We start from the raw sequence: 57,671 nt of genomic DNA on the forward strand, positions 1-57,671 counted from the left end.
CTCAAAGTAAGCAGAAAGAGAATGAGAAATCTTAGATAACCCTCCAATTTTAGCTTGTAGAAGTGTAATAAATACAGTTCGAAAGAAGGCTACAGAAGCCGAATTAAATCGTCGATTAAGTCCCTCTGGACTTAATAAAACTCCTGTTGAAGTTTCTAATTGACTACAAAGTTGAGTAAGAGAGGTAGTAGCGACCTGTTGATTTAACCATACACACAAAGATAAAAAATGATGCCCGTGGCATTTACGTTTTCGTTTCATGCCGCCTGCTTCTATAGCCAATTGATTAAGTGTAGCGGGAGACATATATCGATATAACTCTTCGGCAAATAAAGACAACTCTTGTTTTTGATGCATATTCATAAAAAGCACGTCACCCTTTCTCATTAATATAAGAGAATGGTAACGTGCTTTTAACTTCAAGAATAGTCCAAATCCTTAAGTTGATGGATGTGGGGTCCCACCCCATGCCCATCAACTTAAGAGTTGAGAATTACCCCAAAACGATAAAAATGAACTTCGGTACCAAAGATTTCCGTTTAGGGGGTACTTTAAAATCTTAGCTTAATGGTATGTATGGTGACCCCTATGAGAACTGTTGGTTCTCCAAAAACTTTCACTAATCTTTTCATAAACATATAGGCGGCTTGATGATCCTTTGTTTTACGAAGTTGTATCCTTCTTGATCAATCGCACGATCGAGATAACACCACTCTCCTTTCACCTTGATGTACGTCTCATCTAAATGCCAAGCATGGTGTGCAGTTTTGTTTTTTTTCTCCAAATTTGATAAATCAAATTGCCATATTCGTGCACCCAACGCATGATTGTTGTTGGATACACGGAAACTCAACGTTCTTTCAGAATTTCAGATACATCGCGATAGCTTAAAGAAAAACGATAATAGTAGCCCACGGCTACTATTATCGTTTTTCTTTAAAGTATCGCATTTGTGATTCTCCTTGTTCTTTTTTTCTAGAATGTAGCCTCATTTAGAAAAACTTTGCAACAGAACCTTAGGTGTCGTTTACAATTGTCCCATGTCTGATAATCAAGCGGCTTAATTCAAAAAAGTAAACCCATTAGGGTTTATTTCGTATGCAAATCTTTAAAGCATCTACATATAGACTTTCGAAAAAAAGAAACAATCTTGCTTATCATTGACGTTACATGAGCTTAGCTTGATAGCGATGTGGCGGTATCCCTTTTAGATAATAATCAAGAGCGTAATATAGAATGTATCAAAGTGGCTTTGTATGCTTAAAATATGAAGGATTTTTATATGCTAAATAATTATTCTTTTTCAAACAACAAATAAGGAGGACAAGAACTATGAAAGATACAAAAAGAGAACCATCTAACTCAAATATAAAATCAAAGGAAATTAATAATGGAGATGTATCAAGCAGAGTTACAGTGTTATCTTCTACTATAGATACATCTAGATCAGGTACACAAACTGTAACATATGCCGTTGAAAATGGATTTGATGAAAAAAATCCGATAAAAATTACAATTAATAATGAGTTTGATGAAAATAATTGATTAACATTTTGCTACATGTACAAATACAGAATCAATTAATAAGTGAGCTGGAAAGAAGAATCCCAGCTCTTTTTTCATTTTCAGGAATATATTTCAAAAAATATTGTTCATAATTAGAAAATGACTTCTCAGATTTGTTTGTATTGCTATTTTTATTAGGTTAGTAACGCGATAGGTATTGGATGATGTGAAATTGAATTCGGAGAGTCATAAAAGATTTTAAATTGGATTTGTCGGTTTTTAATTGAAATAAAAAGGCAAGCCGTTATTTGCGACTTAACCCTTTCTCTACGAGCTGTCGAATTGCTTCATTTCAATTTTTCAGATCAGTATCATATATCGTCTATTTGTTCTTCACTGAGATTGTGTGGGTATCTTCTTGATGCTTCAAATTCGATTCCAGGACTACTAGTTTCTGATATAACCCTTCCTAATTGATCATATCTGTATGCAACTTCTACATCGTTCTCATCTCTCTTCAGAAGTTCCTCACCATTTAAAAGAGAGTGTTCTTCGGTAATAGCGGATCTCATATAATCAAAATCAACCTCAATGGATTTAGAATTTGTAGCATTTTTGTTTTTATTACTCATTACATATCCTCCTTTAAAATATTTAGCATTATTACTTATTCACTTTGTAGCTTTAAATAGTCTTTATAACAATAATATCTTGCCCATATTATCTTATTAGATGTGGAAGTTCAATGAGTGAATTTATACTAAAAGTGGTATTTATATTAAAAGGGTCATGCAAATGGAAGAAAAATATATTCCCATCAAAAAGTTATACAAAAGTATTATTCTCATTTTCTCAGTAAACAATATAAATAAATATAGTGAAGTGGTAAGTGGATGGGAGTCCAACGCTCATATTATTAAAAGTAAGTATCTCTTAGCTTGATAGCGATGTGGCGGGACCACATAAAACATAAAATTTTCTTGCAAATCTGATTAAAGAGTTTTTCATTTGCTCATACTAACTAGTAAGAAAGAGAAGGAGAAAGGATGAGCAGCATGAGAAGAAGTCGTCGGAAATCATTTGAAGAACTTGTGAGGGAAAATAAAAGGCAACTATTAAGCGATCGTGATGCAATTGAACGGATTGAAGAGCGAATTGAAAAGCGTTATGAAATGCAACTTTTTAAGCAGGCTGAATAATTCTTACTACTAGTATGATACTAGTAGTAAGGAGGCGGTTATAATGGGTAATCCAAAAAAGAATTCAAAAGATTTTGCACCAGATCACATTGGAACACAGTCAAAAAAAGCTGGTGGAAATAAAGGGAAGCAAATGCAAGACCAGACAGGAAAACAACCGATTGTGGATAACGGTTAAAGAAAAGGAGAATGTTCTCATTCTCCTTTTCTTTATGTGCATACATAATCTAATTCGTTTTTGGAAAGCTAATATGGTATGTATATCTCAATTAGGAGGGAAATAGCATGACAGAGCAATATAAAGCGAATCCAGATGATCGAAGTGATAATGTAGAAAAATTGCAAGAAATGGTACAAAACACGATTGATAACTTTAATGAGGCAAAAGAAACTGCAGAGGTTTCGAATGAAAAAGATCGCGCTGCAATTGAAGCGAAAAATCAGCGCCGTTTAGAAAGTATTGATTCATTGAAAAGTGAAATAAAAGATGAATCTGAGTATAATGGGTAAAAAGGCTGACAGTTGTCAGCCTTTTTTTGTAATCAAGAAATTTTCCACGAGTAAGCGCCAGTTTTGCGGGAAAGGAAGCCCGATTTTCCAATAACTAATCCCGCGAATACCTTGTTCTTTTATTAAATTAAATTTACTTTGAACAGATCTAGCATCTTCAAACCATACTTCGTGCTGCACACCATTTTCATCAAAATAATTAAAGTGTGGTGCTTGTGCTGTGAAATCATAACGAATTGGCACATTATATTTACGAGCAAGTGCAACAGCTGCGACAGAACTCACTGCTTTTGCAGGAGGATTTCCTTCTTTAAAGGGAAGTTTCCAGTCGAAACCATATAAATTTTGTCCCATCATAATTTTTTGCGGAGGCATTTGAGATTTTGCATATTGAATTACCTGCTTCACGGGACCGATAGGAGATATAGCCATCGGTGGTCCACCTTGCCATCCCCAGTCATATGTCATAATAACGACAAAGTCGACAATTTCTCCCTGTGCTTTGTAATCGTGTGCTTCAAAAAATTTTCCTTTTTGCTGAGAACTCGTTTTGGGAACAAGTGTTGTACTTAATGTATATCCTTCTGGTAGTCTTGTTTTTACATTTCGTAAAAAACGATTGTATGCTTCGCGATCCTCTGGCGCAACATTTTCAAAATCAAAATGAATATCACGCATATTATACTTCTCAGCTGTTTGTAGAATATTAGTAATAAATTTGTTTTGAATGGTAGCACTCCGTAAAAAAATAGAGGCTAATTCAGCACTGAAATTGCCGTTTTCAATATTTGTAATCACGAGCATAGGAATCGTTTGACCTTGCACAGCAATTTGAGCAATTCTTGCAGTTTCAGTTGGTTCTTTTAAGGTTCCGTCGCGCAATGCTTCAAAGCTAAAATAGGCTAAATATGTGAGATAAGGAATAATAGCCCGTGTGGCATTCACTAAACTTTCTTTAATTGGAATAGTAGAAGGCTGCAAATAGGCAATAGATTCTATTGCTCGTTTTGAGCCTTTTGGAATGTATAACTGCTGGCCGACGTGAAGAATGGATTTTAATGACAAGTTATTTACTTTTGCTAAGCTCGCAAGAGGAACGTTATATGTTTGAGAAATTCGGTAAAGGCTGTCTCCAGGTTGTACGTAATAGTTATTCCCTTTCGTATTTACAATTAGTGCCTGACCGACAACAAGTGTTTCAGCTGGATTAAGTCCATTGTCTTTTACAATTTCTTCAGGTGTAGTGCCGTATTTTGACGCTAAGCTATATACGCTATCACCGCTACGAACGGTTACAATTTGAATCATATACTCGCTCCTTTCAGTAAAAAGATCCATCGTTTCTATTTTATTTTTGATTTCACTGTATTATGATTAAATGTATGCGAGGAAACAGAAGTGAGAAGGAGATTGTGATATGTTTGTAGCAGAACACGAAATTGAGATCCGCTATGCGGAAACAGATCAAATGGGTGTGGTGTATCACTCAAATTATTTAGTATGGCTGGAATTAGGGCGTACAAAATTAATACAAGAATTAGGGTTTTCATATATTGAAATGGAGAAAGAAGGCGTTATTTCTCCCGTATTAGATTTGCAAATTTCATATCGGAAAGCAATGCGTTATGGAGAAAAAGCAATTGTGAAAACATGGATTGACTCAGTTAGTCCACTTCGTGTTATTTACGGATATGAAATTTATAATGGTGATGGAGACCTTTGTATTACCGCTACAACAACAAATATTTGTGCGAAAAAAGAGGGTTTTCGTCCTGTATCTTTTAAGAAATTATATCCTGAGTGGTATGCGAAATATGAAGAAATTAAGAAAAAATAAAAAAGTGTGGCCCTGGGCCACACTTTTTTATTTTTCATAATTAAATTGAGGGAAGTCGTCACCGTCGTTAAGTGTAACGGATAAGTCATGTCCATCAAAGAACCATTCATCATCCGATTCAACGAAGAAAGTAATGCCTTCTTCTTGGATTTGAACAGCAGGGTGTGCAAGATCGTCTTTACGAATTCCTAAAGAAAGTCCTTTTTGAACAGTGCTACAACCACCATATTGTACGAAAAAGCGAAGTGTATCGCCAGATTGTAAGTTTAATTCATCTTTATACCAATTTACTGCTTCTTTTGTTACGGAAAGATTCATGTATAGTTCCTCCAAGTTATGTTGCTTTTTCTTTAGTATAAAAAATAACGCAAAAAGACGCTATTAATATGCTTTGCGTTTTCTTTTTGCGTTATGTGGGTCACAACCTTACTTTTGTTTCTTTGTTAAATTTGCTTTTGGTTCAGTTTTATTTATAATTCGTCCAATATTTGCACGGTGTCTATAAATAACCATACCAGCTAATAAACACATCGCAACAATGAAGATTTTATCCCCGTCAATAATTGATGCAATAACAGCTACGATTGCTGTTACCATAGAAGAAAGCGATACGTATCTCGTTGTAAATAGCAGGGTGAAAAAGACAACGGCTAATATTACAAAAATAATTGGCGCGTAGCATAAGAGTACTCCAGCAGAAGTTGCAACTGCTTTTCCGCCGCGGAATTTTGCAAAAATCGGATATACATGTCCAAGAACTGCAGCTAATCCAAACCAAAGGGGATGGATATCTAAGGCGAAAATTAACGGCAGTGCTGTCGCTAACGTTCCCTTTAAAATGTCAGCAATTGTAACGATAAAACCTGCTTTTTTCCCTAGCGTCCGAAATGTATTCGTTCCTCCTAAATTACCGCTACCATGCTCGCGAATGTCGATTCCGTAACCAATTTTTCCTACAACAAGTGCAAATGGAATCGAGCCAAGCAAATAGGCAACGATAAATAAAAGATATGTAATAAGCATAAGTTCAGTCTCCTTTATTCAAATGTGTTGATAAAGGGTAAAAAGAGTTTTTCCCGTATATTGTACCATACATTTGTAAAGAGCACATTTCTTTTTTGTAAATGAAAAATTCAAAGTTTCTTAAAAAAACTTTCACAGGAATGTTACATTTCTCACAGATTGATTAGAACTATATGTTGTATCATTTTGTTAGTGAATTAACAAGATATTGTTGGGGGTTTGAAAAATGATGAAACAAAGTGCGCGTGGAGAAGAATTAATAAAGATTTTTGAAACAATTGTCCACGGGAATGAGCAAGATTTAATGCAAGAAAATGCAAATGTTGACGGACGATCTCCAATGGGAATGATGGGAACATTTGCATCTGAGAGCGCCAAATATTATGCAATGGAACAGTTACTTTCTGAAGAAGTAAAAAAAGCAATCAATCAAAATATATTATACCCACATGATTTAGACTTTTATGCGACAGGTACGACAACATGTTCGCAAATTCCTTTAGCACAAATGCTTGAAAAAGGATTTCATACCGGGCATGGACATATGAGACAACCACAAGATATTAAAAGCGCGTTGGCGCTTTCTTCGATTATTTTTCAGGCAAACCAGAACATGCAGCACGGCGGTCAATCATTTGCCTTATTTGATATTGATTTAGCACCGTATGTGAGAAAAACATTTGAGAGAAATAAGAACAGATTAGGGGCGTATCCGTTAACAAAAGAGCAAGTAGAAGAATTTGCATGGAAGGAAACAGAAAACGATACGTATCAAGCTTGTGAAGCGTTTATTCATAATTCTAATAGTATGCATAGCCGGGGAGGTGGGCAAGTTCCGTTTATCTCTATTAACTACGGAACGGATACATCGAAAGAAGGAAGATTATTAATTAAGCAATTATTACGAGCGACGCAGGCTGGATTAGGAAAAGGTGAAACACCTATCTTCCCTATCCAAATCTTTAAGCTGAAAAAAGGTGTCAATTTTGAAGAGAGTGATCCGAACTATGATTTGTTTGAATTGGCATTAGAAACGACTGCTGAGCGGTTGTTCCCGAATTTTTCATTTTTAGATGCGCCATTTAATGCAGCGCATTATGATGGTCGTCCAGAAAGCGAAGTATGTTATATGGGCTGTCGTACGCGTGTTATGTCTAATATTCATGGGGAAGAGACCGCAATTGGAAGAGGGAACTTATCGTTTACTTCTATTAACTTAGTGAAATTGGCATTGATTAGCGGTTCAAAAGAAGCATTTTTTGAAGCTTTACATTATTATGTGGATCTTGGCATTTGTCAACTATTAGAAAGATTTGCTTACCAGTGTACCAAAAAGGCAAGAGATTTTCACTTTTTATATTCACAAGGAGTATGGCGGGGCGGAGAAAAACTGCATCCTGAAGATTCTGTTGCTGAAATTTTGAAACAAGGAACGTTAAGTATTGGTTTTATCGGTCTTGCAGAATGTTTAGTTGTTTTAACAGGAAAACATCATGGGGAAGATAAAGAATCATGGGATCTTGGAAATGAAATTGTGACCTTTATGAGAGAGAAGATGGATCAGGCCGCGGAAGAACACAGGCTGAATTTCTCTTTAATTGCAACTCCTGCGGAAGGATTATCAGGCAAGTTTGTGAAAAGAGATCGAGATGAATTTGGAATCATTAGTGGTGTGACAAACCATAATTATTATACAAATTCGTTCCACATACCCGTTTATTACCGGGTTCAAGCAATTGATAAAATACGTTTAGAAGGGCCATTTCACGCACTTTGTAATGGCGGACACATTACGTATATTGAATTAGATGGAGCGGCAGTTCATAATCAAAAAGCATTAAAACAAATTGTGCAGGCAATGGCAAAGTATGGAGTAGGATATGGATCAATTAATCATCCAGTTGATCGTTGTAAGTGCTGTGGTTACCATGGGGTCATCGAAAATGAATGTCCAAGTTGTGGAAACGAGAATGAGAATGAAATAGAACGGATTCGCCGGATAACGGGATATCTGGTAGGAGATATGTCGAAATGGAATAGTGCAAAACGCAGTGAAGAAGCGGATCGGGTGAAGCATAAATGAAAGTAATGAATATTATTCATGATAGTGTTGTAGACGGGGAAGGGTTGCGGACAGTCGTATTTTTTGCGGGCTGTCCGCATCGCTGTTTAGGGTGTCATAATCCTAAGTCGTGGAACCTTTGTAATGGTACTGAAATGACTACAGAAGAAATTATAAAAGAGATTGCTAAAAATCCGCTTACTGATGTAACATTTTCAGGTGGAGATCCATTTTTTCAAGCTACTGAAGTGAAGATGGTAGCAAAAGCGGTAAAGGCTTTGAAAAAAAACTTATGGATTTACACAGGTTATACGTTAGAAGAGATACAGAGTTCTCAAAATAATGATATGATAGAATTGTTACATTATGGAGATGTTCTGGTCGATGGAAGGTTTGAACTTGAAAAAAGAGATTTAACACTTCCATTTCGCGGAAGCTCCAATCAACGTATGATTCGATTGAAAGAGTAAAAAGGCGGGATAGGTCAGATGAATAAAACGGTATTACTTGTTGAAGACGAAAGAAGATTACGTGAAATTGTTAGTGATTATTTTCGCAATGAAGGTTTTGAAGTGATAGAAGCTGAAGATGGAAAACAAGCGTTAGAATTATTTGCTGAACATACAATTGATTTAATTATGTTAGATATTATGTTACCAGAAATAGATGGTTGGTCTGTTTGTCGCCGCATTCGAAAAGAGTCAGCAGTACCAATTATTATGCTTACAGCACGTTCTGATGAAGATGACACATTGCTAGGCTTTGAGCTTGGGGCTGATGAGTATGTAACAAAGCCTTTTAGTCCAAAAGTATTAGTTGCGAGAGCGAAAACTTTGTTAAAGCGCGCTGATGGGGCAGTAGGGGTGGCAGAAGAGAATGCACTTTCTATGGCAGGAATCGATGTGAATCGTCTTTCGCGTACAGTATCGGTAAACGGAGAAGAAATTATATTAACACATAAAGAGTTTGAACTTCTTGTTTATTTAATGGAGAATAAAGGAATCGTATTATCACGCCAACATTTATTAGATCAACTTTGGGGATATGATTATTATGGTGATGATCGTACTGTCGATACACATATAAAAAAGTTGCGTAATAAGTTAGGTGACAAAGCAAAACATATCGGAACTGTCATTCGAGTTGGATATAAGTTCGAGGAATAGTTCTTAAATACTATGTAATACAAATTGAAAAAACGATAGAAAATCTTTCTTTTTGGTTGGAAGAGAGGATTCGCCCCCCATGGCTAAAAGCGGTCAAATCCTTTTTTAGCCCCATGCCCAAGTAGAAAACAGAGGGAGGAAACGAGTGAAGGTCTCCTTCTGTTCTTCGCAGCAGCAACTTATATGTTGAAAAAATATATAAGTTGGGAATATAGTACATTTACACTCTCTTTTGTAGATGAAAATGTACAAATTATAGATTTTTTGTCTACAATAATGAATAAGAGTATTTTTTTAATTGGATTTCACGATGAGTTCACAAGAAGGACACAAAATGTGACTATACTGAAAATACGAATTCAGCAGAGAGGGGATAGCAATTATGGGATATTATGACGGACCGAATATGAATGAAGAGCATAGTGAAACGAGAGAAGTTAGAAAATCAGGCAGCAAAAAAGGATATTTTTTCACTGGTTTAGTTGGAGCAGTTGTCGGAGCGGTTTCGATTAGTTTTGCAGCTCCGTATATGCCATGGGCAAATGGAAACGGGACAGCTGTTTCATCGCCATTATCTTCTAATTCAAAAGTAGAGGGAACTGTGGTTCCTGTTGTAAATAAAACAAAAGGTGAAACAGATCTACCTGGTATGATCGAAGGAGCGAAAGAGGTTGTTGTCGGTGTAATGAATATGCAAAAAAATATTGATCCATTTGCATTGCAGCCGACAGGACAAGAAGAAGCCCAGGCTGGATCAGGATCAGGTGTAATTTATAAAAAAGCTGGGAATAAGGCTTTGATTGTAACGAATAATCACGTAGTAGATGGAGCAAACAAGCTTGTAGTAAAACTAAGTGATGGTAAAACAGTGGATGCAAAATTAGTTGGGAAAGATCCTTGGTTAGATTTAGCTGTTGTAGAGATTGATGGATCTAATATAAATAAAGTAGCAACGCTTGGTGATTCTAGTAAAATTCGCGCGGGTGAATCTGCAATTGCAATTGGGAATCCATTAGGTTTTGATGGCAGTGTGACAGAAGGAATCATTAGTAGTAAAGAACGTGAAATCCCGGTTGATATTAATGGTGACAAACAGCCAGATTGGCAAGCGCAAGTTATTCAAACAGATGCAGCAATTAACCCAGGGAATAGTGGCGGCGCATTATTTAATCAAAATGGTGAAGTCATTGGAATCAACTCTAGTAAGATTGCGCAGCAAGAAGTAGAAGGAATTGGTTTTGCGATTCCAATTAATGTGGCAAAGCCAGTTATTGAATCTCTTGAAAAAGATGGAACGGTCAAACGTCCAGCAATGGGAGTTGGGGTGGCATCGCTTGAAGATTTACCACCGTATGCATTAGGGCAATTAAAGTTACCAAAAGATGTTACAAATGGCGTTCTCTTAAGTAAAATTTATTCCGTTTCACCAGCTGAAAAGGCAGGACTTGAGCAATATGATGTTGTTGTAGCGTTAGATGGACAAAAAATTGAAAATGCGCTTCAATTCCGTAAATATTTATATGAAAAGAAAAAAGTAGGCGACAAAATTGAAGTTACATTCTATCGAAATGGTGAAAAAATGACGAAAACAGCTACATTAGCTGATAACTCTGCTGCGACGAATTAATAAAGAAAGTCTCTTTCGTGTTGAAAGAGACTTTCTTTATCGGCTATACTAAAGGAATAGGAGGGATTTACTATGACAATTGAAAACCCAACTCGTACGGAAATTGGTGAAGTATTGAAAAATAGCAAAATTATCGCGGTTGTTGGATTATCCGACAAACCAGAACGTACATCATATATGGTTTCAAAAGCGATGCAGGATGCAGGATATCGTATTATCCCAGTAAACCCGGTCATAGATGAAGTGCTAGGGGAAAAAGCTGTTCCGTCATTAAAAGATATTAAGGAGCATGTTGATATCGTTAATATATTCCGTCGTTCTGAATTTTTAATGGACATTGCGAAGGAATTTGTAGAGATTGATGCGGATATTTTTTGGGCACAATTAGGAGTACAGGATGAAGATACATATAAATTTTTAAAGGAAAAGGGCTATACTGTTATTATGGATCGTTGTATTAAAGTAGAACACGCCATGACACGGTAGTATAGACAGTGTAAACGAAAGGTTGATTCAGCTCAGAGGGAATTACTTGAAAACTGGGCAGATGAACGAGGTGTTCATCATGAGATTTTTTAAAGGCTGTTTTTGGGGATTGCTACTTGTTATCCCATTTTGGATAATTGTCATTTGGCTAATTGCCAAATGGTGGAGTATGTAATTTGGAATACATATCCATTTCTCGTTGACAAACGATTATTTTTCTGAAATAGTAGCCTAGAGGAATCCTTGTGAAAAAACAAGGATTTTTCTATTGAAAATGGTATATAAAAGACATAACATAACTTGCCAAAAGTATGGTTAAGGCGTTATTCTATAATAGAAACATATGTTCTGATTTGATTAGGAAAGGGGCAAGGAGTTTGGCAAAGCATCAGTTTCAATATAACGAAGATGCAATTCAGGTGCTCGAAGGCCTTGAAGCTGTTCGAAAACGCCCAGGTATGTATATCGGGAGTACGGACAGCCGTGGATTGCATCATTTAGTATACGAAATAGTAGATAACTCCGTTGATGAAGCATTAGCGGGATTTGGCGACGAAATTTCTGTCGTAATACATAAAGATAATAGTATTAGTGTGATTGATAAAGGGCGCGGGATGCCTACGGGAATGCATAAGCTTGGAAAACCTACACCTGAAGTGATTTTAACTGTACTTCATGCAGGAGGTAAGTTTGGACAAGGCGGATATAAAACAAGTGGCGGTTTACATGGTGTTGGTGCATCGGTTGTTAATGCTTTATCAGAGTGGCTCGTTGTAACCATTAAACGTGATGGGAATATATATGAGCAACGTTTTGAAAATGGCGGTGTTCCTGTAACGACACTAGAGAAAATCGGGAAAACAAAGCAATCTGGAACAACGATGCATTTTAAACCAGATCCATCTATTTTCAGTACAACTAATTATAACTATGAAACGTTATGTGAGAGATTGCGTGAATCTGCATTTCTGTTAAAAGGTATGAAAATTACTATAAAAGATGAACGAAATGATTTAGAAGATATTTTTCATTATGAAACAGGAATTGAAGCTTTTGTTTCTTACTTAAACGAAGAAAAGGATTCTATCCATCCCGTTGTATACTTCGCTGGTGAACAAAATGGAATTGAAGCAGAACTTGCATTTCAATTTAATGATGGTTATTCAGAAAACATCCTTTCATTCGTAAACAATGTGCGTACGAAAGATGGTGGGACGCATGAAGCTGGATTTAAAACGGCGATGACGCGTGTTTTCAATGAATATGCGCGTAAAGTCTCATTATTAAAAGAAAAAGATAAAAACTTAGAAGGTACAGATATCCGCGAAGGGTTAGCAGCAATTGTTTCTGTACGTGTGCCGGAGGATTTACTGCAATTTGAAGGTCAAACAAAAGGGAAGCTTGGTACAAGTGAAGCCCGTTCATCTATAGATGCAGTTGTTTCAGAACACTTAGCGTACTTTTTAGAAGAAAATCCAGATGTAGCAACTCTTCTTGTGAAAAAAGCGATTAAAGCAGCGCAAGCGCGTGAAGCAGCACGAAAAGCAAGAGAAGAAGCGAGAACTGGTAAAAAGAAAAAACGTTCGGAAGGAACATTGAGCGGGAAGTTAACACCTGCGCAGTCACGTAATCCACAAAAGAACGAACTATATTTAGTAGAGGGTGACTCTGCTGGTGGTTCTGCAAAACAAGGTCGTGATCGCCGTTTCCAAGCAGTTTTGCCACTCAGAGGTAAAGTAATTAACACGGAAAAGGCAAAACTAGCTGATATTTTTAAGAACGAAGAGATTAATACGATTATTTATGCAATTGGCGGTGGTGTTGGAAACGAGTTTGTAGTCGAAGATATTAATTATGATAAAGTTGTAATTATGACCGATGCTGATACAGATGGTGCGCATATTCAAGTGTTACTACTTACATTCTTCTATCGTTATATGAAGTCGTTAATTGAAGCGGGTAAAGTGTTCATTGCTCTTCCACCTTTATATAAAGTAAGTAAAGGAAAAGGAAAAAGCGAAGTAATTGAATACGCATGGTCAGATGAAGAGTTAGATGATGTGACGAAAAAAGTCGGTAAAGGATATATGTTGCAGCGCTATAAAGGTCTAGGCGAAATGAACGCGGATCAGTTGTGGGAAACAACAATGAATCCAGAGACGCGTACGCTCATTCGCGTGAAAATCGATGATGCAGCAAGAGCTGAACGCCGCGTTACGACGTTGATGGGTGATAAAGTAGAACCACGCCGTAAATGGATTGAGCGAAATGTACAATTCGGTATGCAAGAAGAAGGAAATATTTTAGAAAATGAAATGATTATGGAGACGGAGGTGGAATAACATGCAAGCAGAGAAGTTTCATGACCTCCCGCTTGAAGACGTGTTAGGCGATCGCTTTGCACGTTACAGTAAATATATTATTCAAGACCGCGCGCTTCCAGATGCGCGTGACGGTTTAAAACCAGTACAACGTCGTATTTTATATTCCATGTATGTAGAAGGAAATGTACATGATAAGCCGTTTCGTAAATCGGCTAAAACAGTTGGTAACGTTATTGGTAATTATCACCCACATGGTGATTCTTCTGTATATGAGGCGATGGTGCGCTTAAGCCAAGATTGGAAAGTACGTAACGTATTAGTTGAAATGCATGGCAATAATGGTAGCGTGGATGGTGATCCAGCGGCAGCGATGCGTTATACGGAAGCTCGTCTATCACCGATTGCCTCTGAGTTACTACGTGATATTGATAAAGAAACAGTAGAATTTGTATCAAACTTTGATGATACGAGTGAAGAACCAGTTGTCCTGCCGGCGATGTTCCCGAATCTATTAGTAAATGGTTCAACAGGAATTTCAGCTGGTTACGCAACTGAGATTCCACCGCATCATCTTGGTGAAGTAATCGATGCTACAATGATGCGTATTGATAAACCTAATAGTACGGTAGATGACTTATTAACGGTTATTAAAGGACCTGATTTCCCAACAGGTGGTATTATTCAAGGGATTGATGGGATTAAAAAAGCGTATGAAACAGGAAAAGGAAAAATCATCATTCGCGGAAAAGCAGAAGTTGAAACGATTCGTGGTGGTAAACAACAAATTGTTATTACAGAAATTCCATATGAAGTCAACAAGGCGAATTTAGTAAAAAAAATGGACGAATTACGTCTAGATAAAAAACTGGATGGGATTGCTGAAGTCCGTGATGAGACAGATCGTACAGGTCTTCGTATTGTTGTGGAATTAAAAAAGGAAGCAAACGCAGAAGGTATTTTAAATTACTTATATAAAAATACTGATTTACAAATTCCATATAACTTCAATATGGTAGCCATAAATAATCGTCGTCCGACACTTATGACTTTACCAAAGATTTTAGATGCGTACATTGGACATCAAAAAGAAGTTGTTACACGTCGTTCAGAATATGAACTTAGAAAAGCAGAAAACCGTCAGCATATTGTAGCAGGTTTAATGAAAGCATTATCGATTTTAGATGAGGTAATTGAAACAATTCGAGCATCTAAAGATAAACGTAATGCTAAAGATAATTTAAGTGCAAAATTTGGATTTACAGAAGCGCAAGCGGAAGCGATCGTATCACTGCAATTGTATCGTTTAACGAATACAGATATTACCGCACTGGAGAAAGAAGCAGAAGAACTGCAAAAGAAAATTTCAGAATTACAGGCGATTTTACAAAGTGAGAAAAAGCTTCTGCAAGTTATTAAAGCGGACTTAAAAAGAGTAAAGAAAACGTATAGCGATCAACGCCGTGCTGTTATTGAAGAAGAAATTGAAGAAATTAAAATTGATGTGGAAGTTATGATTCCACAAGAAGATGTCATCGTTACTGTAACGAAAGAAGGGTATGTGAAACGAACAGGCTGGCGTTCACATAATGCATCGAACGGGAAAGACTTCGGTATGAAAGAGGGCGACATCTTACTCGAACGTTTCGATACAAACACAACAGAAACAGTTCTTTTATTCACGAATAAAGGAAACTATATTTATCTTCCAGTATATGAGATGCCAGATATTCGTTGGAAAGATTTAGGCCAGCACGTAGCGAATATTGTTTCGCTTGAACGAGATGAGACGTTAATTTGGGCAACGGTTGTACCGAGTTTTGAGGAAGAAAAACGTTTCGTAGTGTTTGTAACGCGAAATGGTATGATTAAGAAAACGGAACTAAATCAGTATAAAGTTCAGCGCTATTCAAGGGCGTTCGTTGCTGTAAACTTGAAAAAAGATGATGAAGTTGTGGATATATTCGCAACAGACGGAACAAGTGATATTGTTCTTGCAACGCATGGTGCATATGCACTTATCTTCAGCGAAGAAGAAGTAAGTCCAGTTGGTGTAAGAGCAGCTGGTGTAAAAGCGATTAATTTAAAAGAAGATGACTATGTTGCTTCTGGTAAGCCGTTAAATAGTGAAAAAGATCAATTGATTCTTGTCACGCAGCGAGGCGCGGTTAAGCGATTGAAAGCTTCTGAAATTGAGAAATCAACAAGGGCGAAGCGCGGCCTTGTTATCTTTAAAGAGTTAAAACGTAATCCGTACCGTATTGTTGGTATTGAAATTGTTCGAGATGATGAACTTGTTTATATGAAAACAGAAAAACAGATTGTCGAAGAAATAGATCCAAAAGCATTCCGTAATAAAGACCGCTATAGTAACGGTAGTTTAGTACTAGATGTTACGGATACAGGTGAAGTGGTCGAAACGTGGACGAAGAAGCGGATAGAGTGAATAAACGATAGTAAGAATTTCAATTAAATATACTCATCTTATTAGTGAAACCCATGTTCTATATAGAACATGGGTTTCTTGGAGTAGTAGGGTTTTAAACTCACCACGATTCTAATTTTTTTAGTTTTTTCATGAAAGTAAACCAAAAAGAATTAGGATGAAAAATAAAGGTAATTATATATTGATTGAAAGAAGGGAAGTATAGTATGTCACCGCCCTATTAGGACTATGAGGTACTCTCGAAAATATATTGTTTTAAGTTATAACTTTTTATTAAAATCTTAGACTGTTGTGAAGCATAAAAAAGCACGATTCTTTCTGTGAAGATATATAGAAAAAAGAGTGCTTTTTTCTATTATTTTTAAAATCCCTGTTGCACACAATAAATATCTTTAATTTTAGCTATAATTTCATCAACAGCGTATAAAAGTTCTTCTTCGCTTAAATAGGGACTAATTGATATACGAATAGAACTATTAGCTTCTTCTTTTGATAATCCAATCTCTTGTAATACATATGACGGTTCTAAGCTGTTTGAATTACAAGCAGATCCCGAAGAAATAGAAACAGTTCTCATACCTGCTATAAGTGTTTCTGAACTAATATTTGGGATCATTATATTTATGATATGAGGTATGCTATTTTCCATACATACATTTACGCGAGAAAGGGGTATTTCTTGTTGAATTTGATTTATAACAATTGTTCTTAATTTCAGTGCTTTTTCATAATTCTCTTTTAGTTCTAATATAGCTATATCACTTGCTACGCCCATACCAGCTATTAGTGAAGTTGGTAATGTTCCACTGCGTAAATATGTTTGTTCGCCTCCAAATAATAAAGGACGGAAATATTCCTGTTTGTGCTGGTTTACATATAAAATGCCTATACCTTTTGGTCCATAAATTTTATGTCCCGATAATGATAAAGCATCTATATCCAATTCTTTCACATCTATTGGTATTTTTCCAAAAGCTTGAACAGCATCTACATGTATCAATGTTTTATACTTTCTGCATAAAGCAGAGATTTCATTGATAGGTTGAATTGTTCCCACCTCGGAATTAACATATGCAAAACTAACAACCCTTGTATCATCATCTAATAAGCGTCTCAATGAATCTAAGCAAATGGTTCCATCACGTTTAATGTCCACATATTTTACGATAATACCTCTTCTTTGTAACTCTTTTCCAACCTCTAAAATCGATTTATGGTCTATAGGTGAGAGAATTACATTTACAGGTTCTTTTTCATGATAATCAATTGCTCCTAACAATGCCAAGTTGTTACTTTCTGTTGCTCCCGAAGTAAATATTATTTCTTCTTTATGAGCACCAATAGAAATTGCAATCTTACTTTTCGCTTGATACACCGCATACTGTGCTTTTTTTCCCATCACATGCTGAGATGAAGGATTTGCAAATTCTGTTTTCATGTACTTTTCTACCACTTCGATCACCTTATTATGACATGGAGTAGTAGCAGCATAATCTAAGTACACCTGTCTCATAAGCATTGCCCTCCTTTATCACGAAGAAAACACAGAGAAATTAACGGTTTTTTCATAGATTTCTTCTTTTGACATTTCACCACTTCCACCAGGATCCGCAACAATAACTTTCATCCCGGTTAAATTATATAGATTAAGAGCAATTTCAATACCTGTACGTACTGGTTGGTAACATTCTCCAGGTGCGAATAATAACAATGCTCTATAACCTGCCTTATGTACCTCAGCTATCATTTCTGTAATTTCTCCTGCACATCCAGTTACACCACAACTAATTAATGTTTTATAATTTCCATCCGCATCTACAAATGATACTTCGGATTGATTTTCTCGATCGTTTAGCATTCTTTTTTCTAATTTTCCTTCTTTTACTAGCTTACTAGCACTTTTTTGAAATCTATATTTAAGCCAAGTTTCAGGGAAAAAGATCGGATTTTTTCGGCTAGACAAGATACTCTGTTGATTAAAGTGCTTACTCTTTTCTAAACTTGTAACGTAAGCTTCTGGAATTTCTGTATATCTCTCATAAAACTCTTTACGAAGATCACTAACGCTTGTATTTGTAGATGGAACATATTGCCAATCATTAATTAATAGTAGATATTTAATGTCTCTAAATTGTTCATAAAATTGCTCGCCTAATTGAATTCCGATATTCCACGTGTATAAAGGGAATATACCTACTCTACGTGAAATCCTTTCTTTCATCACATCTGTTTTCTGTTCTTCGATAATTCCAGGAGTTAAGCTATTTGTTTCTTCATCAAAAAAGAGCATAAAGTGCCCTGACATAATTACTAATTCTTCTTGAGTAGTATTTTTTAATTCTTCACTGATTAACTTGATCATCTCTTCTTCTGATGCAACTAATTGATGAATTCCTTTCTTTTTTACATTCATTGAATTCGACATATGTTACCCCCTTAAAATGTATGGAGGCAGTGCTTGGATTTGAACCAAGGAATTAGGTTTTGCAGACCTATGCCTTACCACTTGGCTACACTGCCATCATATAGAGTTTAGATGCTAATTTGAAACTTGTTTATCACGTTGTTCATAGTATCATTCTAAAAAAATAATCGTCAATAATATTCTGAATATAATTATTTTTCTCAACATCAAAATTAATACCTAGAAAGTTTATTGAAAATATAAGCATTCAAATAAAATAAAGAAATATGCAAGATATTTTAAAATAATAGTGTTTTTGAAGGATAAGAAGCATAACCATAAAAAAAATTTTTTTATTCTATGGTTGACGATTCAGTATAAATTTCTCAAAAGATAATCAATTTTTTATTTTGCAAATATAAGATGCTACATGCTATTGTTAGTTATGATTTTTAGAAATTCTTGTTTTCTAAAAGAGCCGATTTATTATATACGAGTTTTCAATCAAAGAGTAATTAACTATAAAATCATCATACATACAAGATCTTTCAACTCATAAAGGCTTAAGAGCTTATGCTATGTAACCCAGTTGAATATCAAAATAATAACAAGCAACATGCTAAATAAAGCTTGTAATACTAACAATTTAGTGAGAAAGGAATCCAATATGTCCAAACAAACAATTGCTTATATTCAAATGTCATTTGCAATGGTTGCAATTGGAAGTTTTGTTATTGTTAATAAGTACATTATTAAAGAACTTCCTATATTTATTGCTTCAGAGCTTAGATTACTAATTGCTTCCTTAATATTACTTCCTTTATTTTTATATAAAGGTGAAAAAATGCCTAAACTAGTAAAAAAGGATTACATTATATTTTTTCTTCAAAGTTTTATAGGTGTGTTTTTATTTAGTGTTTGCACATTATATGGTTTAAAACAAACAACAGCTTTAGATAGCGGTATTATTATGAGTTGCACGCCTGCAATAATGGCTTTAATCTCTTATTTTTTTCTAAAAGAAAGATTAGGAATGAATAAAATAGGAGGGATTCTATTAACTATTTTAGGTACATTGTCTATCAATGTTTTTGGTCAACTTTTAAATTTTAATGTAGGCTCGCACTCATTAACAGGAAATATGTTAATCTTCTGCGCTGTGATTGGAGAAGCAATTTTCTTTTCTTTTGGGAAATTAATTTCTACGCCTTTAAGACCTTTAACAATGACAACAATTATGAGTTTGACAGGTGCGATATTATTTTTACCTTCTGCGATATATCAATCCTTAAATTTTAACTTTTTTACTGTATCTCCATTGGCGTGGTTACTCGTATTATATACAGGAGTTGTAATTACTGTATTAGCTGTTCTATTAATGAATCAAGGATTAGAAGTAGTATCAGCGGGGACAGCGGCAGTATTTACAGCTTTAATGCCTATAAGCACAGTGATTTTATCAGCTTTTATATTACATGAACCTCTCTTCTGGTATCATATTTTTGGAATGGTATTGGTTATTTCGGGTATTTTTGTTATCACGAACTCTTCAAATGAAAGTAAAGAAATGTTTGAAAGAAGCAGACACGAAAATATGTAACAATAAATTTTCTCAATATAAGATTGCATATATTGTTGGTTTTAATATTCAAAAAAATACATTGTTAATTTACAATAATTTAAGAAGTGTAGAACAGTAATAAATATATGAACTATATTCTGTAATAAAGGAGCCCATAAATGAAAAAAGTATATTCCTTTTTAATGACTGTATCTGTATGTATATTTATATCTGCTTGTTCTAATCAAACGAATTCTGAAAAAGAGGTAGAATCTGATACGAAAAAAGCTCCAATAGCTGAAACGAATGTGAAAGCAAAGCCTTATACAGAGCCATTAACACAAGTAGGACAAGAAGCAAAGCATCCACTTGGAACAGTGGTTCTAAAGCAATTAAGTGAGCCCAATACAATGATAGAAGCAGGGCCTCTTCATATTCGAGTAGAGAGAATTAAGGTAATTCAGAGTACAGAAGTAAGTGAAATTGGGAAATACAACTTAAAAGAAAGAGGACTAAGTACAGAGCAAATGAATGCAATACAATTTACAACTACTTTAGAGAATACTTCAGATCAAGTACTGGATTTGGAACAAGGGCCTTTTAAAACACTTATTTTAAGTAATGGTGAACAAGTAGATGTATATAAAATGAATGCTGATCTGAAAAGTCGAAGCTTAAATGCTAAGGAAAAAATGAAGCTTACACTTATCTGTTTCTTATCTCAAGCTCCAAACAATATTACATCTGTAAAAGTAATTACCGATGTGGTACGAGATCAACAAACAAAAAATGAGGTAAGCGCAGTAACTACTACTGAGATTACTATGTAAAAAAGAAAACAGCCCGATGAGGCTGTTTTCTTATTTTTTAATTAAAAAGCGCAGTATCCAACAACTGGCTTGGATGAACCAGTTTTAATGAAATAGTCAGGAGCATAGCCTTGATCTAACTCACCACCATAGCCATTATCATCTACAAAATCCCAAACCTTACTTCCCATATAAGATTCGCCATTCACATAGCAATATAACCAAAGTTTAGTGCCATCTGGAATGTTTGATTCAGTCCGTAGGCCATTTATGGTCGGAGTCGTGCGAAGATCTAGCCCAGAACCCGTTTTTTGTACCGGATAAAAAGCAGCTTCCGTTACCGTTTGACTTGCAAATAAAACTGAACCTGCTACTGCTACTGAAGCAATTGATAATGCAACTTTTTTAAACATACGTGTTACCTCCTAATAAATTATATTTTATTGCAAATGGGGAATCCCCCTCATACTTAACAAGTAAAAAATTAAATTGTATTCAATATTGGTAAGCATGAGGGAGATTCCCTTTACTTCTCTATAAATTAATAGAATATAGGTTTGAAAAAATAGTGTTTTAGTAAAATGAAAATTCTTATTTGTTGTTTTCAAACCATGTTTGAAACGTTTGGAAGGACTGTTCACCTAATATACGGTTCATTTCCTTCCCGTCTTTGTAAGAGATAATTGTAGGGGTTCCTTTTATTTGAAACATATCCCAACCTTGTTTATACTCTTCTAGATTCAAAACTTGCATATCAATATTCATATTTTTTGCCATAGGAACTACAATTGGTGAAATCCTTTGGCAATGCGGACAGGTCGTTTTGTAGAAATAAACTATTTTTGTTTTTTGATTTGATAGATCTTGTTGTAATTGTTCGGAGGTAATTTGGTTTTTATAATAATCTACCTCCTCAGTACTTGTGGTTTTTTCACTTTTTGTTCCTTTATTGGTTAGAATAAAAATAAGTGTAAATATTGATAAAATAGTAATAATGAAAAAAAGCATTTTTTTCATATACTGTTTCTCTCCTTGCTTATTTTAATAAGAATAAAGCAACAAATAATAATAAGAAGAAAGGCTATTAGAGCGAGAAATGGGATTGTAATAAATCCGAACCAATCTAAATAATCTCCTGTGCAAGGTATTCTCCCACATGATGTTCCATTTTCAGATAAAAATGGGATTTTTTGAAGGGAATAGTGATAGGCAGCTATACATGCGCCAAGGATAGCGAGAACCAAACTATAAACCCCAATTCTATAATCTTTCCGTATAATAGCTGTTCCTAGTAAAAGAACGAGTGGATACATGAGAATACGTTGATACCAGCATAATGTACAGGGCTCATATTTCATTATTTCAGACAGATACAAACTCCCGAGTGTTGCAATAAAAGAAACAGACCAGCTACTAAACAATATGTATTCTAGTTTTTTTTATGTATTGTTCATGACTTCAACCTTTCTTTTTTAAAGATGGAAATAATGTAATAAAGTCCTCTAAGAAAGTAGAATATAAAAAATAAATTTTAAAAATGATTGGCTCAAGAGTTATTATAAATTATGTTTTTGTTTTGTATATTGAGAAAATTTTGATTTTATAAAATCTTATAGAAGAATAAAGTAAATAAGATGAGATAAATTGGAAGTATGCATATCCTTTTTTTGGAGGCTGACTACGCTCATCCAGTAAATATTTTAAAGTGCCCTCAAAACGAAAAATTTTTCTTTACAGCTATTTATAAGAATTCAGCTTGTTTTGTTATTTAGGTGAGTCAATAGATTTATCCCGCTACTTTAGGGCAGTAATACTCCCACCTCAAAATTCGGCGGGAGCTGATAATCAGTGGGGGATGAGAAAAACCCCCACTGATTAAAGTTTCACTTTATTAGTTTGATGGTAATGAGGTTGCTCCTTAAAAAGTCGAAAAAGATGTGAATATACACATCTTTTATAATTCTATTTATCTTCTATACTTTTGTTCCGCTATTTGCGGGTAGTAAGACTCTCAACTCAAAATTTGGCAAGAGCAAAGGGGGAGGTGAGGGTTAATAAGCAGTGAGTATGAAGAAATTCTCACTGCTTAAAGTTTTACGTTATTTTTACTAATCTAAGAATGAGCAAATCGTTATGTAAATAAAATAAAAATTGCTATAATAATTATGAAATCGTTCTCATAAATGGAGGAATTATATGAAAAAAATAGGTGTAGGGATTGTAGGATTTGGATTTTCTAGTACAACATTTCACATCCCTTTATTACAAACGATAGATGAATTTGATATTTGTGCGATTGTATCTTCAAAAGAAGAGGTAGTGAAAGAAGCATTACCAACTGTACAAGTGGTTCAAACGATTGGAGAATTAGTAAAACGAGATGATATAGACCTTGTTGTTATTACATCACCAAATACAACGCATTTTCCATTTGTGAAAGAAGCTATTTTACATGGTAAACATGTTGTTGTAGAAAAACCTTTCGTTGTTTCAATTGAAGAGGGAGAAGAACTTATTAGATTGGCGAAAGAGCATAATGTTTTTGTTAGTGTGTATCATAATCGCCGTTTTGATAATGACTTCTTAACAATAAAGAAATTAATTGAGGAGAAACAAATTGGAAATGTGTATGCATATGAAGCGCATTTTGATCGTTTCCGTCCTCATGTGCGTAATCGTTGGCGTGAAAAGAACTTACCAGGGTCAGGGATTTTATATGATTTAGGATCGCATTTAATCGACCAAGCATTACATTTATTTGGAAAACCAGATGCTGTTAGTGCGGATGTAGTAAAGCAAAGACCTGGGGCAGAAACAGATGATTATTTCCATATTGTACTTCACTATGGAATCAAGCGTGTCGTGTTACATAGTAGTAGTTATGTGAAACATGCAGGACCTCACTTTAGTGTTCATGGAGATAAAGGTTCGATTGTGAAATATGGTATGGATTCACAAGAAGAGCAATTAAAAGCCGGTATGAAGCCAGGGGATATTGGATATGGAGAAGATCAGGAAAGTCAGTTTGCGGTTTTAGAAACAGAAGAAGAGACAAAGCATATTCCAACAGAAGTAGGATGCTATGAAATGTATTACAAAGGGATTCGAGATAGCATATTAAATGGTCTACAGCCTCCAGTAACAGCGGAGGAAGGGTTGCAAGTAATTCGAATGATTCAAGCTGCTATTGAAAGTAGTGAAACAGGTAGGGTTATTTCATTATAAATAAAAAAGACACGATTTCGTGTCTTTTTTTGATGAGTTTCGTGGTTGAAATTATATGTTAGATTCGTTTAGAGAAATTTTTTTAATATTTGTTAAAAAAATTTTTAATTGCTTCTAGCTGTATATTATGACTACAATGCTCACAAGTGTATTTTCCATTGCTATTTTCTTTAAAGAGTTTGTATATTTTAGTTCCTTCATATGCTTTAAATATTTGTCTACAGCTCATACAAACCAATTCATAGAACAGTTTATCTTGTGACATATAACATTCCCCCTTGATCTCAATAGCTCAATTCAAACTTGCATTTTCATTTTTGCAAGTCATATTGTCGGGATTAGAAAGTCCATAAAAAAACAACGTAACAATATCTTTTATATGTTTTTTACGATCTCCTTCTAAGAGCTGTGCCCCATAATCTTCACCTAGCTTACTAAACATTTGAATGTATAGTAGCACCATTTCTTTTGAAAGGTTTGGATTAATTTCATTTTTATACTGTGCGTTTTCTAATATCTCGAAAAACCAAGGAAGGACTGTCTCGTGTTGATAACGATATAGAAATTCATGGAGTTCTGGATCTTTTTGAGTTGCTTGCAACAGCATTTCAGGATGAAATAAACTGCCACTTTCCATCTTTCGTAGTATCATTTTATGCATCATATCATGAAATGGCATGTTTTCAGCTGCTATTTCTTGATAGTATTGAAATTCAGTTGTCGTAAATTCTTGAATAAGTTCTCTAAAAAGGGCATCTTTACTTCCAAAATGGTTATAAATTGTCACCTGAGATACTTTAGCCTCTTTTGCAATATCCCCTATTTTTACTTCGTTAAATCCACGTTCTGAAAATAATAACAACGCTGCATCTTTAATAGCTCGTTTTTTCTTTTCTTTTACTTTTTCAAACCCGTTCAATACAATCACCTCACTTAAAATATACAAGAAAATAAAACGGAAAACAATAATTTTGAAATATACGCATATAAATATTTCAAAAAGTTGTTGCCAATGTGATTGGAGAGGAGTACAATAATTTTGAAATATAAACCATTAAATATTTCAATAAATGAGGTGGAATAATGATTTTAGTCCAAAATGTCACAAAACAGTTTTCGAATGGAAAAGGCTTATTTGATATTACTTTTCAAGTAAAAGAAGGTGAAGTTTTTGGTTACCTAGGACCAAATGGTGCAGGGAAATCAACGACAATTCGTAATTTAATGGGATTTATAAAACCAACTGCTGGTCATGCAGAAATTTTTGGGTTAGATTGCTGGAATGAGGCTGCGAAAATTCAAAGAGAAGTTGGTTATTTACCAGGAGAGATTTCTTTTATAGAAGGCATGAATGGATTAGAGTTTTTGAAACTTATGCAAGGTATGAGAGGGATGAAAGATACAAAAAGACGTGATGAACTCATTGAAAGATTACAATTTGATGTGAAAACACCAATTCGAAAAATGTCTAAAGGGATGAAACAGAAAGTAGGAATTGTAGCTGCATTTATGCATGATCCTGAAGTTTTAATTTTAGATGAACCAACGTCAGGTTTGGATCCGCTCATGCAGCAAACGTTTATTGATTTCATACTAGAGGAAAAACAAAAAGGAAAGACGATTCTCATGTCATCTCATATTTTTACAGAAATTGAGCGGACATGTGATCGGGTAGCTATTATTAAGGATGGTCGCCTTGTAACGGTGGAAAACATCCATAATTTACAAGGAATGAGAAGACAAGTAATGGATGTAACGGTCTCGTCACAAGAGGAAATACGTTCTTTGCAAAAGGAAAATTTACAATTTGAAGTGATAAAGGGGAATACAGCATCCGTTATTGTACAGGGGAATTATCAGGAAGTCTTACAAACGCTTGCTCGGTATAATGTGAAAACACTTCAAACGAGAACAATGGATTTAGAACATTTATTTATGCATTATTATGATGCGAAGGAGGGTGTGAAACATGAATAAACAGCTGTTTTTAGCTAGTTTTAAAGAAAATCAAAAAAGTATATGGAGTTATTCGATTGGTGCGGCTCTTTATTTGTGGTTATTAATTTGGATCTTTCCATCGATGGTGTCGGCGAAAGGTTTCAATGAAATAATAGGTGCTATGCCAGATAGTATAAAGAAAATTGTTGGTATGGAATCCCCCATTCAAAATGTAATTGCTTTTTTAGCTGGTGAATATTATGGGATGCTGTTTATTATTATTTTGACAATTTTTAGTGTGACAGTTGCTACGCATGTAATGGCTCGCCATGTAGATAAAGGAGCGATGGCTTATTTGCTGGCAACACCGGTATCTAGAGTGAAAATTGCAATCACACAAGGAGTAGTTCTTATTCTAGGACTATTCATCATTATACTTGCGACGTATGGAGCGGGTGTATTAGGAGCAGAGTGGCTCTTGAAAGAAAATAATTTAAATCAAGAAGTATTCTTCAAAATGAATTTAGTTGGGGGACTGTTGTTTCTTGTAGTCAGTGCCTATTCATTTTTATTCTCTTGTATATGTAATGATGAAAGAAAGGCTCTTAGTCTTTCTGCTAGTGTGACAATTTTATTTTATTTACTAGATATGGTAGGGAAATTAAGCGATAAGCTAGAATGGATGAGAAATATATCATTATTTACGTTGTTTCGGCCAAAAGAAATTGTGGCAGGGACATACAACATATGGCCAGTGAGTGTTGGACTAACTTTTGGCGCGATTTGTATCTTTGCAGTAGCAATTGTGTTATTTAAGAAGAGAGATTTACCACTATAGACAAATAGGATGGAAAAGATAGTTAGTTCCTAAAGGAATAAACTATCTTTTTTCATTTCTAGAAAATTACAAAAAAATGAACCTTTTTCCTTACAAATCCGTCTAATAAGTGTAAAGTTTTATTGAGAGAAATAAAACAGGAGGATAAACAGTGAAAGTAATACCGTTATATAAAACGATAGTAAAGGAAGAGAGTGATGTTTCGTTAGCTAAAAAAGGCAATCATGAAGCATTTGTCTCTTTAATACATACACATAAAGTTCAACTCTATCGTATAGCTAAAGCAATGCTATATGATGAAAATGATGTAGAAGATGCGATACAAACAACAATTTTAAAAGCTTATGAAAATATAAAAAGGCTTAAAAATGAAGAGTTTTTCCAAACATGGTGCATTCGAATTCTGATTAATCAGTGTAATGAAATGATACGATCACGAAAAAAGGTAATTGCAATAGAAGGAAATAATGATTACATGATAGCATTTGATTCTTATGAAGATATAGATCTTCATAATGCAATTCAGTCTTTAACCGAAGAATTAAAAGCTGTAACAGTACTCTACTATTATGAAGATATGAATCAAGAAAATATTGCGGCATTATTAGAAATACCAAAAGGAACGGTTAAATCAAGGTTGTCACGGGCGAGAGAACAACTGCAGAAACAATTAAAAATGGAATAGGAGGTGGTATGTGTTGGATAAGGATGAATTGTTTGATGAAAAACTAAGAAAACGAATAGAACGAGAGAAGACAATGTTACCGGAGCATTTGAATCGGAAAATTAATGATACATTACATAATCTGCCGGTAAAAAAGAAGTCTTATAGAGTTCAAGTTATGGCTGTTAGTGCGGCAATAATGGTATTGTCAATCGTTTCTATGTTTGAATTTTCCGTGCAAAGTTTTGCGCAAAAAGGTGGCGTATTTGAATATGTAACGAAAAAGACATTTTCAGATTATGAAAATGAGGAAGAAATAAAACTTAATGTAAATTATCCTGAAAAAGAGAAAATTCATCAAAAAATGCTGGATTCAATTGATTATTTTAAAGATGTTACAGGGCAATTTGAAGAGTACTCTAGCTCATCTCGTCTTATTACTACTTATAAGTATGCAATTGATACAAAAAATCAAAGAGGAATTTCTTCTAAAGAGGCTCGTCAGTCAAAAAAAATGACAGTTTTATATAACAAAGGGAATAAGCAAGAATTTAATGATAAAGATTATACATATAAAGAAGTGAGCTGGAAGCCAGAACCTAAAAATAAAGATTTACTACAATTAACACCTACTGAAAGAGCGTTTAATAAAATGGGAGAAAAAAAACGGTATGATGATGAATATGTTGGATTCGCTAAATATAGTATTCAATCGGAGTTTGCGGATTTGTTAATTAGATATAAAGATTGGAATTTTAAAGAAATAAAATATCTTGGATTAAACTGTTATAAAATAGAGGGCGTTATAAACATAGAAATGCCTTTAAGTACATCTGAAGATTTACGAGGGAAATTCGAAATGATTGTAGAAAAAAATACGGGGATTATGTTGAACTTTCTTAGTTTTCATAATGGAATGATCCGATATTCTATTACTACGGAAAAGATACAAATAGATAAAGGAATTGATGAAAACATATTTCAAAAAGATGTTTCTTCATATGAAAAAATAAAAAACGTATTGAATAAATAGTGAGCTAGTTATTTAGCTAGTTTTTAATTCGTCTAGAATAATATATATCGGGGGAAATAATATGGAGAAAAATTCGCTTTCGCGTGAAAAAAAGAATAAGAAAAAATATAAAAAAAGAACAGTAGTAGGAATATTTTTAGGGATCTTGTTAGCTAGTGGGGTGGGATACGGTGCGTACTTATACAATAAAGCTTCAAATGCGGTGCAAAAAGCTTCTCTCAGTCTAGCACGTGGTGAAAAATCTGATTTGCGTGGGGAAGTTGTAAAGCCAATAACCAATAATGTTTCTCTGCTAATTATGGGGATTGACGAGAATGAGGAGCGTCAAAAAGAATATAATGGGGCATTTCATACAGACGCATTATTGCTAGCGACTTTTAATAAGGATGATAAGACAGTCAAGTTAATAAGTATACCACGTGATACGTATACATATATTCCAATTGAAAAGAAAAAAGATAAAATAACACATGCCTATGGTAGAGGTTTTGTAAAGAATGGAAAGGATGGGGGACCACAAGCGTCTGTTGAAGCAGTAGAAAAACTATTACATGTACCAGTTGACTATTTTGTGAAATTCAATTTTAATTCATTTATAAAAATTGTTGATGATTTAGGTGGTATTGAAATAGATGTTCCAATTGAGTTTTCTGAACAAAATAGTAAAGATGAACCTTATGCTATCCATTTGAAAAAAGGAATGCAAACATTAACAGGAGAAGAAGCGCTGGCTCTCGCAAGAACACGTCATATTGATAGTGATGCCATGAGGGGACAGCGTCAGCAACTCGTCATTGAAGCGATCTTAACAAAATTAAAAAGTGTAGGATCTGTTACGAAAATAGGAAAAATGATTGATGCTGTAGATGGTGATTTGAAGACGAACTTAGCCTTAGGTGATATGCTATCATTTTATAAATATGGATTAAATGCTTCAATTGAAAAAATCCAATTAGCTGGAGATGATTTGTATTTGCCTAATGGGCCGAACGGTGAACGTGTATATTATTATAATCCAGATACAAAAAGTTTAAGAGAGCTTAGTAATACACTTCGAACACATCTGGGAGTAAGTAAGCAAAAAGTTGAAAAAGAAGAGGAAGAAGGTTAGAGATAGGATGTCTTAATTAAGTAGGGCTTTAATAAGCTCTGCTTTTTTGTTTTGTATCACAAAAAATGACATGAAAATTTTTAGGTGGAGACGTTTTGCAATACGTACAAAGCGGCCAAGAAATGAAGTGGATTGATTTCTTTTTACATATTGTTTCATCTAACATGGTTGATGCATTTGCGAAAGGTGATACTTTTATATTTTATTTGGTGCAGGTTTAACGATGCTTGGAAAAAATGGGAAACCTGTTATTGATTTTTTTGAACGGTTATCTAAAGTGTTTTTTAATATTTTATCGATCGTCATGAAATTAGCACCGCTCAGAGCGTTTGGTGGAATGGTATTGCCACTGTAGTTGTTGCAAAAAGCGAAAATGAATTTAATGAAGAGAAGCATAAACAGATGTTATTTGAGATGCAGAAAGAAAAGATAGCCGGATAAAAAGGTCAGTTTCTCTGGCCTGTTTTATTTTGTTAAAAAAGGATTTGTTAAATTTATACACTATTTATTAACAATAATTCATAATGATTTTTTATTGAATCGTAATAAATGGAAGAATAGAGAGGTATATGTTATATTAGTCAGAAATTTCTGTAAAATAAAAAAGAATTTTTATGAATGTTACTGTAATAAAATAATTTTTTTAAAATTTTCAATAATAATACTTTACAAAAATTAAAAAATTAGTAGAATAATAAGTAATAGTAATCTTCTGATAAATATATAAAGAAAAATAGAATTATCAGAAATTTCTTAATCTAGAAACGTACAGGTAATTAGGGAGGGTACAAAAGTGAAAAAGAAAAAAATGAAAAAACTAACAGCAGTCGTAGCACCAGTTTTAGCAATGAGTATGGCATTGACAGCATGTTCTACAGGTGGAGACAAAAAAACAAGTACGAATTCAAGCGGAAGTGATAGCAAATCAGGTGAGAAATTAGCAGCGAAACAAGTACTGAATCGTACAGAAACAAACGAAATTCCAACAATGGATGTTTCGAAAAATACGGATACTCTTGGATCTCAAATTTTAGGGAATACGATGGAAGGTCTATATCGTCTTGATAAAGATAATAAGCCAATCCCAGCTGCTGCTGAATCTAGCACAACAAGTGAAGATGGTAAAAAATATACATTTAAGCTTCGTAAAGATGCAAAATGGTCAAACGGTGATCCAGTAACAGCGAAAGATTTCGTGTATGCATGGCAACGTTTACTAGATCCAAATACAGCTGCAGAGTATTCATTTATTGCATACTACATTAAAAATGCAGAAGCAATTAATAAAGGAAAAGCGGAAGTATCTACACTAGGCGTAAAAGCAGTAGATGATCACACACTTGAAGTAGAGCTGGAAAGACCAACTCCATACTTCTTGAACTTAACAGCGTTTCCATCGTACTATCCACTAAATGAAAAGTTTGTAAAAGAAAAGGGCGATAAATTTGGTTTAGAGTCTGATACGACAGTTTACAATGGACCATTTGTTTTAACGGATTGGAAACATGAAGAAGGTTGGAAACTGAAGAAAAATGATAAGTATTGGGATAAAAAGACTGTAAAATTAGATGAGATTAACTACAGTGTTGTAAAAGATATGGCAACTCGTGTAAATCTATATGATAGTGGCCAAATTGACTTTACTTTACTAAGTGGGGAGTTTGTTGATAAATATAGAAACAAAGAAGGAGAGTTTGGAACATATTCTGAACCAAGCACATTCTACTTACGTTTAAACCAAAAACGCGCGAATCAAGATACACCACTTAAGAGCAAGAAATTACGTGAAGCAATTGCATTGTCTATTAATAAAAAAGATTTAGCAAATGTTATCCTAAATGACGGTTCGAAACCTGCGGATTATTTAGTACCAAAAGGATTAGCAAAGAGTTCTGACGGAAAAGACTTCCAAGAAGAGTTTAAAAATGGTTTAAAACATGATACGAAAAAAGCAGCAGCAGCATGGGAAGAAGCGAAAAAAGAACTTGGTAAAGATCAAGTGACATTAGAGTTCTTAAACTATGATACAAGTAATGCGAAAAAAGTTGGGGAATATGTAAAAGATCAAATTGAGAAAAACTTAAAAGGTGTAACAGTAAATATTAAAATGCAGCCATTCAAACAAAAGCTGAAATTAGAATCTGATCAAGATTACGATTTCTCATATGGCGGCTGGAGCCCAGACTACGCGGATCCAATGACATATTTAGATATGTTTGAATCTACAAACTCTCAAAACCAAATGAGTTATTCAAATCCAAAATATGATGAAATCATCAAACAAGGTAAGACAGATTTAATGGCGGATGCGAAGAAACGTTGGGCAGAGTTAGGTAAGGCTGAAAAACTATTACTGGAAGAAGATGTAGCGCTTGTACCATTACATCAAAATGCTAGATCGTATGTAATGAAACCAAACGTAAAAGGTGTTGTAAAACATAACATCAGTCCAGAATACAGCTTCAAGTGGGCTTATGTAACAGAGGAAAATAGTAAGTAACAAAGATAAAAAAGCATTTCTAAAAGTAGTATATCTACTTTTGGAGGTGCTTTTTTCTATGGAGAGAATCTTGTTTTAAAAAGGTTCAGTTACTAGAAGCAATATTTGATGAAGAGATCATATATAAAGAATTTTAATAGGAACTTAAATAAAGAATAAGAAGTGTTGTGCTGTTAAATAGTGAATGGGGAAATTTTGCACCGTAATATAACCGAAAGATATTGTCATTATAGTAGAAAATATTTTAAGATTTTAAAAAAATAACTTTACAAAACTTAAAAAAACAGTAGAATATTATTTAATAAGAATTTTCTGATAATACAAATATATCATAAAACTAATAAGGGTATCATCGTACATATAATTAGGGAGGTACACAAATGAAGAAGAAAAAGATGAAGAAATTAACAGCGGTTGTAGCACCAGTTCTAGCAATGAGTATGGCGTTATCGGCATGCTCGGGATCAGGCGGAGATAAGAAGACAAGTACAACGTCTAATAGTGGGGAAGAGAAAAAATCGGATATTAAATATGCAGCAAAACAAGTATTAAATCGTACAGAGAATCAGGAAATTCCAACAATGGATACTTCGAAATCAACAGATACACTTGGTGCACAAATTTTAGGGAATACAATGGAGGGTTTATATCGCCTTGATAAAGATAATAAACCAATTCCAGCGGTAGCAGAATCTAGTACAAAGAGCGAGGATGGTAAAAAGTATACATTTAAGCTTCGCAAAGATGCAAAATGGTCAAATGGTGATCCAGTAACGGCGCATGATTTCGTATTCGCATGGAAGCGCTTACTAGCTAAAGAAACAGCAGCTGAATATGCATTTATTGCATACTATATTAAAAATGCAGAAGCTATCAATAAAGGAGAAGCAGACGCATCAACATTAGGAGCAAAAGCGGTAGATGACTATACACTTGAGGTAGAATTAGAAAAACCTGTTCCATACTTCTTAAATTTAATGGCATTCGCATCATACTATCCATTAAATGAAAAGTTTGTAAAAGAAAAAGGAGAGAAATTCGGTTTAGAGGCGGATACAGTTTTATATAACGGACCATTCGTAATGTCTGAGTGGAAGCATGAGCAAGGGTGGAAGTTGAAGAAAAACGATAATTATTGGGATAAAAAGAGTGTAAAACTAGAAGAAATTAATTATAGTGTTGTAAAAGAAATAGCTACAAAAGTGAACTTATATGATACTGACGCGATTGACTTTACGTTATTATCAGGAGAGTTTGTTGATAAATATAAATCGAAGAAAGATGAATACGGCGAGTATGCAGAATCAAGTACATTCTTCTTACGTTTGAATCAAAAACGTGGTGGTCAAGATACACCACTTAAGAGTAAAAAATTACGTGAAGCGATTGCGCTATCAATCGATAAAAAAGGCTTAGCAAATGTTATTTTAAACAACGGATCGAAACCAACGGACCACTTAGTACCAAAGGGACTAGCAAAAGGTCCAGATGGTAAAGATTTTACAGAGACATTTAAAAGTGGTGTAAAACAAGACACGAAAAAAGCAGCGGCAGCATGGGAAGAAGCGAAAAAAGAACTTGGTAAAGACCAAGTGTCAATTGAATTGCTAAGTTATGATGATGGAACAGCGAAAAAAGTTGCTGATTATGTAAAAGATCAAATTGAGAAAAATTTAAAAGGTGTAACAATTAATACGAAAATTCAACCATTTAAACAAAAGTTAAAATTAGAGACAGCGCAAGACTATGAAATCTCATATGCTGGATGGAGTCCAGACTATGCGGATCCAATGACATTTATCGATATGTTTGAAACGAAAAGTCCGTACAACCAGATGAGTTATTCTAATTCAAAATACGATGAAATGGTTAAACAAGCAGGAAATGAATTATTGTCTGATGTGAAAAAACGTTGGGAAGTGTTAGGAAAAGCAGAGAAATTATTACTTGAAGAAGATGTAGCAATGGTTCCGTTATATCAAAGAGGTAATGCGTATGTAATGAAATCAAATGTAAAAGGAATTGTAAAACATAATATCAGCCCAGAGTATAGCTTCAAGTGGGCGTATGTAGAGGAGAAGGGCGGAAAATAATAAGCTTTAAACAAGCGTCTCCAGAGGTAAATACACTACTTTTGGAGATGTTTTTTCATGAGAAGAATCTGGCTAATGACTTTGAATTGATTAAGAGTGGAAGAAAAAATGAAAGGAATGCCTTACATTCAAATGATTTATAACGAGAAAGAGGCATATATAATAGCGCTTAAAAAATAGAAAAGAATAAGAAGGTTTTGATGCTCATATAGTAGATGGGGAGAATCTTGTAATGGTTCTATTAAAAAGTGGATTATTATTATAGAAAAATTATTTTCAGAATTTTTTAAAAATAAACTTTACAAACTTGAAAAAAATAGTAGAATATTAATTAATAAGAATCTTCTGATAACTTAATAGATATCAGGATATCTCTCGAGAGTAGCATCGTACATATAATTTAGGGAGGGGAAACAAATGAAAAAGGTGAAAAAATTAACAGCAGTTGTAGCACCAGTTTTAGCAGTAAGCATGGCACTCACAGCATGCTCTGGATCAGGCGGAGATAAGAAAACAAGTACAACGTCTAATAGTGGGGAAGAGAAAAAATCGGATATTAAATATGCAGCAAAACAAGTGATGAATCGTACAGAAACAAATGAAATTCCAACAATGGATGTTACGAAAAATACGGATACACTTGGTTCGCAAATTTTAGGGAATACAATGGAAGGCCTATATCGCCTTGATAAAGATAATAAGCCAATCCCAGCTGTCGCAGAATCTAGCAAGAAAAGCGAGGATGGCAAAAAATATACATTTAAACTTCGAAAAGATGCAAAATGGTCAAACGGTGAACCAGTAACAGCGAAAGATTTCGTGTATGCGTGGCAGCGCTTAGTAGATCCAAAAACAGCTGCAGAGTACGCATTTATTGGATACTACATTAAAAATGCAGAAGCAATTAATAAAGGAAAAGCAGAAGTATCTACACTAGGGGCAAAAGCAGTAGATGATCACACACTGGAAGTAGAACTAGAAAGAGCAACACCTTACTTCTTAAATTTAACGGCGTTTGTATCATATTACCCATTAAATGAAAAGTTCGTAAAAGAAAAAGGAGAGAAATTCGGTTTAGAATCGGATACAACACTTTACAACGGACCATTCGTTTTAACAGACTGGAAACATGAAGAGGGCTGGAAACTGAAGAAAAATGATAGTTATTGGGATAAAAAGACTGTAAAATTAGAGGAAATTAACTTCAGTGTTGTAAAAGATGCAGCTACTCGAGTGAATCTATATGATAGCGGTCAAATTGATTTTGCTTTATTAAGTGGAGAATTTGTTGATAAATATAGAAATAACAAAGAAGAATTTGGCACATATTCAGAACCAAGTACATTCTACTTACGCTTAAATCAAAAACGAGCTGGCCAAGATACGCCACTTAAGAGTAAAAAATTACGTGAAGCAATCGCGTTATCTGTTAACAAAAAGGATCTAGCAAATGTTATTTTAAATGATGGCTCGAAACCTGCAGATAACTTAGTACCGAAAGGATTAGCGGCTGGTCCTGATGGAAAGGATTTTGCAGAAACATTTAAAACGGGATTAAAGCCAGATGCGAAAAAAGCAGCGGCAGCATGGGAAGAAGCGAAAAAAGAACTTGGTAAAGATCAAGTGACATTAGAGTTCTTAAACTATGATACAAGTAATGCGAAAAAAGTTGGGGAATATGTAAAAGATCAAATTGAGAAAAACTTAAAAGGTGTAACAGTAAATATTAAAATGCAGCCATTCAAACAAAAGCTGAAATTAGAATCTGATCAAGATTACGATTTCTCATATGGCGGCTGGAGCCCAGACTACGCGGATCCAATGACATATTTAGATATGTTTGAAACGACAAATTCTCAAAACCAAATGAGTTATTCAAATCCAAAATATGATGAAATTATCAATAAAGGAAAAACAGATTTGATGGCGGATGCGAAGAAGCGTTGGGAAGAATTAGGTAAGGCTGAAAAAATCTTATTAGAAGAAGATGTAGCACTTATACCATTATATCAAAGTGCTAGATCATATGTAATGAAACCAACTGTAAAAGGAATTGTAAAACATAATATTAGTCCAGAATACAGCTTCAAGTGGGCTTATGTAACAGAAAAATAGGAAGTAATAGTGATAAAAGCATTTCTAAGGTCGATGAATGAATCCTTAGAAATGCTTTTTTTTGCACTGTTTTTCTTTTTCGTGAATATAGCTAATATAGGAAAAATAAAGGAGAATTTTATGAAAAGGAACGTATACATTGATTTCTTAGCTTATTATGGGATTGGAAGTGCACATCCTGGTGGTTTTACGCTAACGAAGCAGTTATTGGCACAGTTACCGTTACACCGAGAAGCAAATGTACTGGAAATAGGGTGTGGTACAGGACGGACAGCAGCTTATATGAAAAAACAATTTGGTTACAATGTGACGGCAATTGAAAATAATGAGATTATGATTCAAAAGGCGAAAAATAGATGGTTACAAGAGCAATTACCTATTGAGTTGATTAAAGGGAATGTGGAGCAGTTGCCGTTTTTGAACGAGCAATTCGACCTTGTATTAGGCGAATCTGTACTTGCTTTTACAAAGAAAGAGCGGGCGATTCCAGAATGTTATCGTGTCTTGCGAAAGAACGGGAAGCTTCTTGTTATTGAAATGATTATTGAGAAACATTTACCAAAAGAAGAAGAGAATAAAATAACACAATTATATGGAATAAAAGAGTTACAAACAGAAAAGGAATGGATGGATGTATTTCAAATAGCAAACTTCCAAAGGATAACAATTGTAGGTGGAGGAACGATTGCTGAGACGGTTGCAGGACAAATAGAGCAGCCAGAATGGAATCTGTCACATTTTATTCCAGCAGAATTGTATGATGCGTGGGTACAGCACGAGCAAGTATTACAAATGTACCAACATATGTTAGGTCACCGTGTATTTATTTGTGAAAAATAAAAAGCAGATCAAAAAATCTGCTGCGCGTATTCGTGCATGATAGGGTTATTATATTGCGTTATTTTTGAAAAGGAGTTGACTAGAAAATGTAGTCAGCTCCTTTATATATTAGATGAAAAATAATGCAGCTAAAGAAATACCAAAAATAAATCCGAAAGCTAGTTCAATGGCGCCGCCTCCGCACCGACCTCTACTACAGCAACCTCCACCAGAACAACGGTCAAAACCAAATCCACAACGGTTACATTGACGTAATCCGCCACAAAAATCGCAACCACCACCTGCATACGCATCATAGTAACCAAATCCCTTATTAAAAGAGGAGTTATAGACAGGATCAATCCAAACAGAATCATTTGTCACATCGACAATCTTACCAATATGAACATAACCATCTACATCTTCGATACGTACAACTTTACCAAAATAACGATGACAAGTACTATAACATTTTTGGAAATGCATGTTCTTTTGCCTCCTTCCATATACAGTAATACGATATGTCGTCGGGACAAGTGCGGCTTGTACGATTAACCTAAGTTTCATAATTGTTATGAGAAAGGGAAAAGATAAGGGGAGAGTGTATGTGAAAAAGGAGTGAGACATATGGAACCTAAAGATAAGTTTCAAACATATGAAGTTCCTTGGAATGAATTTACAAATGCCCTTCGTAGTGAGATGGAAAAGCAAGTAGGGGCAGATATTATCGACAGGATTGTTTGTGATTTAGCAGATGGATTTGAAGTGTACACGTATATACAAGGAGATTTGGATTTTGAATATGAAGAGATATTTGAACGGAAATTTGGAAGTGATGGGGAAATCTCCAACTTGTTAACAGTTATGTTATTAGCAAGCATTTATCATACAAGCGAAGAAAATATTCGCTTACATGCGGATCGTAAAGATAATCCAATTGTTGAAGTATACGTAAAACAATAAAAAACACGCTTTTATCGGTGTGTTTTTTATTTATATGATAAGATGTAAGAAAATTCTTAACAAAGGGAGAGGCTATGAAACGAAAACGGTTGCGAGAGTGTGGAATTGTAATAGGGAACTATGAAACGGGTTTGTGTAATACGATAACGGATGTACAAGGAGTCCAAGTGGGACATGTTACTCTTTTTGAAAAGGATACAGTTCGTACAGGTGTTACGGCTATTTTACCCCACCCAGGAAACTTATTTTACGAGAAGGTATTTGCGAGTAGTTACGTAATTAATGGGTTTGGAAAAACGATTGGAACAATTCAATTACAAGAACTCGGCGTCATAGAAAGCCCAATTTTGTTAACGAATACATTATCAGTAGCGGCTACTTTGCATGGAACCATTCAATATATGTTACAGCAAAATGAAGAAATTGGTCAAACTGCGGGAACGGTAAATGTTGTTATTGGTGAATGTAATGATGGCTATTTAAATGATATTCGCGGGATGCATGTGAAACCAGAGCATGCAATTGAGGCAATTGAAGTAGCCCAAACTGGTTCAGTTACAGAAGGTTGTGTGGGAGCTGGTACAGGAATGGCCTGTTTTGGTTATAAAGGTGGAATCGGTACGAGTTCTAGGGTTATAACTTTCACAACTAAAACATATACATTGGGCGTACTTGTCGTTACGAATTTTGGTAGAAAAGAAGATTTATATAGGAATGAAACAGATAATAAACAGCTACCGGATGGATCAATTATGATTGTAATTGCAACAGACGCGCCGCTTAGTGAACGGCAATTAAACAGAATCGCGAAACGTGCAACATTTGGTTTAGCTAAAGCAGGTTCATATGGAGCCCATGGCAGTGGTGATATTGTCATTGCCTTTTCCACCGCGCATCGTATTCCTCATATTCCTACTACTGAAACTTTACAATACTCCTTTTTACGTGAAGATGGTAAAGAAGTTACACATCTGTTTGCGATGACTGTAGAAGCTGTAGAAGAGGCGATTTGGAATGCTTTATGCATGGCAAAAACGACAAGTGGAAATGGAAAATTTTAGAAGAAATACCGTATTCAAAGGTGAGAGACTATTTTCAGTAGAATAAAGAGTGATGTGAAAGTTACTTTACCTTGTATGGATGTGGTAGAAGAATGAAATAAGGAAAGGATGAAAAAAGTGAAAATTAATCACCTTAATCTAACTGTTACGGATGTACCAGCTGCTCGAGAGTTTTTAGAAAAATATTTTGGCTTGACTTGTCGTGGGACAAGGGGGAATGGTTTTGCAGTTCTATTGGATGATGATGGATTTATATTAACTTTAATGAAAGGGAAAGAGGTACAATATCCAAAAACATTTCATGTGGGATTTCCACAAGAAAATGAAGAACAGGTGAATAAGATTAATCAACGGCTGAAAGAGGATGGTTTTCATGTTGAGCCACCGCAATATGCGCATGCGTACACTTTTTATGTTGAAGCACCTGGTGGCTATACAATTGAAGTACTCTGTTAATCATATTAATTTTTATCATTTCGTTAATAATTATATAGCTTTTTCTTCTATTAAAGATTTATTTCTTTCAGGAGAAAATCAAACTTTTTCACAGTAATTTTTCATATGAAATGTAGTGAGAGCCTGCTGTTCTCATGCAGGCTTGTTTATGTGGAAACTAAAGTTTATACAGAGCGAATCAATCAGAATTTACAAGAGGGTGGTCAAAGAATGGATTTTTATTTTTAGCAATTTTATTTACATAATAAAATTATAGAAACTTGTTTACCAAAAAATACAAGTCATATATCTAGTTTCTTTTCATAAATTTAAACATAGGAATTTGTCTACAAAGGTGGCGAAGCCTCATCATGAAGATTCGAATTTGTGCCACATTCATCTTTTTTCTATTTGTATGTTTGAATCCTTTTTCAACTTTTGCAAAAGGAGAGGAGGCAAAAGAAAGGGTCGTTTCACTTGTATATGATGATTCTGGCAGCATGAGAAATAACGATCGCTGGAAATATGCTAATTATGCTTTGCAAAGTTTAGTTGCATTATTAGATGAAAAAGATAGATTTTCATACGTTCCAATGAGTCGTCCTACTGAAGCCTTAAATGTCATGTTAACAAATGACGAAAGGCAAACAGAGATCAATCAAATTGGGGCGTGGAAGAACTATTTAAATACGCCGTTTAGCGCAGTAGAGACCGCAATGCAATCTATTAAAAAGGAAGCTGACATAAATGGAAAACGTGAATTTTGGCTTATTGTATTAACTGACGGGGCATTTAATGAATTAGAAAAAGAAAAGACTGGTGGTAAAGAGCAAATCACACAGAAACTAAAACAATTTAAAAAAGATATGGAAGCGAAAAAAATATCATTGCATCCAGTTTTAATAACAATGGAAGAAAACTTAGGACAGCAAGAGCAACAACAGATGAATACGTTCAAAGAAATTTGGAAGCAAGAAATAAATGGTATTATCATGCCGACAAGCGGGGAAGATGGGGTCATTGAGAGTGTAAATCAAGCTGCTGCTTTGGTTGCAAATCGAGATCCATTTTCTTCTGTTGAATCTATCGTGAAAACGCACATATCTGGTAACAAATTAGAGATTACTACACCATTTCCATTAAAACGAATGACGCTCGTACAACAATCTTCCAACGTATCACAATATCGGATAGAAAAACTTTCTAAACCATTAGCAGTGCAATCGTCCTTTTCAATTCATGCGCCAGGAGAATCGAAATTATATGGTGGTATTATCCATATCGGTGCTGCGAATCATGAAGTGATGAAACCAGGGACATATACGTTAGAAATTGATAGAGATATTGTGAAAGAAGGATTGAAAGTACTTGTCGAACCAGCACTTGATTATACCATTTCTACTTACGACAAAGAGGATAAAGCGAAAAAAAACGTTGAGAGAATGTATGAGGGAACGAAAGCAGTGATTGAAGCGAAACCGACAGACTTACCTATTCAATCTTCTTATTTTCAAGCAGAAATAGAGCTAGATGGAAAGCTATATCCAATGAAATGGGATAATAAAAGAAACCTATTCTACTACGAAACACAAGTTGGAAAACAACCAATACGTGGGAAAGTTCATATGAATATAAAAGGATTTTACAGGCAAACAAGAGAGTTCCGAATTAATCCGATGCCAAAGGCAAAATTATCTCTACAGGTCATAACGAAAGATTATGAAGAGAAGGTAACGAATTTAGAAAAGAGCCAACCATTTGTGTTGCAGCCATTACTGAATGGTGAACCAATGGCAGAAGGGGAAGTAAAGAAGCTACTGCAATCTACTGGTGTCACATCTCATCAATCGATCAACTACGAACTGCGGCAACATGACAATCAAATTTATGTGTATCCTCGTCCTTATTACTCCGATACATTCAATTTTACAGATACCGGCACCATAGAAGCTACCATCACTATAAACGATTCAAGGTTACAAAAAGTGAAAAAAACGATTTCGTTTCATATTCAAAATGCACCATTTTGGGAACGTTATGCACTAATTTTTCAATTCGTAATTCCAGTTACATTACTGCTTTTGCTTGTTGCAATTCTTATTTTAGGATGGATTGTCCGGCCAAGATTTCATCGGAAAGCAATGTTGTACTACGAATGGGATCAAGAGGTAGCGAAAGATTGGCTCTATCAATCTGAACCAGAATTATTAAAAAATAAATGGTGGAAACATTATTTTGGTATTCCATTTCGAGCAGAACGAAAGACAGTGCAATCCGTAACCTTTATAGCGAAAAAAGGTTCGAAGTCTGTGTTTGTAGCAAAGGAATCACAAGTAATTGGTATGATCATTGACGGTATGTTTATCACAGAGGAAGAGGTCGGAAATGAGCATAAGACGTTATATCCAAATGAGATTTTATTGATTGATCGGGGGTATGGAAAGGAAATCTATCGGTACGAATGTGAATGATAGGAAGTTCAAAAAGTCCGGTAAAGATAGCTTTCGCATTTCGTCGTTGCATCGCCAGTCCGGTACTCATGTAGTGTCAGCTACACTCCGTATCCTCCTGGCTTCTGCGCCTCGAACTGCTCGGCTCTCTTTATCCTCCTTTTTGAACACATATTTTTAGAGGAAGTTCAAAAAGTCCGGTAAAAGATAGCTTTCGCATTTCGTCGTTACGTCGCCAGTCCGGTACTCATGTAGTGTCAGCTACACTCCGTATCCTCCTGGCTACCGTGCTTTGAGCTGTTTGGTTCTCTTTATCCTCCTTTTTGAATGTATATTTTAATAGGAATTTTACAAATAGGAAGGTGATTCACATGACATTACAAGTTCCTACAATTTTAATTGGTTTAGGTGGAATTGGTAGTACTGTTACTCATCAAATATATGAGAAGTTACCAGAAGAACGACGTAAAAAGGTTGCAATGCATGTGTTTGATACAGATGTGAATACATTAAGTAAATTTGAACATATTCGTAAGTTTAAGACACAAACGAGCTCTAGTAAAACGCCAAGAGAATATATTGCGGGGGATCCAACGATTCCGGAATGGTTTCCAATGGACCCGACCATTCTGGATAAACCGTTAACAGAAGGAGCTGGTCAACTTCGTGTGATTTCACGCTTAGCTCTTCGGGCGGCGATGAAAGAAGATAAATTGACTGCTTTTTGGCAAGAAATCGAAAAGATTTTTCCGGTTACAAGTGATCAAACAGAGTATGGTGTTCGTGTTATTATCGTTACATCATTAGCTGGTGGTACGGGTTCAGGGATGTTTTTACAAATTGCGTTATATCTACGCGAGATGCTTCGGAAAAAATTACAGCATCATAACATTTTAATACGCGGTGCATTTTTAATGCCAGATGCACTTGTTAAAACGCGCACGGTTAGTGCGAAAGAATTTGAAACTGTGCAGGCGAATGGCTATGCGTCATTAAAAGAATTACATGCGATTACACTTGGCTCAACAGGTGAATTATCAAAACGGGGCGGTGTAACAATTGAATTAGAGTATCGTCCGGATCAAGTAGATGAAGACGGAAGAACGAATCATACAATTAAAGAGCATCATTTACCATATAATTATTGTTTCTTATATGATTATGAAAATTTACATGGTCATCATTTACACAATCTATCAGATTACATGGAACAAATGACAAATACGATTTATTTACAGCTATTTAGTCCAATGTCCACAAGTCATTTCGCACAAGAAGATAATCAAATTCAGCAATTGGCGGAATCGAACGGGAAAGCACGTTATTGCGGTGCTGGAACTGCAAAGCTTATTTATCCATATGAGCATGTGTTAAAATATTGTGCTTTGAAATGGGCGGTGCAAGGATTAGATGAATCATGGTTACATTTAGATCAATTGTTTCAAGAGAAAAAACAGCGGTATGAACAAGATGTTCGCCGTGGTATGCAGCGTGAGAAACCAGAGCGAGGAAAGAGTTATTTAGAAGATTTAGAGCATCTTGCTACTCGCCCAGAGCAAGCACATATTTTCTATCGACAAATGTATAATGAAACGCGTGAAGGAGCTGAAGGCGGGAAGGTTGGCGTTGCGAAATCAAAGCTGTTTTTAGAAGCGGTTGAAAGTTATGTACAACGTACTGTACAAAAAGATGAAGAGTTAAATAGGTTGCAGCATGAGTGCAAGATATATGCCGCAAAGCTTAAAATAATGGAGCAAATGAAGGGGGAAGTGGCAAGAGTTGATCATGCCGTTCGGTTGTATGCTTATGCGATACCAAGCCGTGTACATGAGCACGTGACGACACTTTTATACGACATGATTGAATCAGACCGCTATACACCAAGTGGGTCAGAGGGACAGTCATACCAACTAAATACATGGTTTCTAAAGAAAACAGAAGCCGTTCATCCAGTGGCCGCTCGTTTTATGTTGTATGAGATTCGAAAGCAATTAGTAGAGAAGATGAATCGATTGCATGAGAATAATGAACAGAAGCGTAATTTAATTCAAAACTATGATAAGAAATTTAATGTAAGCAATATCGATGGTACAGTTACGGCAGTGCGCCGTGTTGAACTGGCGCAGCAACAAGGTTGGTTTGGTAAGATGTTCTATAATCAGCAGCGTACATTCCGAAAAGAATTTGAAGATATCGTCACGCAATATGTGCATAAATTGAATGAATATCGTAAAGAAATGTTACTGGAACTCGTTTATCAATCACTATATCAAGCTGTAAATAAAATGATCCAACATTGGGAAAGATTCTTTGATAATTTACAAGAGACACGCGAAAACTTGCTATTTGAAATTCAAAAGCGAAGTAAAGAATTTGAAGGGAAAACAAATCCGACAAATGTGTATGTGTTAGCAGATGAAAAATTACAAGAAAAAATATGGCAAGATATGCAGCAACATTTAAATTTAGGTGTGCTTCCAAAGGATATATCAGCGGAGATTTATATGAGTTTGTACGGAGAATATTGCCGCGATGCACAAGCTGAAGAGAGCCAGTCCAAGAAGGTAGAGGATTTTTATCGGGAACATATTTTAACATATTGTTATGCTGAGCTCCAAGTTCGATATCGAGACAAACTAGAACTCAATATTATTGAAGCATTACGAAAAGAAGCTGATTTTAAAAAGCGTGATCGTAATGAATATGTGAGAGAAAAAATTGAAGACCTCTTTCATTTAGCAAGTCCGTTTATTCCGAAAGTAGCTCATCATCGAGAGTTACAATATTGGGGTGTGCATCCTTCGCTAAAACAAGAATTGCAGGAAGAACTATTGCAAGAAATGTTTCAAGAGAAGGATACGGTGAATGAAGCGTTTTCGCCATTTGAGGTTATTTGTTATCGAGCACATTATGGATTGTCATTGCAAGATTTTCCTAAGCTTTCTTCGGGGCATATTGCAAATGGTTTTATGCATGATAAAGGTGATTATTTTCAATCTTATTATCGTCGTGTGAATAAATTAAATATCAAAAAATCGAATTTAACACCGCATTTAGATAAATATTGGCACTTACCAGCCTTTATGCCCGACTTAAATGCGACGCAAACAAAGTTAGATTATGATAAATGTAATCGTGCTCTTCTTTATGCATATATGTACCGGTGGATTAGTCTTGTCGCTGTCGACGGTCAATTTGTCTATCAATATAACGGTGTAGGGCGTAGTTTCTTAATTCAGTCCATGGGAAAAAATATTTCAAGTGAAAGTTATAAATTGCACCGTGCATTGCTTCATAATCCGTTTATTTATGAAAATATTTTGTCACGTTTTGAAGAAGAACAAGAAAAAGCAATGCTCCAAGGCGGACATTTATATACACAAGCTTTTGTGTTAGGTGCACAAGATGTAAGGTGGCTTAGAAAAGAACATGTCCATAATATTTTAGATATTATTTTAATGTATGATCGGGAGGCAAAGTATGACCCGACGCTTGAGGAAACATCAGATGAATTGTTACGGTTACTTCTTGATGAAATTTTAGTTTATTTCCAAGATTATTATGGAACTGGTGCTGAAATGGTGGCAAAGAAAGAAGCGGAGCTGTTTGTAAAACAACTATGGGACCGTTCGCATGCGAAAGGATATGTGGATCCAAATAGTGCGCCTTATAAAAAATGGCAACATGTATTACATGTTCAAGATGAGGAACAAGACACAAAAACGAATGTATAGAGTGAAGATAGGGAACCCTTAAGTATGCCAATATTATTTTTGAAAAGAGGGGTTCAGATGCCGTTTTTAGGAAGCGTGTATCAAATATTTGGATTATATCCAGAAATTTATCATGCGATGATTTCGATGGAAATGCAGGAAGAAGAATTGCGTAATGAGCATGTGGAAAAGAACAATACGGAAATAGAAATGGAAGGTTAGGAAAAACCATGCAGAGCTTTATCTGCATGGTTTTTTAATGATTCGTTTTCGGAGTACTAGTAATAAATTTCATTCGGAATACATAAATGAAGTAACCGATACACCCTCCAACAAATGCAGGGCAGATCCAACCTAAACCTGCACCATATAAAGGAAGAATTTTAGAAAAAATAACATTGATTGCTTGAATAGGTATATTTGCTGCATTTAGTCCATCAAACAAACTAACGACAAAAGTTAGGAGTAAGCTCCATTGATATACCTCTGTTCTACCTTTAAATATAGGGTGCAAAAATGTTAAAACAATTAGCATAATTGCCAGTGGATATATCGCTGTAAGTACTGGTACAGAAACCGCAATTAATTCTGTCAAACCAAGATTTGCAATCAATGCACTAAAAACAGAAAGCATAACAGCAAATGTTTTATAAGATATTTTCGGGAATACTTTATGGAAGTATGAAGAGCATGATGTTACAAGTCCAACGCTTGTTGTTAAACATGCAACAGTAATCATTAAGCCTAACAATAAATTTCCTAAAGAACTAAAATAATAATTAGCTACTTTAGCTAATACTTCTCCTCCATTTGTTAAGTGCCCTAGTTTAGATACGCTAGCGGCTCCCATATAAGCAAGTGAAGTATAGACAATTGTTAAAACAATTGCTGCAATACCAGCAGCTTTTGCACAAACGCTCACTATTTCTCTTTTATTATAAATACCTTTCTCTTTTATAGCATTGATAATAATAATGCCAAATACAAAGGATGCAAGTGTATCCATTGTTAAGTAGCCTTCTTGGAAACCTTTAAAAAAAGAATTGTTTACAAATTCTTTTGCAGGTGCCTGAATAGGGCCAATTGGTTGGACAAACGCTGCAACTACTAAAATCCCGATGAATGTAAGTTTGATAGGTGTTAAAAGCTTCCCAACAACATCTACAATTTTTGTTGGATTAAATGAGAGCCAACATGTAATACTAAAGAAAATGATTGTGAAAATAAGTAATGCAACCGTTTCGGTTCCGTTAGATAAAAAGGGCTTTACACCTATTTCAAAAGAAACACTTCCAGCTCTAGGGAGTGCAAATAACGGACCAATTGCTAAATAAAGAATAAATGTGTACACAGCACTGAACCAAGGATGAACACGATTCGCTAATGTTTGTAAATCATCACTACCAGAAATGCCAAATGCTAGAACACCTAATAAAGGAAGACCTACTCCTGTAATTAAAAATCCAGCAGTAGCAATCCATACATTATGCCCAGCTGCTTGTCCTAACATAGCTGGGAAAATTAAATTTCCAGCACCAAAAAACAGTGCGAATAACATAAGTCCGATTATAAGGATACGAGAAAAGGGTGCTTTATTTGCCAACTTAAAACCTCCATCGAAATAATTCTTAAAAATACCATAATGTTACATAGAAAATTCTGAATTTTAAAATTGTTATGTGTACAACGTTTTTTATTATACTAATATGAATTTTATATAGCAACAAAAAATTTCTTTTTTTGAATGAATAATAAAAAATAAATTTAAGATTTGAAATTCAAATCTTACAAATAATAGAGTTAAGATATAATCAAATGATTATTGTTTTTATTTCGCAAAAATAATTTTAATTACGAAATAGTTGCGAGCACATGTGTCTTGTAGGGGAATAGTGAATAAAAATTAATATTAGAAAAATAAATAAAGAGATATTCCTGGTAATAATTGAAATGTAATGATTTGGATTTGTAAAATAACACGCTTTGTTACATAATTATCCATTTAAAATGAGGGGTCTTATTATTGACAATTGAATTAATTATATGATAAATTCAATCCTGTTTCTCAGTGATGCATCATTTGAAAGGATATCGTATTGGGAATTTTAAATGTATATTTTTAAAAATTTCGTGTTTTCAAAATGTGAAATATGGACAAAGGTGAAGTTTATAGTTATTAAAAAATAATAATTATAAAACTCTAAAAAGGAATAGAAGAGGTTGTTTAGTAAGGATTATATTGAAAACGAGGTTTCTATCAATGAGTTTACTAATTAAAAAGGAAATGAATGAATAAAAGAAAAGGGTATTGAACCAAACGTTAGGAGCATTTGACTTAACTCTTTTAGGAATTGGGGCAATTATTGGAACTGGTATTTTTGTATTAACAGGTATTGTGGCGGCGAAACATGCTGGCCCAGCAATTGTTTGTGCCTGTGTGGCACTTTGTTATGCTGAATTTGCTTCTACTGTTCCAGTATCCGGTAGTGTATATTCTTATACATATATTACATTAGGAGAAATTTTTGCTTTTATAGTTGGTTGGTGTGTCATGTTAGAGTATTTATTAGCAACCTCTGCAGTAGCAGCTGGATGGTCCGCTTATTTTCAATCATTACTTCTAGGATTTCATATTAAAATTCCTACTTTTTTTGCCTCGGCACCGGGCATGGGGAAAGGTGGAATCATTGATTTACCTGCAGTTTTTATTATTTTAGTTGTTACATTTCTATTAAGTCGTGGTGCGAAAGAAAGTGCGCGTATTAACAATATAATGGTTATTATTAAACTTGCTGTTATTTTAGGATTTATTATTGTAGGTGGACAATATGTAAAACCAGAGAATTGGCAACCATTTCTTCCGTTTGGATTTCACGGTGTTATTGGAGAGCGGCTACTGTATTTTTCGCCTTTTTAGGTTTTGATGCAGTTGCTACAGCAGCTGAAGAAGTGAAACGCCCACAACGCAATGTTCCAATTGGTCTTCTTGTATCGTTATGTATTTGTACAATTCTTTATATTGGTGTTTCATTTGTATTAACAGGAATGGTACCATTTACTGAATTGAATGTAGCTGATCCAGTTGCATATGCATTACGTATTGTAGGAGAGGATAAAATTGCAGGTTTGTTATCAGTAGGAGCCATTGCTGGTTTAACTACAGTGCTTTTAGTAGCCATGTTTGCTTTTATACGGATATCATACTCAATGAGTCGTGATGGATTACTTCCAAAGAAGCTTTCAAGTGTGCATAAACGTTTCCAAACGCCATTCCTTAATACATGGATTACAGGAATTCTCGCAGCACTTTTAGCTGGGCTTTTAGATTTGAATTAATTGGCGAATTTAGTGAATATGGGAACGATAACAGCTTTTATATTTGTATCTATTGCGGTAATTGTACTGCGTAAAACAAACCCAAATATAGAAAGACCATTTCGTGCACCATTGGTTCCTTTTTTACCAATCATGTCAATAATAAGTTGTATGTATTTAGCTTTAAATCTTTCTCAAGTAACGTTAATCAGTTTTATGGTTTGGATTATGATAGGTATTTTGGTTTATTTTGTGTATGCTAAAAAGCATAGTAATATGAGAAAAAGAAATAGCGTATAAAGTGTAACAACTATCCCCTAAGGTTGGTTGTTAGCTTTCATCAATTTAGCTTTTACTACCTGCGAATAGCGGGATAAATATTGAAATAAAAGCTGTAGGCTGAAAAGATAGCTTGTTTACAAGTAATTCTTGACTGTCTACAGCGATTTTTATTTGTATATAACTAAAAAACCTTATTGTTGTAGAGAGGATTAAAAAAAGAAAGTGATGTGAGAATTAATAATGTTCGTAAAATTTATGTATATATTGTGTATGTGTGTTGTTGCTTTTTCGATGATGGGACTTGATAAACGTAAAGCAGTGAAAAAACAATGGCGTACCCCTGAAAGTACATTGTTTTTAGTATCTGCAGCAGGGGGAGCGATCGGAACATGGATTGGAATGTATGTTTTTCACCATAAAACTCATAAAAATAAATTTAAAATTGGTATACCACTTCTTGTTGTCATCACTTCATATGTTTTATGGGGAATTTAAGTTTACTAGTGCTATAAATTAGGATTCTATGATAATTCTAAAAGGAAGTTAGCTGTTTTCTGCTAGGTTCTGAAGCATGTCATATTAAAAATAAGTAAGTTTTTTGAAAAAGGAATTACATTGTCGAAAAAGATAGGGGAAGAATATTTGTAAAGGTTTAAAGATACGCCTTATAATGAAGAGAAAAAAGAGAAGAGGAGAAAAGGGAAGATGGAGAGTCAAAAAGCACTGCAAAAGAAAGGGATTGTATATGCGGCCGGTGCTTATATGATGTGGGGCATTCTTCCGGTTTATTGGAAGTGGGTTGAGGAAGTTCCTGCAGAAGAAATATTAGCACATCGTATTGTTTGGGCATTTGTTTTTATGTTACTAATTTTGGGAGTATCAAGACGATTGAGGCAATTTCTGAACGAACTTGTAAGTCTTTTTAAACGACCTAAATTATTAATCTCATTAACGATTGCTTCCGTTTTAATTAGTGGGAATTGGTTTGTGTACATATGGGCTGTGAATCAGAATCATATTATTGAAGCGAGTCTTGGTTATTATATTAATCCTCTTGTAAGTATTTTACTTGGTACAGTTGTTTTGAAAGAAAAACTTAACTTTTGGCAATATGTTGCAGTTGGTTTAGCAGGAATAGGTGTGATTATTTTAGCATTTCGATACGGTTCAATTCCATGGATAGCTCTTTCACTGGCATTTACATTTGGATTATATGGGTTAACCAAGAAATTGCTGAATTATGATGCAATGATAGGACTTACGATGGAAACAATGATTGTGACGCCTCTTGCATTCATTTACTTAGTTATGATTGGTGAGCATGGTTTTGGTTCGTTTGGCTCTATTTCATTTATTTCAACGCTAATTTTAATGGGAGCAGGTATTGTTACTGCATTACCGCTTTTTTATTTTGCAAAAGGGGCACAACTTATTCCGCTATATATGATTGGTTTTTTACAATATATTTCTCCAACCATTAATCTTATCTTAGGTGTTTTTGTGTTCCATGAGCATTTTACATCGGTTTATATGACAGCCTTTTTCTTTATTTGGGTTGCATTATTGATATTTTCGATGGCAAAAACAAAGTTTTTGCTTCGGAAGCAACCAAAGTTTCTTAAAAATAAATCGGCAAAAGTATCATAAAGCGTAGTATTTTCTACGCTTTTTTCTTTATACTTATAAGTATAGAATTTCCATTACTGCAAGTAGGGGGCTGGAAATATGGAAACAATTTTACATAACGAGCCGCTTATGGCAGCTGTACTCGCTTGGTTTTTAGCACAATTAACGAAAGTCATTTTTAAATTAGTCAAGGCGAGAGAATTTGATTTTGCGCAATTTTTTGCTTCTGGAGGAATGCCAAGCTCTCATTCTTCAACGGTTACGGCATTAGCGACAGGTGTTGGAATGGTAGAAGGTATAACGAGTGCGGTGTTTGCAGTGGCCGCTATTTTTGCAATTATTGTTATGTATGATGCATCAGGGGTAAGGCTCGCGGTAAGTAAACAGGCGAAGATTTTAAATGATTTTTTTCATGGTAGACAAACAGAGTATAAGAAATTAAATGAGCTTGTCGGACATACGCCGTATCAGGTTGTTGTCGGAGCTATTTTAGGAATTGTTGTTGGAATTGGATATTGTTTGTGAGCAGAATGTGTATTTACATGTTCTGCTTCTATTTATTTTTATACATAATTGCGTGCGAAGCGGAATATCGTATACGGATTTAGAAAGGGTGGGTGAAAAAGGTGTTATTACATGAAAAAGTGCGTGAGGAAGTTAATCGGAAAATTACCGCACTCAGGACGATGCAGCATCAAGACGGAACGTGGCGATTTTGTTTTGAGGGATCACCATTAACAGATTGTCATATGATTTTTTTGCTTAAATTATTAGATCAAGAGCAAGAAATAGAGCCGTTTGCTGCAAGATTAGCATCTCTTCAAACAAATGAAGGGACTTGGAAGTTATACGAAGACGAATCTGTTGGGAACTTGTCTGCTACCATTCAAGCATATGCAGCCTTACTTGTTTCTAGAAAGTATGCAAAAGAAAACATAAATATGAAACGAGCTGAAGCTTTTATTCGTGAGCGAGGTGGTATTGCACGCGCACACTTTATGACGAAATTTTTATTGGCACTTCATGGAGAATATGAATATCCTTCCTTGTTTCACTTTCCAACGCCTATTTTATTTTTACCTGAAGATTCCCCGCTTAGCATATTTGAGCTAAGTAGTTCCGCGCGCATTCACCTCATTCCGATGATGATTTGTATGAATAAACGATTTACTGTGTCTAAAGCACTTCTTCCTAATTTAGATTATATTTCAGGCGGGAGTAAAAAGCAGTGGTTTCGTGAAGAACGTTCATCATTGTTTCAAACGCTTCTTGGAGATGTGAAGAAGTTTTTATCATACCCCTTATCTTTGCATCATAAAGGGGACAGGGAAGCGGAGCGTTTTATGATTGAGCGGATTGATACAAATGGAACATTATATAGTTATGCGAGTGCTACATTTTACATGATTTATGCATTGCTCGCACTGGGACACTCAATTCAGTCACCGCTTATTTCAAATGCAGTATTAGGATTGAAAACTTATATATGGAATATGAATAAGGGATTTCATCTTCAAAATTCACCATCTACAGTGTGGGATACAGCTCTACTAAGCTATTCATTGCAAGAAGCGCATGTACCACATGATAACCAAATGATTCGAAAAGCAACAGATTATTTACTACAAAAACAACATAAAGGTAAAAAAGATTGGAGTGTGCATGCCCCATCACTTGATGCTGGAGGTTGGGGATTTTCAGATGTGAATACGACAATTCCTGATATTGATGATACGACAGCTGTACTTAGAGCGTTAGCGCGAAGCCGAAAAGGAAATCAAAGAATAGAAAAAGCTTGGAAGAAAGGAATTGAATGGGTCAAGGGATTACAAAATATTGATGGGGGCTGGGCAGCTTTTGAAAGAGGTGTAACAAGTAAAGTTTTAACACATTTACCTCTTGATAACTCAGGGGACATGATTACGGATCCGTCTACGTCAGATATTACAGGTAGAGTGCTGGAGTTTTTTGGAACATACGCTCCAAACGAGTTACAAGGTGATCTAAAAGATCGAGCGATTCGTTGGTTAATTCATACACAGGAGAAGAATGGATCCTGGCATGGGAAATGGGGAGTGTGTTACATATATGGCACTTGGGCAGCTCTCACAGGTTTACGTGCTGTAGGTGTTCCATCTAATCATACAGCTTTACAAAAAGCAGCTACATGGTTAGAGAGCATTCAACATAGCGATGGAGGGTGGGGAGAGTCTTGCAGGAGTAGTGTAGAAAAGAAATTTATTTCGTTACCTTTTAGTACACCATCACAAACGGCATGGGCACTTGACGCACTTATTGCTTTTTATGATACGGAAACACCTGTCATTCGAAAAGGGATTTCTTATTTACTTGCACATCCAACTCAGAATCAAGATTATCCTACAGGTATAGGGTTACCAGATGGATTTTATATTCGCTACCATAGCTATCATCATATATTTCCACTCCTTACTTTTGCTCATTATATAAAAAAATATAGAAAATAAACCGAGAAATCATCTCGGTTTATTTCATTTTTTATGGGTAGTAGTAGGTCCCAATTGCAAAGTGATAAGGGCTAGATAGGCACCTTATTTTTGTTCGGATTGGCGTTTTTGACGTGCATCGGCGGCGTCAGCACGTGCGTTTGCTTCTAAGTCATCATGGTCAGCGAGTTCACGAGAAAACTCTACATCGATGCCATCAGAAGTTTTATTTCGTCCTAGGTTCTTTTTGTTCATTCGACACAATCTCCTTGTGTTTATGCTGTGTTGCAAGTTTAGTTTGACACAAATAGACTTTTTTATACAAAAAGGATTTGGAAAGCATAGAGCCGAAATATACAGTATAAGTAATAGAAATGGGGGAGAGGAATGAACTTTTTACATGGGAAAACAGCTGTTATAACAGGAGCTGCACAAGGAATAGGGAAGGAAATTGCTTGTACTTTTGCAAAATTAGGTGCAAAGGTGTTAATAAGTGATGTAAATGAGGAGAAATTAAAAGAAACAGCAAGAGAGTTTTTAGACCAAGGATATGAAGTAAGTGTATATGCATGTGATGTGAGTAATCAAAACGAAGCAAAATCATTAATTGAATATGCGGTTCAAACATTCGGTGGGATACATATTTTAGTGAATAATGCTGGGATTACAAGAGATGCGATGTTACATAAAATGGAGAAATCAGCTTGGGAGCAAGTCATGCAAGTGAATTTAACAGGTGTGTTTTATTGTATGCAACCGGCACTTCTTTACATGAGGCAGCAACAATTTGGACGTATCATCAATATTTCTTCGATTAGTAGGGAAGGGAATATTGGGCAAGCGAATTATGCTGCAACGAAAGCAGGTGTCATTGGATTAACAAAAACGGCAGCAAAAGAAGTGGGTGGATTTGGTATTACTTGTAATGCCATTTGTCCAGGGTTTATGGATACAGATATGACAAAAACAATACCAGATAAAGTGAAAGAGAAGATGGTTGGTGCAATTCCAGTTGGAAGAATTGGAACGCCGCAAGATATCGCAAATGCAGCAGCCTTTTTCGCTTCAGAGTATGCTTCTTATATTACAGGTGAGGTATTAAATGTGAGCGGTGGCTTACAAGTGTAAGAGATAGTTCTATATTTTTTAATACGTTACGGAATAAAATGTTTGAATTCTCTAAATGATTTGTTACATAATAAGTAGAGTCTGACCATCTTTTTTTATTTAGAATCAAGGGATGTGCGTTTGGTATATGTATACCAAGAATAATTATATAATGTGCAACATTATATAGATAAAAAGAAGAGGATAGATACAAACAGAGAAGTTCTGCTTGTTCTATCCTTTTGTTGTACTACAAATGACTTCATTTACTACTACAATGTATTTGCTTTTTGTGTATAGAAATAATAATGATGTTTAATTTTGATACTTGAAATAGAATAATCCTCAGTTATTTTACTAAAGCTGCTCCCGTGAATCCAAAAAGAAAAACGTCCTCATATCTTGCAGGAACGCATAATAAATATTTACTTTTCTGCTGTGATTATTAAGAACATAGGTCTACGAAGTTCTTCTTTCATTTCGGGAATACTCTTTAACATTTCTTCGGAAGAAATTGGTCACTGGAAGTAGGAGAAAACCTCATCGTTTTCAAACCAGAGAAACCAGGAACCTACATGTACAGTTGCTGGATGGGAATAATCCGCGGTAGAATCATTGTGAAAGAAGCATAGGAGGAAGTAAAAGCTCCATAAAGAAAATCGGCTGTATCCAATAGGGATAGCTGGTTTTAAAATATTTAGAAAATCCAGTTGACGGTCTATCTACTACGTGTTACGATATACCTGTAGTAAGTCACACTGGATAATAGCACTACTGAATAGTGAGGTTGTAAAAAAAATTTAAGAAAAATATTTGACACCTTCTACTCGGTGTTATAATACACATGTAATAAGTAATACTGAATAGTAGGATTTCCTAAAAGCTATTCAGTAAAAAATCCCTCAGTACTCTGTTATACTGAATATAAGTCAGACAAAATAGAGGAGGTAGAGGAGGATCTGAACATGGAAAATTTAACTGAAATGCTGAAGGGTTCGCTGGAAGGCTGCGTGCTGGAAATCATTAGCCGCCATGAAACCTATGGTTACGAGATTACCCGCCGCCTGAACGAGCTTGGGTTTACCGAAGTCGTGGAAGGAACGGTCTATACCATCCTCGTGCGATTAGAAAAGAAAAAACTTGTGAATATAGAAAAGAAACCATCAGATATGGGACCGCCCCGCAAGTTTTACTCACTCAATGAGGCTGGCCGCCAGGAACTTGAATTATTTTGGGAAAAATGGGATTTTGTATCATCAAAAATTAACGTCTTGAAGTCAATCTAGCTGCATAAGATATTCCGTCTGATATTTTTGGAGTGTCTTGTTCAGCTTTATAAAAAAGGAGGAAAAATAACATGATGGAAATGTTCAAAAAAATGATTGGTGATAAAAAAGAGTACAAAATGATGATGGCACGGGTTGGAGCCCTGCCAGAGGACTATCAGTTTGTATTTAAGAAAATTCAAAACTACATGTGGAATTTCTCAGCGGGCAACGGGATGGATATGCTACACATACAGTATGAATTAATCGAGTTGTTCGAAGCCGGTGCGGCGGAAGGTAGACAAGTGCTGGAAATCACTGGGGACGACGTGGCCTCCTTTGCTGACGAACTAGTGGCAAACGCTAAAACCTATGTCTCCAAGTACCGTGAAGATTTGAATCAGAGTATCATGAAGCGATTGAGAAAAAAATAAATTCAATAGATAATACCGACTGATTAGCTGGTTACAAATGTGAATTGCCGCCTTCGCTATTCAGTTATATTTTTAACCTGGTAATAAGTAATACAGATTATCAGTCAGACTAAATAGAAGAGTATAGGGAATCTAGCTCCGCAAAGCGCTTTTTATCCCGCATTAATGGGCAGTAACCCACCTCAAGGTTCAGAGAGAACCGAGGAAGATAGGTGGGGGATCAACTGCCCATAAAAGCCCGATTGGTTCAACTAATAATCAGTGGGGGGATGAAGAAAACCCCCACTGATTAAAGTTTCACTTTATAAGGAGGAAAAAGTATGAGCGATGCAGCGATTTCCGTAAAAGGGTTAAAAAAATGCTTTAAAGACAAGGAAGTCTTAAAGGGGGTGGATTTTGAGGTGCAGCGTGGCGAAATTTTCGCACTGCTGGGCTCAAATGGAGCGGGCAAGACGACGACGGTCAACATCCTTTCGACGCTGATGAAGGCCGATGGCGGCGAAGTAAGTATTTGCAGCTTTGACGCCCAGCGTCAATCGGATTATGTTCGCCAGAGCATCAGCCTAACAGGGCAATTCGCAGCTTTAGACGGCATGCTTACCGGGCGGGAAAACTTGATGATGATCGCCAAGTTGCGGGGAGTTTCCAATCCCGCTCAAGTCGCCGACAATCTGCTTGCAAGATTCAGCCTGACCGATGCGGCCAACCGCCGGGCGGATCAGTATTCCGGCGGGATGAAGCGCCGGCTTGATATCGCCATGAGCCTGATCGGGACGCCAGCAGTCATTTTTCTCGACGAACCGACGACAGGGCTTGACCCCGAAGCGCGGATTGAAGTCTGGGATACCGTCAAGGAGCTTGCTGGCAGCGGCACGACCATCTTGCTGACGACCCAGTACCTGGAGGAAGCCGAACAACTGGCGGACCGTATCGCCATCCTGCATGGCGGAAAAATCATCACGACCGGTACCCTTACCGAACTCAAAGAGATGTTCCCGCCAGCGAAAGTGGAGTACATCGAGAAGCAGCCGACATTGGAGGAAATTTTCCTCGCGATCATTGGCAAAAAGGAGGAGATGTAAATGAAAAGCAAAACAGGGGTATTACTAGAACGTTTAATGCGCAACATCATGCGCAGCCCGGATACGATTATCACGGTGGCGATTACGCCGATTATGATGCTGCTGCTGTTTGTCTACGTATTTGGCGGCGCCATAGAGACAGGAACGGACAATTACGTCAATTATTTATTGCCGGGAATC

At 35.3% G+C, this 57,671-nt stretch carries 53 protein-coding genes, 1 tRNA gene and 4 pseudogenes (1 of these 58 running past the window's edge); 41 read left to right on the plus strand and 17 right to left on the minus strand.

What is annotated here, in order from left to right; genetic code table 11:
* Positions 1–363 (minus strand): annotated as a pseudogene (locus KFD70_RS24690) (IS4 family transposase); the annotation flags it as partial.
* 227 nt (positions 364–590) lie between these two features.
* Positions 591–927, minus strand: a pseudogene (locus KFD70_RS24695) (IS6 family transposase); the annotation flags it as partial.
* A 405-nt stretch (positions 928–1,332) separates the two neighbouring features.
* Here KFD70_RS24695 and KFD70_RS24700 point away from each other — a divergent pair.
* Positions 1,333–1,545, plus strand: a complete 213-nt coding sequence (locus tag KFD70_RS24700) for a hypothetical protein (protein ID WP_336453858.1) — start codon at positions 1,333–1,335, stop codon at positions 1,543–1,545.
* 332 nt (positions 1,546–1,877) lie between these two features.
* On the opposite strand, the gene KFD70_RS24705 is transcribed toward KFD70_RS24700, so the two are convergent.
* Positions 1,878–2,138 carry a hypothetical protein gene (locus tag KFD70_RS24705; RefSeq protein WP_336453857.1) on the minus strand — a complete coding sequence of 87 codons (261 nt, stop codon included), beginning with the start codon at positions 2,136–2,138 and terminating at the stop codon, positions 1,878–1,880.
* 423 nt (positions 2,139–2,561) lie between these two features.
* On the opposite strand from KFD70_RS24705, the gene KFD70_RS24710 reads away from it, so the two are divergent.
* The 3 genes from KFD70_RS24710 (at position 2,562) to tlp (ending at position 3,215) form a co-directional block, all read left to right on the plus strand.
* Positions 2,562–2,705, plus strand: a complete 144-nt coding sequence (locus KFD70_RS24710; protein ID WP_174103775.1) for an FbpB family small basic protein — start codon at positions 2,562–2,564, stop codon at positions 2,703–2,705.
* A 43-nt stretch (positions 2,706–2,748) separates the two neighbouring features.
* Positions 2,749–2,883 (plus strand): acid-soluble spore protein SspN, encoded by a 135-nt coding sequence (gene sspN / locus KFD70_RS24715; RefSeq protein ID WP_000527986.1) that lies wholly within the window; start codon positions 2,749–2,751, stop codon positions 2,881–2,883.
* Positions 2,884–2,990: 107 nt separating this feature from the next.
* Positions 2,991–3,215 carry a small acid-soluble spore protein Tlp gene (gene tlp, locus KFD70_RS24720; protein WP_241816344.1) on the plus strand — a complete coding sequence of 75 codons (225 nt, stop codon included), beginning with the start codon at positions 2,991–2,993 and terminating at the stop codon, positions 3,213–3,215.
* A 15-nt stretch (positions 3,216–3,230) separates the two neighbouring features.
* Here the strand turns inward: tlp and KFD70_RS24725 are convergent, their stop codons facing one another.
* On the minus strand, positions 3,231–4,523 hold the full coding sequence (locus KFD70_RS24725; RefSeq protein ID WP_336453856.1) for a glycoside hydrolase family 18 protein: 1,293 nt from the start codon (positions 4,521–4,523) through the stop codon (positions 3,231–3,233).
* A gap of 109 nt (positions 4,524–4,632) precedes the next feature.
* Between KFD70_RS24725 and KFD70_RS24730 the strand changes: the two genes are divergently transcribed.
* Positions 4,633–5,052, plus strand: a complete 420-nt coding sequence (locus KFD70_RS24730; RefSeq protein WP_003199074.1) for an acyl-CoA thioesterase — start codon at positions 4,633–4,635, stop codon at positions 5,050–5,052.
* A gap of 27 nt (positions 5,053–5,079) precedes the next feature.
* On the opposite strand, the gene KFD70_RS24735 is transcribed toward KFD70_RS24730, so the two are convergent.
* Positions 5,080–5,370: a HesB/YadR/YfhF family protein gene (locus KFD70_RS24735; RefSeq protein ID WP_336453855.1), complete on the minus strand. Its 291-nt coding sequence runs from the start codon at positions 5,368–5,370 to the stop codon at positions 5,080–5,082.
* A gap of 108 nt (positions 5,371–5,478) precedes the next feature.
* Positions 5,479–6,075 (minus strand): glycerol-3-phosphate 1-O-acyltransferase PlsY, encoded by a 597-nt coding sequence (gene plsY / locus KFD70_RS24740; protein ID WP_336453854.1) that lies wholly within the window; start codon positions 6,073–6,075, stop codon positions 5,479–5,481.
* A 226-nt stretch (positions 6,076–6,301) separates the two neighbouring features.
* Between plsY and KFD70_RS24745 the strand changes: the two genes are divergently transcribed.
* The 7 genes from KFD70_RS24745 (at position 6,302) to parC (ending at position 16,183) form a co-directional block, all read left to right on the plus strand.
* Positions 6,302–8,158 (plus strand): anaerobic ribonucleoside triphosphate reductase, encoded by a 1,857-nt coding sequence (locus KFD70_RS24745; protein ID WP_336453853.1) that lies wholly within the window; start codon positions 6,302–6,304, stop codon positions 8,156–8,158.
* Complete coding sequence (gene nrdG, locus KFD70_RS24750; RefSeq protein ID WP_336453852.1) at positions 8,155–8,607, plus strand: anaerobic ribonucleoside-triphosphate reductase activating protein; 453 nt, start codon at positions 8,155–8,157, stop codon at positions 8,605–8,607. Before KFD70_RS24745 ends, nrdG begins: the two co-directional genes overlap by 4 nt.
* An 18-nt stretch (positions 8,608–8,625) precedes the next feature.
* Entirely contained in the window at positions 8,626–9,303 is a 678-nt protein-coding gene (locus KFD70_RS24755; protein WP_003199064.1) for a response regulator transcription factor, read from the plus strand.
* 382 nt (positions 9,304–9,685) lie between these two features.
* Positions 9,686–10,930, plus strand: coding sequence for a S1C family serine protease (locus tag KFD70_RS24760; protein WP_336453851.1), 1,245 nt, complete (start codon positions 9,686–9,688; stop codon positions 10,928–10,930).
* Between the two features lie 72 nt (positions 10,931–11,002).
* A complete protein-coding gene (locus KFD70_RS24765) occupies positions 11,003–11,416 on the plus strand; it encodes a CoA-binding protein (RefSeq protein ID WP_336453850.1) in 414 nt (137 codons plus the stop codon).
* Positions 11,417–11,793: 377 nt separating this feature from the next.
* Positions 11,794–13,758 (plus strand): DNA topoisomerase IV subunit B, encoded by a 1,965-nt coding sequence (parE, locus tag KFD70_RS24770; RefSeq protein ID WP_431613450.1) that lies wholly within the window; start codon positions 11,794–11,796, stop codon positions 13,756–13,758.
* Between the two features lies 1 nt (position 13,759).
* Positions 13,760–16,183: a DNA topoisomerase IV subunit A gene (parC, locus tag KFD70_RS24775; RefSeq protein ID WP_336453848.1), complete on the plus strand. Its 2,424-nt coding sequence runs from the start codon at positions 13,760–13,762 to the stop codon at positions 16,181–16,183.
* A 361-nt stretch (positions 16,184–16,544) separates the two neighbouring features.
* Here the strand turns inward: parC and KFD70_RS24780 are convergent, their stop codons facing one another.
* From KFD70_RS24780 to KFD70_RS24790, 3 genes are all read right to left on the minus strand, one after another.
* Entirely contained in the window at positions 16,545–17,696 is a 1,152-nt protein-coding gene (locus KFD70_RS24780; RefSeq protein ID WP_254610082.1) for a cysteine desulfurase family protein, read from the minus strand.
* A gap of 18 nt (positions 17,697–17,714) precedes the next feature.
* Positions 17,715–18,608, minus strand: coding sequence for an LPD16 domain-containing protein (locus KFD70_RS24785; protein ID WP_336453847.1), 894 nt, complete (start codon positions 18,606–18,608; stop codon positions 17,715–17,717).
* 21 nt (positions 18,609–18,629) lie between these two features.
* A tRNA-Cys gene (locus KFD70_RS24790) sits at positions 18,630–18,703 on the minus strand.
* Between the two features lie 551 nt (positions 18,704–19,254).
* Between KFD70_RS24790 and KFD70_RS24795 the strand changes: the two genes are divergently transcribed.
* Together KFD70_RS24795 and KFD70_RS24800 are read left to right on the plus strand one after the other, a co-directional pair.
* Positions 19,255–20,187: a DMT family transporter gene (locus KFD70_RS24795; RefSeq protein WP_336453846.1), complete on the plus strand. Its 933-nt coding sequence runs from the start codon at positions 19,255–19,257 to the stop codon at positions 20,185–20,187.
* A 140-nt stretch (positions 20,188–20,327) separates the two neighbouring features.
* On the plus strand, positions 20,328–20,978 hold the full coding sequence (locus KFD70_RS24800; RefSeq protein WP_336453845.1) for a hypothetical protein: 651 nt from the start codon (positions 20,328–20,330) through the stop codon (positions 20,976–20,978).
* 41 nt (positions 20,979–21,019) lie between these two features.
* Here the strand turns inward: KFD70_RS24800 and KFD70_RS24805 are convergent, their stop codons facing one another.
* The 3 genes from KFD70_RS24805 to KFD70_RS24815 all read right to left on the minus strand — a co-directional run bounded on the left by KFD70_RS24805 (position 21,020) and on the right by KFD70_RS24815 (position 22,381).
* Positions 21,020–21,370 (minus strand): hypothetical protein, encoded by a 351-nt coding sequence (locus tag KFD70_RS24805; protein WP_336453844.1) that lies wholly within the window; start codon positions 21,368–21,370, stop codon positions 21,020–21,022.
* 178 nt (positions 21,371–21,548) lie between these two features.
* Positions 21,549–21,974, minus strand: coding sequence for a thioredoxin family protein (locus KFD70_RS24810; protein ID WP_431613451.1), 426 nt, complete (start codon positions 21,972–21,974; stop codon positions 21,549–21,551).
* A complete protein-coding gene (locus KFD70_RS24815; RefSeq protein ID WP_336453860.1) occupies positions 21,971–22,381 on the minus strand; it encodes a disulfide oxidoreductase in 411 nt (136 codons plus the stop codon). Before KFD70_RS24815 ends, KFD70_RS24810 begins: the two co-directional genes overlap by 4 nt.
* Before the next feature lie 772 nt (positions 22,382–23,153).
* On the opposite strand from KFD70_RS24815, the gene KFD70_RS24820 reads away from it, so the two are divergent.
* Positions 23,154–24,182: an oxidoreductase gene (locus tag KFD70_RS24820; protein WP_336453842.1), complete on the plus strand. Its 1,029-nt coding sequence runs from the start codon at positions 23,154–23,156 to the stop codon at positions 24,180–24,182.
* A gap of 82 nt (positions 24,183–24,264) precedes the next feature.
* Here the strand turns inward: KFD70_RS24820 and KFD70_RS24825 are convergent, their stop codons facing one another.
* Together KFD70_RS24825 and KFD70_RS24830 are read right to left on the minus strand one after the other, a co-directional pair.
* Positions 24,265–24,447, minus strand: a complete 183-nt coding sequence (locus KFD70_RS24825; protein ID WP_254610084.1) for a hypothetical protein — start codon at positions 24,445–24,447, stop codon at positions 24,265–24,267.
* A gap of 27 nt (positions 24,448–24,474) precedes the next feature.
* Positions 24,475–25,128 (minus strand): TetR/AcrR family transcriptional regulator, encoded by a 654-nt coding sequence (locus tag KFD70_RS24830; RefSeq protein ID WP_336453841.1) that lies wholly within the window; start codon positions 25,126–25,128, stop codon positions 24,475–24,477.
* Between the two features lie 137 nt (positions 25,129–25,265).
* Here KFD70_RS24830 and KFD70_RS24835 point away from each other — a divergent pair, with 137 nt between their 5' ends.
* The 10 genes and pseudogenes from KFD70_RS24835 (at position 25,266) to KFD70_RS24880 (ending at position 37,314) form a co-directional block, all read left to right on the plus strand.
* A complete protein-coding gene (locus KFD70_RS24835; protein WP_336453840.1) occupies positions 25,266–26,159 on the plus strand; it encodes an ABC transporter ATP-binding protein in 894 nt (297 codons plus the stop codon).
* Positions 26,152–26,958, plus strand: coding sequence for an ABC transporter permease subunit (locus tag KFD70_RS24840; RefSeq protein ID WP_336453839.1), 807 nt, complete (start codon positions 26,152–26,154; stop codon positions 26,956–26,958). The genes KFD70_RS24835 and KFD70_RS24840 overlap by 8 nt, the downstream gene beginning before the upstream one ends.
* Positions 26,959–27,109: 151 nt before the next feature.
* On the plus strand, positions 27,110–27,643 hold the full coding sequence (locus KFD70_RS24845; RefSeq protein WP_336453838.1) for a sigma-70 family RNA polymerase sigma factor: 534 nt from the start codon (positions 27,110–27,112) through the stop codon (positions 27,641–27,643).
* Between the two features lie 13 nt (positions 27,644–27,656).
* A complete protein-coding gene (locus KFD70_RS24850; RefSeq protein WP_336453859.1) occupies positions 27,657–28,655 on the plus strand; it encodes an anti-sigma factor in 999 nt (332 codons plus the stop codon).
* Positions 28,656–28,716: 61 nt separating this feature from the next.
* Positions 28,717–29,766, plus strand: a complete 1,050-nt coding sequence (locus KFD70_RS24855; protein WP_336453837.1) for an LCP family protein — start codon at positions 28,717–28,719, stop codon at positions 29,764–29,766.
* A 74-nt stretch (positions 29,767–29,840) separates the two neighbouring features.
* Positions 29,841–30,118, plus strand: a pseudogene (locus tag KFD70_RS24860) (cation:dicarboxylate symporter family transporter); the annotation flags it as partial.
* 441 nt (positions 30,119–30,559) lie between these two features.
* Positions 30,560–32,266, plus strand: a complete 1,707-nt coding sequence (locus tag KFD70_RS24865; RefSeq protein WP_336453836.1) for a peptide ABC transporter substrate-binding protein — start codon at positions 30,560–30,562, stop codon at positions 32,264–32,266.
* A 380-nt stretch (positions 32,267–32,646) separates the two neighbouring features.
* Positions 32,647–34,359 (plus strand): peptide ABC transporter substrate-binding protein, encoded by a 1,713-nt coding sequence (locus KFD70_RS24870; RefSeq protein ID WP_336453835.1) that lies wholly within the window; start codon positions 32,647–32,649, stop codon positions 34,357–34,359.
* Between the two features lie 417 nt (positions 34,360–34,776).
* Positions 34,777–36,474 (plus strand): peptide ABC transporter substrate-binding protein, encoded by a 1,698-nt coding sequence (locus KFD70_RS24875; protein WP_336453834.1) that lies wholly within the window; start codon positions 34,777–34,779, stop codon positions 36,472–36,474.
* Positions 36,475–36,594: 120 nt separating this feature from the next.
* A complete protein-coding gene (locus KFD70_RS24880; RefSeq protein WP_336453833.1) occupies positions 36,595–37,314 on the plus strand; it encodes a class I SAM-dependent methyltransferase in 720 nt (239 codons plus the stop codon).
* Positions 37,315–37,422: 108 nt separating this feature from the next.
* Here the strand turns inward: KFD70_RS24880 and KFD70_RS24885 are convergent, their stop codons facing one another.
* A complete protein-coding gene (locus KFD70_RS24885) occupies positions 37,423–37,779 on the minus strand; it encodes a hypothetical protein (RefSeq protein ID WP_336453832.1) in 357 nt (118 codons plus the stop codon).
* 141 nt (positions 37,780–37,920) lie between these two features.
* Between KFD70_RS24885 and KFD70_RS24890 the strand changes: the two genes are divergently transcribed.
* From KFD70_RS24890 to KFD70_RS24915, 6 genes are all read left to right on the plus strand, one after another.
* Positions 37,921–38,256, plus strand: a complete 336-nt coding sequence (locus tag KFD70_RS24890) for a hypothetical protein (RefSeq protein ID WP_336453831.1) — start codon at positions 37,921–37,923, stop codon at positions 38,254–38,256.
* Between the two features lie 74 nt (positions 38,257–38,330).
* Positions 38,331–39,317 carry a DmpA family aminopeptidase gene (locus KFD70_RS24895; protein WP_336453830.1) on the plus strand — a complete coding sequence of 329 codons (987 nt, stop codon included), beginning with the start codon at positions 38,331–38,333 and terminating at the stop codon, positions 39,315–39,317.
* 117 nt (positions 39,318–39,434) lie between these two features.
* Positions 39,435–39,773 (plus strand): VOC family protein, encoded by a 339-nt coding sequence (locus tag KFD70_RS24900; RefSeq protein WP_336453829.1) that lies wholly within the window; start codon positions 39,435–39,437, stop codon positions 39,771–39,773.
* Positions 39,774–40,123: 350 nt separating this feature from the next.
* On the plus strand, positions 40,124–42,223 hold the full coding sequence (locus KFD70_RS24905; protein WP_336453828.1) for a vWA domain-containing protein: 2,100 nt from the start codon (positions 40,124–40,126) through the stop codon (positions 42,221–42,223).
* 350 nt (positions 42,224–42,573) lie between these two features.
* Entirely contained in the window at positions 42,574–45,936 is a 3,363-nt protein-coding gene (locus tag KFD70_RS24910; RefSeq protein WP_336453827.1) for a tubulin-like doman-containing protein, read from the plus strand.
* Positions 45,937–45,993: 57 nt separating this feature from the next.
* Positions 45,994–46,137: a phosphonate ABC transporter permease gene (locus tag KFD70_RS24915; protein WP_336453826.1), complete on the plus strand. Its 144-nt coding sequence runs from the start codon at positions 45,994–45,996 to the stop codon at positions 46,135–46,137.
* 34 nt (positions 46,138–46,171) lie between these two features.
* Here the strand turns inward: KFD70_RS24915 and brnQ are convergent, their stop codons facing one another.
* On the minus strand, positions 46,172–47,518 hold the full coding sequence (gene brnQ, locus KFD70_RS24920; RefSeq protein ID WP_336453825.1) for a branched-chain amino acid transport system II carrier protein: 1,347 nt from the start codon (positions 47,516–47,518) through the stop codon (positions 46,172–46,174).
* A gap of 705 nt (positions 47,519–48,223) precedes the next feature.
* Between brnQ and KFD70_RS24925 the strand changes: the two are divergent.
* The 5 genes and pseudogenes from KFD70_RS24925 to KFD70_RS24945 all read left to right on the plus strand — a co-directional run bounded on the left by KFD70_RS24925 (position 48,224) and on the right by KFD70_RS24945 (position 53,624).
* Positions 48,224–49,530: pseudogene (locus tag KFD70_RS24925) on the plus strand (amino acid permease).
* A gap of 222 nt (positions 49,531–49,752) precedes the next feature.
* Entirely contained in the window at positions 49,753–50,007 is a 255-nt protein-coding gene (locus KFD70_RS24930) for a DUF1294 domain-containing protein (protein WP_336453824.1), read from the plus strand.
* 210 nt (positions 50,008–50,217) lie between these two features.
* Positions 50,218–51,159: an EamA family transporter RarD gene (gene rarD, locus KFD70_RS24935; RefSeq protein ID WP_336453823.1), complete on the plus strand. Its 942-nt coding sequence runs from the start codon at positions 50,218–50,220 to the stop codon at positions 51,157–51,159.
* A gap of 78 nt (positions 51,160–51,237) precedes the next feature.
* Positions 51,238–51,663: a divergent PAP2 family protein gene (locus tag KFD70_RS24940; protein ID WP_336453822.1), complete on the plus strand. Its 426-nt coding sequence runs from the start codon at positions 51,238–51,240 to the stop codon at positions 51,661–51,663.
* Positions 51,664–51,764: 101 nt separating this feature from the next.
* Positions 51,765–53,624, plus strand: coding sequence for a terpene cyclase/mutase family protein (locus KFD70_RS24945; RefSeq protein ID WP_336453821.1), 1,860 nt, complete (start codon positions 51,765–51,767; stop codon positions 53,622–53,624).
* An 84-nt stretch (positions 53,625–53,708) separates the two neighbouring features.
* Here the strand turns inward: KFD70_RS24945 and KFD70_RS24950 are convergent, their stop codons facing one another.
* On the minus strand, positions 53,709–53,858 hold the full coding sequence (locus KFD70_RS24950; protein ID WP_017151502.1) for a YfhD family protein: 150 nt from the start codon (positions 53,856–53,858) through the stop codon (positions 53,709–53,711).
* A gap of 132 nt (positions 53,859–53,990) precedes the next feature.
* Between KFD70_RS24950 and fabG the strand changes: the two genes are divergently transcribed.
* The 5 genes from fabG to KFD70_RS24975 all read left to right on the plus strand — a co-directional run.
* A complete protein-coding gene (fabG, locus tag KFD70_RS24955) occupies positions 53,991–54,731 on the plus strand; it encodes a 3-oxoacyl-ACP reductase FabG (protein WP_336453820.1) in 741 nt (246 codons plus the stop codon).
* A 944-nt stretch (positions 54,732–55,675) separates the two neighbouring features.
* Complete coding sequence (locus tag KFD70_RS24960; protein ID WP_033796096.1) at positions 55,676–55,996, plus strand: PadR family transcriptional regulator; 321 nt, start codon at positions 55,676–55,678, stop codon at positions 55,994–55,996.
* A gap of 71 nt (positions 55,997–56,067) precedes the next feature.
* Positions 56,068–56,409, plus strand: a complete 342-nt coding sequence (locus KFD70_RS24965) for a DUF1048 domain-containing protein (protein ID WP_017151751.1) — start codon at positions 56,068–56,070, stop codon at positions 56,407–56,409.
* A 320-nt stretch (positions 56,410–56,729) separates the two neighbouring features.
* Complete coding sequence (locus KFD70_RS24970; RefSeq protein WP_431613452.1) at positions 56,730–57,491, plus strand: ABC transporter ATP-binding protein; 762 nt, start codon at positions 56,730–56,732, stop codon at positions 57,489–57,491.
* Positions 57,492–57,671 carry the start of an ABC transporter permease gene (locus KFD70_RS24975; RefSeq protein WP_431613453.1) on the plus strand. It continues 570 nt past the right edge of the window, so only the first 180 of its 750 coding nucleotides appear in the window; its start codon is at positions 57,492–57,494; its stop codon lies off the right edge, out of view.

This window comes from Bacillus pfraonensis (genome assembly GCF_050768835.1).
Classification (GTDB): Bacteria; Bacillota; Bacilli; order Bacillales; family Bacillaceae_G; genus Bacillus_A; species Bacillus_A pfraonensis.

Excerpts from the sequence above, each read along its gene's own strand:
- KFD70_RS24965 (WP_017151751.1), top strand. The coding sequence starts at position 56,068 with ATGATGGAAATGTTCAAAAAAATGATTGGTGATAAAAAAGAGTACAAA.
- KFD70_RS24805 (WP_336453844.1), bottom strand. The coding sequence starts at position 21,370 with ATGTTTAAAAAAGTTGCATTATCAATTGCTTCAGTAGCAGTAGCAGGT.
- KFD70_RS24780 (WP_254610082.1), bottom strand. The coding sequence starts at position 17,696 with ATGAGACAGGTGTACTTAGATTATGCTGCTACTACTCCATGTCATAAT.
- KFD70_RS24745 (WP_336453853.1), top strand. The coding sequence starts at position 6,302 with ATGATGAAACAAAGTGCGCGTGGAGAAGAATTAATAAAGATTTTTGAA.
- KFD70_RS24765 (WP_336453850.1), top strand. The coding sequence starts at position 11,003 with ATGACAATTGAAAACCCAACTCGTACGGAAATTGGTGAAGTATTGAAA.
- KFD70_RS24835 (WP_336453840.1), top strand. The coding sequence starts at position 25,266 with ATGATTTTAGTCCAAAATGTCACAAAACAGTTTTCGAATGGAAAAGGC.
- KFD70_RS24875 (WP_336453834.1), top strand. The coding sequence starts at position 34,777 with ATGAAAAAGGTGAAAAAATTAACAGCAGTTGTAGCACCAGTTTTAGCA.
- KFD70_RS24700 (WP_336453858.1), top strand. The coding sequence starts at position 1,333 with ATGAAAGATACAAAAAGAGAACCATCTAACTCAAATATAAAATCAAAG.
- KFD70_RS24885 (WP_336453832.1), bottom strand. The coding sequence starts at position 37,779 with ATGCATTTCCAAAAATGTTATAGTACTTGTCATCGTTATTTTGGTAAA.
- KFD70_RS24905 (WP_336453828.1), top strand. The coding sequence starts at position 40,124 with ATGAAGATTCGAATTTGTGCCACATTCATCTTTTTTCTATTTGTATGT.
- KFD70_RS24730 (WP_003199074.1), top strand. The coding sequence starts at position 4,633 with ATGTTTGTAGCAGAACACGAAATTGAGATCCGCTATGCGGAAACAGAT.
- KFD70_RS24820 (WP_336453842.1), top strand. The coding sequence starts at position 23,154 with ATGAAAAAAATAGGTGTAGGGATTGTAGGATTTGGATTTTCTAGTACA.
- KFD70_RS24725 (WP_336453856.1), bottom strand. The coding sequence starts at position 4,523 with ATGATTCAAATTGTAACCGTTCGTAGCGGTGATAGCGTATATAGCTTA.
- parC (WP_336453848.1), top strand. The coding sequence starts at position 13,760 with ATGCAAGCAGAGAAGTTTCATGACCTCCCGCTTGAAGACGTGTTAGGC.
- KFD70_RS24795 (WP_336453846.1), top strand. The coding sequence starts at position 19,255 with ATGTCCAAACAAACAATTGCTTATATTCAAATGTCATTTGCAATGGTT.
- KFD70_RS24940 (WP_336453822.1), top strand. The coding sequence starts at position 51,238 with ATGGAAACAATTTTACATAACGAGCCGCTTATGGCAGCTGTACTCGCT.
- KFD70_RS24930 (WP_336453824.1), top strand. The coding sequence starts at position 49,753 with ATGTTCGTAAAATTTATGTATATATTGTGTATGTGTGTTGTTGCTTTT.
- KFD70_RS24760 (WP_336453851.1), top strand. The coding sequence starts at position 9,686 with ATGGGATATTATGACGGACCGAATATGAATGAAGAGCATAGTGAAACG.
- plsY (WP_336453854.1), bottom strand. The coding sequence starts at position 6,075 with ATGCTTATTACATATCTTTTATTTATCGTTGCCTATTTGCTTGGCTCG.
- KFD70_RS24890 (WP_336453831.1), top strand. The coding sequence starts at position 37,921 with ATGGAACCTAAAGATAAGTTTCAAACATATGAAGTTCCTTGGAATGAA.
- KFD70_RS24785 (WP_336453847.1), bottom strand. The coding sequence starts at position 18,608 with ATGTCGAATTCAATGAATGTAAAAAAGAAAGGAATTCATCAATTAGTT.
- KFD70_RS24810 (WP_431613451.1), bottom strand. The coding sequence starts at position 21,974 with ATGAAAAAAATGCTTTTTTTCATTATTACTATTTTATCAATATTTACA.
- KFD70_RS24800 (WP_336453845.1), top strand. The coding sequence starts at position 20,328 with ATGAAAAAAGTATATTCCTTTTTAATGACTGTATCTGTATGTATATTT.
- KFD70_RS24950 (WP_017151502.1), bottom strand. The coding sequence starts at position 53,858 with ATGAACAAAAAGAACCTAGGACGAAATAAAACTTCTGATGGCATCGAT.
- sspN (WP_000527986.1), top strand. The coding sequence starts at position 2,749 with ATGGGTAATCCAAAAAAGAATTCAAAAGATTTTGCACCAGATCACATT.
- KFD70_RS24755 (WP_003199064.1), top strand. The coding sequence starts at position 8,626 with ATGAATAAAACGGTATTACTTGTTGAAGACGAAAGAAGATTACGTGAA.
- KFD70_RS24855 (WP_336453837.1), top strand. The coding sequence starts at position 28,717 with ATGGAGAAAAATTCGCTTTCGCGTGAAAAAAAGAATAAGAAAAAATAT.
- KFD70_RS24910 (WP_336453827.1), top strand. The coding sequence starts at position 42,574 with ATGACATTACAAGTTCCTACAATTTTAATTGGTTTAGGTGGAATTGGT.
- KFD70_RS24870 (WP_336453835.1), top strand. The coding sequence starts at position 32,647 with ATGAAGAAGAAAAAGATGAAGAAATTAACAGCGGTTGTAGCACCAGTT.
- nrdG (WP_336453852.1), top strand. The coding sequence starts at position 8,155 with ATGAAAGTAATGAATATTATTCATGATAGTGTTGTAGACGGGGAAGGG.
- KFD70_RS24710 (WP_174103775.1), top strand. The coding sequence starts at position 2,562 with ATGAGAAGAAGTCGTCGGAAATCATTTGAAGAACTTGTGAGGGAAAAT.
- KFD70_RS24880 (WP_336453833.1), top strand. The coding sequence starts at position 36,595 with ATGAAAAGGAACGTATACATTGATTTCTTAGCTTATTATGGGATTGGA.
- KFD70_RS24825 (WP_254610084.1), bottom strand. The coding sequence starts at position 24,447 with ATGTCACAAGATAAACTGTTCTATGAATTGGTTTGTATGAGCTGTAGA.
- KFD70_RS24705 (WP_336453857.1), bottom strand. The coding sequence starts at position 2,138 with ATGAGTAATAAAAACAAAAATGCTACAAATTCTAAATCCATTGAGGTT.
- KFD70_RS24915 (WP_336453826.1), top strand. The coding sequence starts at position 45,994 with ATGCCGTTTTTAGGAAGCGTGTATCAAATATTTGGATTATATCCAGAA.
- KFD70_RS24970 (WP_431613452.1), top strand. The coding sequence starts at position 56,730 with ATGAGCGATGCAGCGATTTCCGTAAAAGGGTTAAAAAAATGCTTTAAA.
- rarD (WP_336453823.1), top strand. The coding sequence starts at position 50,218 with ATGGAGAGTCAAAAAGCACTGCAAAAGAAAGGGATTGTATATGCGGCC.
- KFD70_RS24895 (WP_336453830.1), top strand. The coding sequence starts at position 38,331 with ATGAAACGAAAACGGTTGCGAGAGTGTGGAATTGTAATAGGGAACTAT.
- KFD70_RS24840 (WP_336453839.1), top strand. The coding sequence starts at position 26,152 with ATGAATAAACAGCTGTTTTTAGCTAGTTTTAAAGAAAATCAAAAAAGT.
- KFD70_RS24735 (WP_336453855.1), bottom strand. The coding sequence starts at position 5,370 with ATGAATCTTTCCGTAACAAAAGAAGCAGTAAATTGGTATAAAGATGAA.
- fabG (WP_336453820.1), top strand. The coding sequence starts at position 53,991 with ATGAACTTTTTACATGGGAAAACAGCTGTTATAACAGGAGCTGCACAA.
- KFD70_RS24960 (WP_033796096.1), top strand. The coding sequence starts at position 55,676 with ATGGAAAATTTAACTGAAATGCTGAAGGGTTCGCTGGAAGGCTGCGTG.
- tlp (WP_241816344.1), top strand. The coding sequence starts at position 2,991 with ATGACAGAGCAATATAAAGCGAATCCAGATGATCGAAGTGATAATGTA.